The 57,671-nt window shown below is 65.3% G+C and carries 41 protein-coding genes and 1 pseudogene (1 of these 42 running past the window's edge); 26 read left to right on the top strand and 16 right to left on the bottom strand.

Annotated elements, in window-relative coordinates; genetic code table 11:
• The 7 genes from rnpA to RT131_RS15730 form a co-directional block, all read left to right on the top strand.
• Positions 1–346 carry the 3' portion of a ribonuclease P protein component gene (rnpA, locus tag RT131_RS15760; protein ID WP_313173755.1) on the top strand. The gene continues 116 nt to the left of window position 1, outside the view, so the window shows 346 of its 462 coding nt (coding positions 117–462); its start codon lies beyond the left edge, outside the window; its stop codon occupies positions 344–346.
• Positions 346–2,055 carry a membrane protein insertase YidC gene (gene yidC / locus RT131_RS15755; RefSeq protein ID WP_313173730.1) on the top strand — a complete coding sequence of 570 codons (1,710 nt, stop codon included), beginning with the start codon at positions 346–348 and terminating at the stop codon, positions 2,053–2,055. The genes rnpA and yidC overlap by 1 nt, the downstream gene beginning before the upstream one ends.
• A gap of 282 nt (positions 2,056–2,337) precedes the next feature.
• A complete protein-coding gene (locus RT131_RS15750; protein WP_313173729.1) occupies positions 2,338–5,016 on the top strand; it encodes a polysaccharide deacetylase family protein in 2,679 nt (892 codons plus the stop codon).
• A gap of 3 nt (positions 5,017–5,019) precedes the next feature.
• Positions 5,020–6,369: a tRNA uridine-5-carboxymethylaminomethyl(34) synthesis GTPase MnmE gene (gene mnmE / locus RT131_RS15745; RefSeq protein ID WP_313173728.1), complete on the top strand. Its 1,350-nt coding sequence runs from the start codon at positions 5,020–5,022 to the stop codon at positions 6,367–6,369.
• 60 nt (positions 6,370–6,429) lie between these two features.
• On the top strand, positions 6,430–6,816 hold the full coding sequence (locus RT131_RS15740) for a VOC family protein (protein ID WP_313173727.1): 387 nt from the start codon (positions 6,430–6,432) through the stop codon (positions 6,814–6,816).
• Between the two features lie 213 nt (positions 6,817–7,029).
• The gene (locus RT131_RS15735) at positions 7,030–8,646 is read left to right on the top strand and encodes an ATP-binding cassette domain-containing protein (protein WP_313173726.1); all 1,617 of its coding nucleotides are present in this window, start codon (positions 7,030–7,032) and stop codon (positions 8,644–8,646) included.
• Between the two features lie 127 nt (positions 8,647–8,773).
• Positions 8,774–9,808, top strand: coding sequence for a glycerophosphodiester phosphodiesterase (locus tag RT131_RS15730; RefSeq protein WP_313173725.1), 1,035 nt, complete (start codon positions 8,774–8,776; stop codon positions 9,806–9,808).
• A 326-nt stretch (positions 9,809–10,134) separates the two neighbouring features.
• Here RT131_RS15730 and RT131_RS15725 read toward each other — a convergent pair whose 3' ends face one another.
• Together RT131_RS15725 and RT131_RS15720 are read right to left on the bottom strand one after the other, a co-directional pair.
• Positions 10,135–10,923, bottom strand: coding sequence for a rhomboid family intramembrane serine protease (locus tag RT131_RS15725; protein ID WP_313173724.1), 789 nt, complete (start codon positions 10,921–10,923; stop codon positions 10,135–10,137).
• A 96-nt stretch (positions 10,924–11,019) separates the two neighbouring features.
• Positions 11,020–11,979 (bottom strand): TerC family protein, encoded by a 960-nt coding sequence (locus tag RT131_RS15720; RefSeq protein ID WP_313173754.1) that lies wholly within the window; start codon positions 11,977–11,979, stop codon positions 11,020–11,022.
• A gap of 284 nt (positions 11,980–12,263) precedes the next feature.
• On the opposite strand from RT131_RS15720, the gene RT131_RS15715 reads away from it, so the two are divergent.
• Both RT131_RS15715 and RT131_RS15710 read left to right on the top strand, forming a co-directional pair.
• Complete coding sequence (locus tag RT131_RS15715; RefSeq protein WP_313173723.1) at positions 12,264–13,433, top strand: class I SAM-dependent rRNA methyltransferase; 1,170 nt, start codon at positions 12,264–12,266, stop codon at positions 13,431–13,433.
• A gap of 214 nt (positions 13,434–13,647) precedes the next feature.
• On the top strand, positions 13,648–14,889 hold the full coding sequence (locus RT131_RS15710; protein ID WP_313173722.1) for a dipeptidase: 1,242 nt from the start codon (positions 13,648–13,650) through the stop codon (positions 14,887–14,889).
• A 310-nt stretch (positions 14,890–15,199) separates the two neighbouring features.
• Here the strand turns inward: RT131_RS15710 and RT131_RS15705 are convergent, their stop codons facing one another.
• The 3 genes from RT131_RS15705 to RT131_RS15695 form a co-directional block, all read right to left on the bottom strand.
• On the bottom strand, positions 15,200–16,636 hold the full coding sequence (locus RT131_RS15705; protein ID WP_313173721.1) for an amino acid permease: 1,437 nt from the start codon (positions 16,634–16,636) through the stop codon (positions 15,200–15,202).
• A 228-nt stretch (positions 16,637–16,864) separates the two neighbouring features.
• Positions 16,865–17,491, bottom strand: a complete 627-nt coding sequence (gene leuE / locus RT131_RS15700) for a leucine efflux protein LeuE (RefSeq protein WP_313173720.1) — start codon at positions 17,489–17,491, stop codon at positions 16,865–16,867.
• A gap of 18 nt (positions 17,492–17,509) precedes the next feature.
• Positions 17,510–18,055, bottom strand: a complete 546-nt coding sequence (locus RT131_RS15695; RefSeq protein WP_313173719.1) for a nucleoside 2-deoxyribosyltransferase domain-containing protein — start codon at positions 18,053–18,055, stop codon at positions 17,510–17,512.
• 120 nt (positions 18,056–18,175) lie between these two features.
• Between RT131_RS15695 and rmuC the strand changes: the two genes are divergently transcribed.
• Together rmuC and RT131_RS15685 are read left to right on the top strand one after the other, a co-directional pair.
• The gene (gene rmuC, locus RT131_RS15690) at positions 18,176–19,714 is read left to right on the top strand and encodes a DNA recombination protein RmuC (protein ID WP_313173718.1); all 1,539 of its coding nucleotides are present in this window, start codon (positions 18,176–18,178) and stop codon (positions 19,712–19,714) included.
• A gap of 287 nt (positions 19,715–20,001) precedes the next feature.
• On the top strand, positions 20,002–20,547 hold the full coding sequence (locus RT131_RS15685; protein WP_313173717.1) for a glutathione peroxidase: 546 nt from the start codon (positions 20,002–20,004) through the stop codon (positions 20,545–20,547).
• A gap of 182 nt (positions 20,548–20,729) precedes the next feature.
• Here RT131_RS15685 and RT131_RS15680 read toward each other — a convergent pair whose 3' ends face one another.
• From RT131_RS15680 to RT131_RS15655, 6 genes are all read right to left on the bottom strand, one after another.
• Positions 20,730–21,728 carry an MlaA family lipoprotein gene (locus RT131_RS15680; RefSeq protein WP_313173716.1) on the bottom strand — a complete coding sequence of 333 codons (999 nt, stop codon included), beginning with the start codon at positions 21,726–21,728 and terminating at the stop codon, positions 20,730–20,732.
• A gap of 1 nt (position 21,729) precedes the next feature.
• Positions 21,730–22,038, bottom strand: a complete 309-nt coding sequence (locus RT131_RS15675) for an STAS domain-containing protein (RefSeq protein WP_313173715.1) — start codon at positions 22,036–22,038, stop codon at positions 21,730–21,732.
• Complete coding sequence (locus RT131_RS15670) at positions 22,028–22,696, bottom strand: ABC transporter substrate-binding protein (RefSeq protein WP_313173714.1); 669 nt, start codon at positions 22,694–22,696, stop codon at positions 22,028–22,030. Before RT131_RS15670 ends, RT131_RS15675 begins: the two co-directional genes overlap by 11 nt.
• Entirely contained in the window at positions 22,693–23,217 is a 525-nt protein-coding gene (mlaD, locus tag RT131_RS15665; protein WP_313173713.1) for an outer membrane lipid asymmetry maintenance protein MlaD, read from the bottom strand. The genes RT131_RS15670 and mlaD overlap by 4 nt, the downstream gene beginning before the upstream one ends.
• A gap of 109 nt (positions 23,218–23,326) precedes the next feature.
• A complete protein-coding gene (locus tag RT131_RS15660) occupies positions 23,327–24,076 on the bottom strand; it encodes an MlaE family lipid ABC transporter permease subunit (RefSeq protein ID WP_057629957.1) in 750 nt (249 codons plus the stop codon).
• A gap of 187 nt (positions 24,077–24,263) precedes the next feature.
• The gene (locus RT131_RS15655; protein ID WP_313173712.1) at positions 24,264–25,061 is read right to left on the bottom strand and encodes an ABC transporter ATP-binding protein; all 798 of its coding nucleotides are present in this window, start codon (positions 25,059–25,061) and stop codon (positions 24,264–24,266) included.
• A 355-nt stretch (positions 25,062–25,416) separates the two neighbouring features.
• On the opposite strand from RT131_RS15655, the gene RT131_RS15650 reads away from it, so the two are divergent.
• The 13 genes and pseudogenes from RT131_RS15650 to RT131_RS15590 all read left to right on the top strand — a co-directional run bounded on the left by RT131_RS15650 (position 25,417) and on the right by RT131_RS15590 (position 46,301).
• Entirely contained in the window at positions 25,417–26,418 is a 1,002-nt protein-coding gene (locus RT131_RS15650; protein ID WP_313173711.1) for a PAAR domain-containing protein, read from the top strand.
• A gap of 56 nt (positions 26,419–26,474) precedes the next feature.
• Entirely contained in the window at positions 26,475–26,882 is a 408-nt protein-coding gene (locus RT131_RS15645; RefSeq protein ID WP_313173710.1) for a hypothetical protein, read from the top strand.
• Between the two features lie 550 nt (positions 26,883–27,432).
• Positions 27,433–30,795, top strand: coding sequence for an exodeoxyribonuclease V subunit gamma (recC, locus tag RT131_RS15640; RefSeq protein WP_313173709.1), 3,363 nt, complete (start codon positions 27,433–27,435; stop codon positions 30,793–30,795).
• Entirely contained in the window at positions 30,792–34,415 is a 3,624-nt protein-coding gene (locus RT131_RS15635) for an exodeoxyribonuclease V subunit beta (RefSeq protein WP_313173708.1), read from the top strand. Before recC ends, RT131_RS15635 begins: the two co-directional genes overlap by 4 nt.
• A complete protein-coding gene (gene recD, locus RT131_RS15630; protein ID WP_313173707.1) occupies positions 34,412–36,418 on the top strand; it encodes an exodeoxyribonuclease V subunit alpha in 2,007 nt (668 codons plus the stop codon). The genes RT131_RS15635 and recD overlap by 4 nt, the downstream gene beginning before the upstream one ends.
• A 267-nt stretch (positions 36,419–36,685) precedes the next feature.
• Complete coding sequence (locus RT131_RS15625; RefSeq protein WP_313173706.1) at positions 36,686–37,216, top strand: DUF3828 domain-containing protein; 531 nt, start codon at positions 36,686–36,688, stop codon at positions 37,214–37,216.
• A 179-nt stretch (positions 37,217–37,395) separates the two neighbouring features.
• Entirely contained in the window at positions 37,396–37,638 is a 243-nt protein-coding gene (locus RT131_RS15620; RefSeq protein WP_312370033.1) for a helix-turn-helix domain-containing protein, read from the top strand.
• On the top strand, positions 37,638–38,927 hold the full coding sequence (locus tag RT131_RS15615) for a HipA domain-containing protein (RefSeq protein WP_313173705.1): 1,290 nt from the start codon (positions 37,638–37,640) through the stop codon (positions 38,925–38,927). Before RT131_RS15620 ends, RT131_RS15615 begins: the two co-directional genes overlap by 1 nt.
• A gap of 150 nt (positions 38,928–39,077) precedes the next feature.
• Entirely contained in the window at positions 39,078–39,677 is a 600-nt protein-coding gene (gene folE / locus RT131_RS15610; protein WP_293712024.1) for a GTP cyclohydrolase I FolE, read from the top strand.
• Positions 39,678–39,699: 22 nt separating this feature from the next.
• Positions 39,700–41,169, top strand: coding sequence for a DUF3375 domain-containing protein (locus tag RT131_RS15605; protein WP_313173704.1), 1,470 nt, complete (start codon positions 39,700–39,702; stop codon positions 41,167–41,169).
• Positions 41,170–41,182: 13 nt separating this feature from the next.
• Positions 41,183–41,866: a DUF4194 domain-containing protein gene (locus RT131_RS15600; protein ID WP_313173753.1), complete on the top strand. Its 684-nt coding sequence runs from the start codon at positions 41,183–41,185 to the stop codon at positions 41,864–41,866.
• Between the two features lie 73 nt (positions 41,867–41,939).
• A pseudogene (locus tag RT131_RS15595) lies at positions 41,940–45,308 on the top strand (SbcC/MukB-like Walker B domain-containing protein); the annotation flags it as partial.
• A 615-nt stretch (positions 45,309–45,923) separates the two neighbouring features.
• Positions 45,924–46,301 (top strand): MAPEG family protein, encoded by a 378-nt coding sequence (locus RT131_RS15590; RefSeq protein ID WP_313173703.1) that lies wholly within the window; start codon positions 45,924–45,926, stop codon positions 46,299–46,301.
• A 198-nt stretch (positions 46,302–46,499) separates the two neighbouring features.
• On the opposite strand, the gene RT131_RS15585 is transcribed toward RT131_RS15590, so the two are convergent.
• From RT131_RS15585 to RT131_RS15570, 4 genes are all read right to left on the bottom strand, one after another.
• Complete coding sequence (locus tag RT131_RS15585; RefSeq protein WP_313173702.1) at positions 46,500–49,376, bottom strand: TonB-dependent receptor; 2,877 nt, start codon at positions 49,374–49,376, stop codon at positions 46,500–46,502.
• 144 nt (positions 49,377–49,520) lie between these two features.
• A complete protein-coding gene (locus RT131_RS15580; protein ID WP_313173701.1) occupies positions 49,521–50,264 on the bottom strand; it encodes an SDR family NAD(P)-dependent oxidoreductase in 744 nt (247 codons plus the stop codon).
• Between the two features lie 76 nt (positions 50,265–50,340).
• The gene (locus RT131_RS15575; protein WP_313173700.1) at positions 50,341–51,972 is read right to left on the bottom strand and encodes an EAL domain-containing protein; all 1,632 of its coding nucleotides are present in this window, start codon (positions 51,970–51,972) and stop codon (positions 50,341–50,343) included.
• 97 nt (positions 51,973–52,069) lie between these two features.
• Complete coding sequence (locus RT131_RS15570; RefSeq protein WP_313173699.1) at positions 52,070–52,849, bottom strand: TSUP family transporter; 780 nt, start codon at positions 52,847–52,849, stop codon at positions 52,070–52,072.
• Positions 52,850–52,937: 88 nt separating this feature from the next.
• On the opposite strand from RT131_RS15570, the gene RT131_RS15565 reads away from it, so the two are divergent.
• Both RT131_RS15565 and RT131_RS15560 read left to right on the top strand, forming a co-directional pair.
• Entirely contained in the window at positions 52,938–53,333 is a 396-nt protein-coding gene (locus RT131_RS15565) for a YchJ family metal-binding protein (protein WP_313173698.1), read from the top strand.
• Positions 53,334–53,661: 328 nt separating this feature from the next.
• Positions 53,662–55,785 carry a lytic murein transglycosylase gene (locus tag RT131_RS15560; protein WP_313173752.1) on the top strand — a complete coding sequence of 708 codons (2,124 nt, stop codon included), beginning with the start codon at positions 53,662–53,664 and terminating at the stop codon, positions 55,783–55,785.
• Between the two features lie 96 nt (positions 55,786–55,881).
• On the opposite strand, the gene RT131_RS15555 is transcribed toward RT131_RS15560, so the two are convergent.
• Entirely contained in the window at positions 55,882–57,057 is a 1,176-nt protein-coding gene (locus RT131_RS15555; protein ID WP_313173697.1) for a benzoate/H(+) symporter BenE family transporter, read from the bottom strand.
• Between the last annotated feature and the right edge of the window lie 614 nt (positions 57,058–57,671).

The following is a 57,671-nucleotide window of genomic DNA, read 5'->3' as shown; positions in this document are numbered from 1 at the left end:
CCACTGGTTGAAAGGGGATAGCCCTGCTCGACTCGGTCTGGCTGTGTCACGCAAGGTGGATACGCGTGCGGTCGGTCGTAACCGTATCAAGCGTGTGTTGCGGGATGCAACACGCCATCTACGGTCGTGCCTGAAAGGTGGCGATTACGTCATCGTGGCCCGGTCGGCGGCCAAGACCGCCAGCAATCAACAGATCCGTGAGGCGTTTGAGCGCCTGCTGCGCCGCGCTGGCGCATTGCCCCCCGTAGCTGCGGGCGGCACAATGCCGCCGCACGAGGGCGCTGACACCCCTCTTCCTTTGAACGTACCGGATACCTCCTCCGGTCGAGCCGAGCCTGCCTGCTGATGAACCAGACCCGTGTATTCCTGATTTTTGCCTGGCTGATGGTAGCCGTGCTGCTGTGGATGGAATGGGGTCGCGAAAAGGCCGCACCGGATCCGGCAACCGTGGCCACCGCCCAGGCGGCCGTGCCGGGCGCCAATGACGTTGATCTGCATGCGCCGGTCGCCGGTGATGTGCCGCAGGCTTCCGTCCCGGGCCAGCCGCCGGCCGCTGCCGCGCCGGCAGGCATGGAAGCGGCCGCCAGCGCACAGCGCGTGACCGTCACCACCGACGTATTGAAGCTGGTGCTCGATGGCCGCAGCGTGCTGGACGCCGATCTGCTGCAGTTCCCGCAGACCAAGGCCGCCGGTAGCCCGCCGGTGCAGCTGCTGACCGAAGACAAGGCGCATCCGTACAGCGCCACCGCCGGTTGGGCCAGCCAGAACAATTCGCCGGTGCCGGGCGCGAACGGCTTCCAGCCGGCGCAGGGCGTCACCGCCGTGGCCCTGGCCGATGGCCAGAACGAAGTGCAGGTGCCGTTCGTGTGGAATGGCCCGAATGGTGTCAGCATCCATCGCACCTACACCTTCAAGCGTGGCGATTACGCCATCAGCGTGAAGGATGAAGTGGTCAATACCGGTACTGTTCCGTGGCAGGGTTATGTGTTCCGCAAGCTGGACCGCGTGCCGCCGGTAATCAGCAAGGGCATGACCAACCCGGATTCCTTCAGCTTCAACGGCGCTACCTGGTTCAGCCCGGCAGATGGCTACCAGCGCCGTGCGTTCAAGGACTACATGGAAGACGGCCCGATCAACCAGACCATCAGTGGTGGCTGGGTGGCGATGCTGCAGCACCACTTCTTCACTGCCTGGATTCCGCAGGCTGACCAGTCGGCGCTGTACCTGCTGTCGCAGAACGGTCCGCGCAACGTGATCGAAACCCGTGGCCCCGGCTTCACCGTGGCCCCGGGCCAGAAGGTCAGCACCGAAGCACGCCTGTGGGTGGGCCCGAAGCTGGTGAACCAGATCGCCAAGGAAGACGTGAAGGGCCTGGACCGCGTGGTCGATTACAGCCGCTTCTCGATCATGGCCATCATCGGCCAGGGCTTGTTCTGGGTGATGAACCAGGTGCACAAGCTGGTCGGCAACTGGGGCTGGGCCATCATCGGCCTGGTGATCCTGTTGAAGATGGCGTTGTTCCCGCTGGCCAATGCGCAGTTCAAGTCGCAGGCCAAGATGCGCAAGTTCCAGCCGCGCATCGCGCAGCTGAAGGAGCGCTACGGCGACGACAAGCAGAAGTTCCAGACCGCGATGATGGAGCTGTACAAGAAGGAGAAGATCAATCCGCTGGGTGGCTGCCTGCCGCTGCTGATCCAGATGCCGATCTTCTTCGCCCTGTACTGGGTGCTGGTGGAATCGGTGGAACTGCGCCAGGCGCCGTGGCTGGGCTGGATCCAGGACCTGACCGCACGTGACCCGTACTTCATCCTGCCGATCATCAACATCGCGGTGATGTGGTTCACCCAGAAGCTGACCCCGGCTGTGGGCATGGACCCGATGCAGCAGAAGATGATGCAGTTCATGCCGCTGGTATTCGGCGTGATGATGGCCTTCATGCCGTCCGGCCTGGTCCTGTACTGGGTGGTCAACGGCGGCCTGAGCCTGCTGCAGCAGTGGTGGATGATCAAGAAGCACGGCGAAGACGCGCCGAGCAAGGTGATCGAAGCCAAGTAAGCAAAAGCCCGCCGCAAGGCGGGCTTTTCGCATCTGGGCCAAGCCGCGCGAAGACAGGCCGTTTGGCTGTCTGTCTGCTCGGCTGTTTGTGGGAGCGGCGTAAGCCGCGAAGCTGACATTGCTGGAACCCTTGGAACCTATGCGATCTGACGCTGTGCTTGCTTCGCGGCTTACGCCGCTCCCACAAACAGCCCAACAGCCGAACAGCGCCGCAAGCTTGGCCTTTCGCCTGTGGCGTTAGAATCACCACTTCTGCTGCACCCTTTCACCCCCGAGCCTGCCATGCCCCGTTCGTCGTTGCGCCGCCTGATCCTGCCTGCCATGTTGCTTGCCGCTTTGACGGTCGCCGGCTGTTCCAAAAAGGACGAGGCAGGCACCGCGACGCCTACCCAGGCCAGCGCGCAGGCCGCAGCCGCAGCCAATCCAGCGGCGGCACCGCTGTTGACCGCACTGCAGAAACAGCTTGATGGCCATCGCCGCATCGTCGTGTTGCTGGCCGACGAAGCACAGCAATCGCCGACTGACCGCCAGACCTCCAGCCGCATTGGCCAGCAGTTGTTCCATGACGGGTTGGAACAACGCCAGGCCATTGCCGCACAGTTCGACGCCTTGCTGCGTGACCCCAATCCACAGCGCTTCGCCACCCTGGGCACGGTGCTGGATTACATCGAATCCTCACCCGAGCTCTACGACGCTGATCGCCTAGCTTTCCGCGAAATACTGCGTGAGCTGCATCAGCGCGTGGGCGCGGATTCGTCGCTGCCGGCGGTCAAGCTGCACCAGCGCATCGGCGAGGACCTGGAAGCGCTGGACGAGATCGAGCGCAATTACAACCAGGAACTGACCCGCATCTTCAGCCGCTTCGAACGCACCCGCGCCATCGAGCTCAAGCGTGAGAAGTGGGACGACTACGTCGCCCACCTCAACACGTTGTACAAGCGCGACGCCATCCTGCGCGACTTCGGCGTGATCGAGCCCTACCCGATGTCGATGCAGGACAGCGACCGCGAGATCTTCGGCCGCGACCTGCCCGCCAAGACCGTGGTGCTGACCTTCGACGACGGCCCGCACAAGGCCTATACCGATGAAGTCGTGGCCATCCTGCAACGCTACGACGTGCCGGGCGTGTTCTTCGAAGTGGGCCGCAACCTCGGCGCAGTCGAGGCCGACGGCAAGGTCAAGCTCGGGCCGATGGCGGACATCAGCCGTGGCCTGATGGAGCACGGCTACGCGGTCGGCAACCACAGCCTGACCCACGCGCAGCTGTCGCGCACCACTGGCGATGCGCTGCGCCAGCAGGTGCTCGATACCGACACGCTGCTCAAGGGCGTGGATGCCAAGCGCGCGCCGCTGTTCCGCTTCCCGTATGGGGCGCGCAATGCCGAAGGCCTGCAGCTGCTCAACGAAGCCGGCCTGAAATCCATCATGTGGAACATCGACTCGATGGACTGGGCCGATCCGGTGCCCGAATCCATCGTGCAGCGCGTGGTCGACCAGGTGCAGAAGGAACAGCGCGGCATCATCCTGTTCCATGACATCCACGACCGCGCGGTGAAGGCGCTACCGCAGATCCTCGACAAGCTGATCGCCGACGGCTACCAGTTCGCCGGCTGGAACGGCCGTGATTTCAGCGTCAGCCGCGCGCGCAAGGGCGCGGTCGCCGATACCACGGTCACCACCGGCTACGAAAAATCCTGGGCGATTGTCATTGGCATCGATGACTACGCCAAATGGCCCAAGCTCGAATATGCCGGCCGCGACGCGCAGTCCATCGCCGATACGCTGACCGGCCAGTTCGGCTTCCCGTCTTCGCAGGTGATCGTGCTGAAGAACCAGCAGGCTACCCGCAACAACATCCTGGCCGCCTTCCACGACCGCCTGGCCGATGAGCGCACCGGCAAGAACGACCGCGTGTTCGTGTTCTTCGCCGGCCATGGCGCGACCCGCCAGCTCGCCTCCGGCCGTGACCTCGGCTACATCATTCCGGTGGACTCGGACCCGAATGAGTTCGCCACCGATGCGATCGCGATGACCGATATCCAGAACATCGCCGAGAGCATGCAGGCCAAGCACGTGCTGTTCGTGATGGATGCCTGCTACAGCGGGCTGGGCCTGACCCGCGGTGGCAGTTCGTCGTCCTTCCTGCGCGAGAACGCACGCCGCAGCGCGCGGCAGATGCTGACCGCCGGTGGTGCCGACCAGCAGGTCGCCGACAGCGGCCCGAACGGCCATTCAGTATTCACCTGGGTGCTGCTGCAGGCGCTGGCCGGCAAGGGCGATCTCAATGGCGATGGCCTGATTACCGGCACCGAGTTGGCGGCGTATGTGGCGCCGGCAGTATCGGCGGTATCGCGGCAGACCCCGGCCTTCGGCAGCCTGCCCGGTTCGCAGGGCGGCGAGTTCGTGTTCCAGGTGCCGGACAGCCAGGAATTCCTCAACGCCGATACCCGCCAGCTCTCGGCTGACGCCATCGCCCTCAATAGTCGTGTCGATGCCGTGCAGGATGCCAAACCTGCAGGCAAGACCGAGGCGCCAGTGACGGTGGCCGATCTGCAGGGTGGCAAGAGCACCCTGGTGGTGCCGGCCGCGGTACCGACCTCGGACCGGCAGCGCGCGCAGCAGGCCAATGACCGCGGCCTGCAGCTCTACCGCGAGAAGCGCTACGACGAGGCGGTGGCGCAGTTCACCGAGGCACTGAAGCTGCGGCCGGATTTCGCCCAGGCGGCAAACAACCTCGGCTTCGTCTATTACCGCCAGCAGCGCTATGCCGAAGCCGCGCGCTGGCTGGAGAACACCTTGAAGATCGATCCTTCGCGCGCGGTGGCCTACCTGAATCTTGGCGACGCCTACTTCAATGCCGGCGACAAGGCCAAGGCCAAGCAGGCCTATACGACCTACCTGGAGTTGCAGCCGCAGGGCAGCGGCGCCGCGCAGGCCCGCGCACAACTGCAGAAGCTGTAAGCCATGAGCGACGTGTTCACAGGCCAGACCATTGTTGCCATCGCCAGCGGTGCTGCTGCCGGTGGCGTCGGCATGCTGCGCGTGTCCGGCCCGCAGTCGCTGCGCATCGCCGTTGCCCTGGGTTGTCCACAGCTCAAGCCGCGCCACGCCCATTACGCCAGGTTCCGCGATGAGGCAGGCGAGGTCATCGACGACGGCATCGCCCTGTACTTCCCCGGCCCGCGCAGCTTTACCGGCGAGGACGTGGTGGAACTGCAGGGCCACGGCAGCCCGGTGGTGCTGCGCCAGCTGCTGGCCCGCTGCATCGAGCTGGGCGCGCGCCAGGCCCGCGCTGGTGAGTTCAGCGAGCGCGCCTTCCTCAACGGCAAGCTCGACCTGGCCCAGGCCGAAGCCATCGCCGACCTGATCGCCGCTGGCGACGTACGCGCCGCGCGTGCCGCGCGGCGTTCGCTGGACGGCGTGTTCTCACGCCGGGTGGAAGAGGTGGGCGAGCAACTGGTGCGGCTGCGCATCCACGTCGAAGCGGCCATCGACTTCGCCGACGAGCCGCTGGACACGCTGGGCGGCGCGCAGGTGCGCGCCGGCATCGAGCAGGCCAAGGCCTTGCTGGCCCAGCTGCGCATCGACGCCGAACGCGGCCGCAAGCTGCGCGATGGCCTGCACGCGGTGCTGATCGGCCCCCCCAATGCCGGCAAGAGCTCGCTGCTCAATGCCTTGGCCGGCAGCGAGCGCGCCATCGTCACCGATATCGCCGGCACCACCCGCGACACCTTGCGTGAGACCATCCGCATCGACGGCCTGGAGCTGGAGCTGGTCGACACCGCCGGCCTGCGCGAAGGCGGTGACGCCATCGAACGCGAAGGCATGCGCCGCGCCCGCGCCGAGATGCAGCGCGCCGACCTGGCCATCGTCGTGCTCGATGCCCGCGATCCGGAGGCGGGCAGGGCCGCGATTGGCGATGCCGCAGCACAGGCTGCCCGCCAGCTGTGGATCTACAACAAATGCGATCTGCTGCCGGACTGGCCGCAGGCGCTGGACGCCGACAGCATCGCCCTGTCCGCCGCCAATGGTGTGGGTCTGGAGCAGCTGCATGCGCGCCTGCGCGAGATCGCCAGCGATGGCGCAGGCGAGGGCATGCAGGGCGAGTTCTCCGCGCGCCTGCGCCATGTCGAAGCGCTGGCCCTGGCCAGCGAACACCTCGACGCGGCCGATGGGCAATTGCACTACGACCAGCTGGAACTGGCCGCCGAGGAACTGCGGCTGGCGCATGATGCGCTCGGCGAAATCACCGGCCGCATGACCGCCGACGACCTGCTGGGCAGGATTTTCTCGAGCTTCTGCATCGGCAAATAATGCCGCTGTGGAGCCATCGGCCCGCAGGGGCCAGCCAACGCAATAGTCAGGAGGTAGTTGATGTTTTCGCACATCGTGGTGGGGGCAAATGACATCGAGGCATCCAAGGCGTTCTATGACGCGCTGCTGTCCACGCTCGGCGCAAAGCCGGGTTTCGTCGATCCCAAGGGCAACGTGGTGTACCGCCATGGCGGCGCGCTGCTGATCGTCGGCCATCCGCGCAACGGCGAGCCCGCAACGCACGCCAATGGCGGCACCATCGGCTTCAGCTGCGCCTCGCCGGAGGTGGTCGAGGCCTGGCATGCGGCAGGTGTTGGCAACGGTGGTGTGAGCGTGGAAGACCCGCCGGGACCGCGGCAAAGCCCATTCGGCCCACTCTACCTCGCGTATCTGCGCGATCCGGCCGGCAACAAGCTGTGTGCCACGCACCGTGCGGCCCAGGCCTGAGCATCAGCTTTCCCCACAGCGGCGGCGCGGACCACTACGCGCCGCCGGTTACTGACAGTTCTGTTTGCCGCCGTTAGGCTAGGCCCTGTTACGGGATCCCCCCGCCAACGGAGTCAGTCCAATGCGCCATTGATGCCACCGTCTTGATGACGGTCCCTACCAGTCCCTGCTGCCGCTGGCGGCCGGGTGCTTCGGGCATCGATGGAATACCGCATGACACACTCAATTTCCGTGACGCTGGATGGCGTCGCGTGGCACACGCCCGATGGGCGCAGCCTGTTCTCCAACCTCACCGCACAGTTCGATGACCGGCCCACCGGTCTGGTCGGCCGCAACGGCGTGGGCAAATCCGTACTCGCGCAGATACTGGCTGGATTGCGTCAGCCCAGTGCCGGGCATTGCCGTCGCATCGGTGAGGCCTACTACCTCGCACAGCAGGTACAACCACGAGCAGGACAGCGTGTAGCCGAACTCGCGGCTGTGGATAAGCGTGTGGATGCATTGCGCAGGATTGAAGCCGGAAGCACGCAGCAAGCGGATTTCGACGCGATTGGCGAGCAATGGAGCCTGTGCGAAACCCTGCAGCAGGCCTTGGCTGATGCAGGCTTGCACGGCGTTGATGCCGATACACCTGTGGATAAGCTCAGTGGCGGGCAATGCATGCGCGTCGCTTTGGTGGGTGCGTTGCTGCAGCCGGTGGAGTGGCTGATCCTCGACGAACCCAGCAATCATCTCGATCACGCCGGCCGGCACTGGTTGGCCGAGCAGCTGCGCGCGAGAAAGCAGGGCCTGATCCTGGTCAGCCATGACCGGCTGCTGTTGCAACAGGTGGAGCGCATCGTCGAACTGTCGCCGCAGGGGCTGCGCAGCTACGGCGGCAACCATGCCTTTTATGCACAGGCGCGCGCTGGCGAACGTGCCGCAGCCGAAGCTTTGTTGCAGCAACGCCGGCATGAGCGGCGCAAGGGCGAGCAGGTTCTGCGCGATCAACGGCAGCGGTTGGAACAACGCAGCGCGCGCGGCAACCGCGAGGCCGCCAACGCCAATCAGGCGCCGATCCTGCTTGGCTTGCAGCGGCAACGTGCCGAAGCCAGCCTCGGCAAGGCACGCGCGCAGCTGGATCAGCGGCAGGTGCAGCTGCACGACGCCGTGCGCGAGGCACAGGCCGACAGCGAAGCCGCCGCCCCGGTGTTGCTGGTCCCAAATGTGCAAACCAGCGGGCCGGAGTGGGTGGTGCGTTCCAGCGGACTGCAGCTGCCGCATGTGGCACCGGCGCTGCGCGCGCTGGACTTCAACCTGCGCCGTGGCGAACGCGTTGCCATCACCGGTGCCAACGGTGTGGGTAAGTCGACATTGCTGAAGGTGTTGGCAGGACAGCTGCCAGTGCGGGCTGGCAAGGTGAGCGTGCAGGTACCTGCTGCCTTGCTGGATCAGCAGCTGCAGCTGCTACCCGCGCACAGCAGCGTGCTGGACGCCTTGCGTCTGCGTAATCCAGCCATGGCCGAGGGCGAGTTGCGTAGCCGGCTGGCCCTGCTTGGCCTGGATGCAAACCACGTACAGATGCCTTCTGGCCTGCTCAGCGGCGGGCAGCGACTGAAAGCCGGCCTGGCCTGCGCGCTGTATGCCGATCCACCGGCACAGCTGCTGTTGCTGGACGAACCCGGCAATCACCTGGACCTGGATGCGCTGGCGGCTCTGGAAGACCTGTTGCGCCAATACCAGGGCAGCCTGTTGCTGGTCTCGCATGACGAGGCACTGCTGCAGGCCATCGGCATCACCGCGCGCCTGCAGGCCGACGCGGATGGCTGGCAGTGGCAACGCAATCAGTGACGCGGTGTTCTTACGCGCGTCACATGCAGCCGTCATGCTGCGCGCCTTGTTTTCGATTGGAGTAGTGACGGTGCGAAGCTGGGCCTGGTTGATGGCGGTGGGGGTTGGCGTGGCATGCTGTTGGGCAATGGACAGCTCAGCCGCGCAGACTTATCCCCAGGTTTCGGTGTACGCGCACCGTGGTGCCAGCGCACTGCTGCCCGAGCACACCCTGGCCGCTTATGCACAGGCCATCAGCGACGGCGCCGATTACATCGAGCCGGACCTGGTGATGAGCAAGGACGGGGTGATGCTGGCCCGGCACGAGAACGAGATCGGCTCGACCACCGATGTCGCCAGCCACCCCGAGTTCGCCAGCCGCCGCACCCGCAAGCTGATCGACGGCCAGCAGGTCGAAGGCTGGTTCACCGAAGACTTCACCGTCGCCGAGCTGAAGACGCTGTACGCGCGTGAGCGCCTGCCGCAGATCCGCGGCACCGCCTTCGACGGACAGTTCCGCATTGCCACCCTGGACGAGATCATCAGCTTCCTGGTGCAGCAGGCCGGGCGTGCCAACCGCGGTATCGGCCTGGCGCCGGAGATCAAGCACGGCAGCTACTTCAAGAGCATCGGCCTGCCGATGGAAGACAAGCTGCTGGCCAGCCTGCAGGGCAACAGCTACACCAAGGTCGCGCCGATCCTGCTGCAGTCCTTCGAGACGGCCAACCTGCGCCAGATCCGCAGCAAGCTCGGCAAGGACAGCAATATCCGCCTGCTGCAGTTGCTCGATTCCAGCGACGAGAAGCCGGCTGACATTGCCTTGGCCGGTGGCAGCCTGACTTATGCACAGATGATGACGCCAGCCGGCCTGCGCGATATCGCCAGCTATGCCGATGCGATCGGCGTGGAACGGCGCGCGCTGGTGCCGCTGGATGCACAGGGCAAACTGGCTGCGCCTACCGCCCTGATCGGCGACGCGCATGCCGTCGGCCTGCAGGTAGTGGCCTACAGCTTCCGCCCGGAAAACCCGTTCCTGCCACCGGCATTGCGCCAAGGGGCGGAGAATGCGCGCAATCCGGAAGCCTCGGTGGCCGAGATCCGCGCCTATCTGCAGGCGGGTATTGATGCGTTCTTCACCGATGATCCGGCGCTGGGACGACGGGCGGTGGATGGCGGTTCTTAAAAGCTGAAGAGCGACCCCTCCCCAACCCGTCCGGCCCGAAGGCACAGCCTTCGGTCGTTCATCAGGCCGCGCGCCAATGGCGCGCAAGCAGGCCTTCTTCACCCCCTTGGCTGCGCCAAAGGGAGGGAGCCAAGCGGCTGCCTTGCATGCTGTCAGTCGCCAGGAACCGCCCCCTCCCTTTGGCGTAGCCAAGGGGAGGGCTGGGGAGGGGTTGGCTTTTAGGCCTTTCAAGCATCGGCAGCTTCGCGGCTGATGCCGCTCCTGCAGGTTGATGGATTGCTGGTAGAGCCTCTGCCGAGCATGGCTCGGCACTACCGCTTCTGCTCTTAGGACGGTTCGTTCGAATCCCGGCGTCGCAGCGGCACCACTACCTCATAGTCACGGCCTTCGCGCGGCTGCCACAGCACCGGCACCTGGCCCGGTGCGGGCGGTTCCAGTTCGTTGTCGGCTTCGGCCAGCTGCTCGGCGTCTTCCTCGTCTTCCCAGCTGTAGCGCTTGCGCTCAGCGCGCGGGTCGGCGTTGCGGAACAGCAGCGCGGCGATCACGCCGGCGGCGGCACCGCCCATATGTGACTGCCAGGACACGCCCGGCTCATGCGGCAGGATGGTGATCAGCATGCTGCCGTAGAACAGGAAGCCGATCAGGCTGGCGGCAATTGCCGGCCGGTCGCGCCGCAGCAGGCCGAGCACGAACACCAGGAACATCAGGCCGTGGGTCAGGCCGCTGGCACCGAGATGGCGGCTGCCGGCCTCGCCCAGCATCCACGCGCCCAGGCCGGAACCTATCCACAGCAAGGGCAGGGCACGCAGGGTGGCTTTGGGATAAACACTGCCAGCCAACGTACCAAGAATAAGCAGGGCGACCGCGTTGGCGCCCAGGTGTTCGATCGACCCATGCAGCAGGGGCGCGCCAAGCAGGCCGGCCAGACCGCTGGCTTCCAGCGGCGCTACCGCCCACGGCCGCCAATCCCAGCCGCTGCTCTGCAGGGCGAACATCGCCACCAGCAGCAGGACGAAGCCCAGGCTGATGTTGAACGCGCGCAGCACCCGGCTGCGGTCGTTGCGGGCGACGGTGGCCGGCGTGTCGCCGGTATCGGGCAGAGTTGGCGTGTCCATGTTCAAGGGATTGCGGCGCCTTGGGCGAAAGCCAAGGGCGCCGCGCTTGGGATCTGGCGTGCCACCGGCGGGACAATCCCGCCGGTGGTGCTGACATCAGGCCTTGTGTCCGCCCTTCGGCGGGATCTTCAGGCTCAGGATCACCGTGGCCACCAGGATCGCGGCCACCACACCCAGCGAAACCGGGACCGGGATCTTGAAGATGTCGATCAGCAGCATCTTGGTACCGATGAAGGCCAGGATGACGGCCAGGCCGTAGGGCAACAGGTGGAAACGGTCGGCCATGCCGGCCAGCAGGAAGAACATCGCGCGCAGGCCCAGCACCGCGAACACGTTCGAGGTCAGCACGATGAACGGGTCGGTGGTGATGGCGAAGATGGCCGGGATCGAGTCCACCGCGAAGATCACGTCGGTGACCGCGATCAGGATCAGCACCACGAACATCGGGGTGAACCAGCGCACGCCGTCCTTCTCGGCGACCAGGCGGTTGCCGTTGTACTCGTGGGTGATACGCAGGTGCTTGCGCATGAACTTCAGCGCCGGGTTGTTATCCAGGCTGGGCTCCTCGCTGGCGGCGAACCACATCTTCCAGCCGGTGTAGAGCAGGAAGGCGCCGAACACGTAGAGCAGCCAATGGAACTGGGTAACCAGCACGGAACCGGCGAAGATCATGATCGTACGCAGCACGATCGCGCCCAGGATGCCGATGATCAGCACACGCTGGCGCTGCGTCTCGGGCACCGCGAAGTAGCCCATGATCAGCAGGAAGACGAAGATATTGTCGACCGCCAGCGCCTTCTCGATCAGGTAGCCGGTCAGGAACTGCAGACCCACTTCATTGGCAACGGCCGCGCCTGCGGTCTCGTGCAGGTAGTACCAAAGGCCCGCATTGAAGGCCAAGGCCAGCGCCACCCAGCCCAGCGACCAGTAGATGGCCTCCTTGAAGGTGACTTTGTGCGGACCACCGTGGCGCATCAGCACCAGGTCGATCAACAGCGCGGCAATGACGACGACGATGAAGCCGCCCCACAGCCAAGGATTACCAATTGTCTGCATCATGATGAAATTCCGGTCGTGAACGGGGGTATCTCGGAACCACAAAGGCCAAGAGCTGGACACGGAATCGGGGAGACCGGGGACAGAGCTTCGCCAATGCGGCGAAGGTCTTGCTCACAGTCCCGATGGGCGGGACTGCCGTTGCACCGGAGTCTTGCGACTCGAATTGACGGCGACAACGTCTGGGAGCTACTCCCCTTCTGGAGCGAATAGTGCGGCCTGTGCCCATTACAGTCAATGAATACGCTGCAGGCAGGGGGCAGCGCCCGGCTACAATAGCGGCCATGAATACCCCACTCCCCGTCGTACGCCTGAAGAACGCGTGGCGCTCCAGCCACCCGTGGATTTTCCAGAAACTGGTCGAAAAGCCGACCGTCAAGCCCAAGTCCGGCACCATCGTCGATGTGGTCGGCGTGGACGGCGAGTGGATTGGCCGCGGCTTCTACAACGGCCACTCGCGCATCGCCGTGCGCATCCTGGAAACCAACCCGGACGTGGCGGTGGACCAGGCCTGGTTCGCGCAGAAGCTGGCGCAGGCGGTGTCGCTGCGTCGTGACGTGCTGAAGCTGGACGCCATCTCCAATGCCTGGCGCGTTGTCCACAGCGAAGGCGACGGCCTGTCCGGCCTGGTGGTGGACCGCTATGACGACCTGCTGGTGGTGGAATTCTTCGCCGCCGGCATGTTCCGCCACCGCGAATGGATCTACGAGGCGCTGCGTGACCTGTTCCCGGGCTGCCGCTTCCACAGCTTCGCCGACGAACACGTGCAGAAGCAGGAAAGCTTCGATTTCCACGGCAACACCACCACCGAACCGGCCGTGATCACCGAGTACGGCATCAAGTTCCGTGCCGACCCGGCCGGTGCACACAAGACCGGCTTCTTCGCCGACCAGCGCGAGAACCGTGAGTGGCTGAGCCAGCAGGTGGAAGGCAAGAGCGTGCTCGACCTGTGCTGCAACACCGGTGGCTTCGCGGTGTATGCCGCAGCGCGCGGTGCCGCCGAGGTGCTGGGCGTGGACATCGACCAGGACGTGATCCACATTGCCAAGGGCAATGCGCGTTTGAACAACGCCAAGCCCAAGTTCGTGCAGGCCGACATCTTCCCGTGGCTGCGTGATGCGGCCAACCGTGGCGACCAGTACGACGTGGTGATCCTGGACCCGGCCAAGATGACCCGCGACCGCGACCAGGTGATCACCGCGCTGAAGAAGTACCTGGACATGAACAAGCTGGCCTTGGGCGTGGTCAAGCCTGGCGGCCTGTTCGCCACCTTCTCCTGCACCGGCCTGGTGGCCGAGGACCAGTTCCTCGACATGCTGCGCCGTGCCGCGTACTTCTCCGGCCGCACCATCCAGATCCTGAAGGTAGCCGGCGCCGGCCCGGACCATCCGTTCATGGCCCACGTGCAGGAATCGCGTTACCTCAAGGCGGTGTTCTGCCGCGTGCTGGACTGAGGCAAAAGCGACCCCTCCCAACCCTCCCCTTCGCTACGCGAAAGGGAGGGCTCCGCACCGTGTAGTGCCGAGCCATGCTCGGCAGCGGCCTTCCCGGTAGAGCTCCAACCGAGCATGGCTCGGCACTACAAGAGCCGCCTCCATGCCGTCCGTCACTGGCCCGCGGCTCCACTACAGCGCTAAGGTCTGGCCTTTCCCTTCACGGTGAGGCCTCATGACGCTGCGTCCCCTGTCCCTGCTGGTATCCCTGTCGTTGTGCGTTCCGCTGGCCGCCTCGGCGGTGGAGTTCAGCCAGGCTGAGCTGAGCAAGGCCACCGCTCTGCAGCAGAAACTGCTGACCCTGGATTCGCATCTGGATACGCCGGCCAACTTCGGTCGTGCCGACTTCAACATCATGCAGCGTCACGACCACAATGCGCTGTCGCAGGTGGACTACCCGCGCATGGTCGAAGGTGCGCTGGATGGCGGCTTCTTCGCCATCTACACCGACCAGGGCGACCGCAGCCCGGCCGCGCATATCGCCGAGCGCGACCACGGCCTGCAGCGCATGCAGGAAATCCACGAGATGCTCGCCGCCAACCCGGACAAGTTCCAGCTGGCACTGACGGCTGACGATGCTGCAAGGATCAAGGCCGCCGGCAAGCGCGTGGTCTACATCAGCATGGAGAACGGCAGCCCGCTGGTCGCCGACCCGACCTTGCTGAGTTACTACTACAAGGCCGGCCTGCGGCTGATGTCGACGGTGCACTTCGCCAACAACGAGTTCGCCGATTCGGCCACCGATCCCAAGGGTGCGGAGTGGAACGGCCTGAGTCCGGCCGGCAAGGCGCTGGTCAACGAGGCAGTGAAGCTGGGCATCGTGATCGACCAGTCGCACGCCTCCGATGCGGTGTTCGACAACCTGATCGAGATGATGCCGGTGCCCTTCATCCTGTCGCACAGCTCGGCCAAGGCGGTGTTCAACCACCCGCGCAACCTGGACGACGCGCGCCTGCGCCAGCTGGCCGCCAAGGGCGGCGTGGTGCAGGCCAATGCCTACGGTGGTTACCTGGTCGACGAGACCAAGAGCGCCGAGCGCAAGCAGGCCGAAGAAGAACTGGAAAAGCGCCTGGGCGGTTGGGAAAACATGACCATGGCCAAGGGCGTGGAACTGCGCAAGGCGATGGCCGAGCTCGACCAGAAATACCCGCGCCGCAAGGCCACGCTGGATGACTTCTTCCAGCACTTCGGCCACATGCTCGACGTGGTCGGCCCGGATCATGTCGGCATCGGCATGGATTGGGACGGCGGTGGCGGTGTGACCGGCATGGAAGACGCGGCCGACCTGCCCAAGATCACCGCGTGGATGCAGCGCCGTGGACTGAGTGATGCGCAGATTGCCAACATCTGGAGCGGCAACGTGCTGCGGGTGATGCGCCAGGCGCAGGACTATGCGGCGGCACAGAAGAAGTCCTGAGCGCGCGCTGGTGGATAAGTGGAATGACAAAGCGGGCTTAGTGCCCGCTTTGTTTTTATCCACAACTTGGTGGGGATAAGTGGGTTATCCACAGGTGGGGAGCTGCAAGGCTTTAAAGCTTTAAGGCAAAGGCACCCCTCCTCAACCCTCCCCTGCGCTAAGCGCAAGGGAGGGGCGGCTCTGCTCCCTCCCTTTGCCGCAGGCAAGGGGAGGGCTGGGGAGGGGTGCTCTTCAAGCAGAACCCACAAACCCCCAAAAACAAAAAGCGGGCCGAAGCCCGCTTTCTGCGTTATCCACAACAGCTTGTGGATTACTTGCCACGTCCCAGCACCGCATTGCGGCGGCTGTACACGGCATAGACCAGCAGGCCGAACACGTTCCAGGCCAGGAACCACAGCTGGGTGCGCATCGGCAGGCTGATGAACAGGTAGATGCAGCCGCCGATCGCCAGCGGCCCGACCACCCAGGCCAGCGGCGTGCGGAAGGTGCGCGGACGGTTGGGCTCGCGCTTGCGCAGTACCAGCAGGCACAGGCCCACGGCGGTGAACGCGGCCAGGGTGCCGGCATTGGCCAGCGCGGCGATTTCATCCAGGCGCGCCACACCGGCCAGCGCGGCCACCAGCACGGCGGTGAACAGGGTGATGACCACTGGCGTGCCGGTGCGCTGGTTGACCTTGGACAGGCCGCGCGGCAACAGGCCATCACGCGACATCACGAAGAAGATGCGGCTCTGGCCGTAGAAGAAGGCCAACAACACGGTCGGCAGGGCGATGATGGCGACAATGCCGATCACCAGCGCGGCAGTGCCGTGGCCGAGTTCGCGCATGATCAGGGCCAGCGGCTCGGCGCTCTTGCCGAACACCGTGTAGCTCATCGCACCGACTGCGGCCAAGGCCACCAGCAGGTAGATGATGGTGCAGCCAACCATCGAACCGATGATGCCGATCGAAAGGTCGCGCTTGGGGTTCTTGGTTTCCTCGGCGGCGGTGGAGATCGCATCGAAGCCGTAGAAGGCGAAGAAGATGATCGCCGCCGCCGCCATCACCCCGCGTTCCACGCCATCGGCGCTGATCGACTTGGGGAAGCCATAGGGCATGAACGGCTGCAGGTTCTCGGCGTTGAAGGCCGGCAGCGCAACCGCAACGAACACCGCCAGCGCGATCAGCTTGAACACCACCAGCACCGCATTGAGGGTGGCGCTCTCCTTGGTGCCGACCATCAGCATGCCGGCGACCAGGAAGGTAATGACGATGGCCGGCACGTTGAGGAAGCCGCCTTCCACGTGCGGACCGGCAGCCAGGGCTTGCGGCAGGGCCACGTTCCAGCCGAACGAGGTGTGCAGCCACTCCAGGAAGCCGACGAAGTAGCCGGACCAACCGACTGCTACCGTACTCACCACCAGCGAGTACTCCAGGATCAGGCTCCAGCCCACCACCCAGGCGATGGTCTCGCCCAGCGCACTGTAGCTGTAGGTATAGGCGCTGCCGGCGGCCGGCATCATCGTCGACAGCTCGGCATAGGCCAGTGCCGCACAGGCGCAGATCGCACCGGCGATGATGAAGGACAGCAGCACCGCAGGGCCGGCCTTGTCCGCACCCACGCCGATCAGCGTGTAGATGCCGGTGCCGACGATGGCGCCGATGCCGAGCGCCACCAGGTGAGGCCAGCTCAGCGTTGGAACAAGCCGACGGCCTTCTTCGTGTTCGGTGAGTTGGTCGATGGGCTTGCGCCGGAGCCAGGACTGCATGCGGACCTCACGGTTCGTGGTGGTTCGGGGAAGCGGCCGAGTTTGGCTTAACGCAGTGCAGCAAAGCTAGAAAAACCCGACATCTGGCGCTCTTTTACCGCGTATAGGTGTCATCGCGCCGAATTCGGCATAAAAAATGAAAGTCAGGGCATCGCCCGCGGCGGCGACCGTCGGATGCGGACCCTGCAGGCCCGCCCCGACGCCAGCAGGTTGCGCCATCCAAGTGCCTTACTCGGCGATACCCAGGCGCAGCCCGAACACCACCAGGCAGACGCCGACCGCACGCCGCAGCCACACGCCAACGCGCGGATAGCCGGCCAGGCGGCGGGCAATGAACTGCCCACCGAAGATCAGCACCGAGCACCAGCCGATGCTGAGGAGGGCGATCAGCACCGCCATCGTCGCCAGGGTCAGCGCACCGCGTTGCCGCAGCGGGTCGATGAACAGCGGAAAGAAGGCCATGTAGAACAGGATGGCTTTGGGATTGAGCACGCCCACCAACAGCGCCTGGCGGAACCAGCGCCGGCCGTGCTGCACCGGCGCAGCCTCGCCAGCGGCTGCCGTCGGTTCCCGCAGCAGGTTGATGCCGACCCAGATCAGATAGGCCGCACCCACGTAACGCAGCCCGGCAAACAGCACTGGATGCGCCTGCAGCAGCGCGGCCACACCGGTGGCGGCAATGGCGATGAGGATCTGGTCGCCCAGCATCAGCCCGGCCAGGGTGGCGTAACCGGCACGCACGCCACCGCGCGCGGTGGCGGTGAGCAGGGTGAAGGTGCCCGGCCCGGGCAACATCAGGAACAGGATGACGGCCACCACGAAGGTGCCCAGGTCGTTGATGCCCATCCACGGCATGGCGGCTCTCCGTGGGGCTCAGTGCGCGCGCTGGTCGGCGATGCGCTGCTTCACTGCGGCGACCAACGCCTGCAGGTCATCAAAACGCGGCACGCCATAACGGTCGCCGGTGATGTCCAGGTTGCCCTTGCGCCAGTAGCCGGCCGGTGCCGCCACCAGCAACTTGCCCGAGCGTGCATACAGGCCGAATTCGAGCAGGGTGATCGGGCTCTGCGTGCCCGGGGCGAAGTACATCAGCACGATGTCGGCCTGTTCCAGCGCGGCCAGTTCCCACTCCACCTGGCGGCGGAACTCGGGCTCATCGGCCTCGGCACGCCAGGCCGGGTTCCAGTCGGCGCGGCGTGGATTGAGCATCAACACGCCTTCGTCGGCCAGCGCAGCCTGCACCTGCTGCTGCCAATCGCCGGCCTTGCCCATCTCGATGCTGCCAGCCAGGAACACCTTGGGTCGCACGTCATTGGCGGGCAGGGCGTGGGGCGAGGTGATGGTCTGCGAGTCACTGGCCAGGGCGGCCATCGGCAGCAGGCACAACAGGCTCGACAGCAGCAGGGAGGGCAACTTCATGGTGGGGATAGGGCGGGTGGGGGTGCACATGATCGCAGATAGGCGCCGATGGCTGTTTTCGCCAGCGGTCGGCTGCTTGCAGGATCAGCTTCTGAGACAGGCAGGGCTACACTTCTCCCCATGCAAACCGAAACCCTGATCCTTGGCGGCCTGTTGGTCGTCGTCCTCGTGCTGCAGCTGCTGCTGTTGCTGCGCCGTAATGACAACACCGTGCTGGAAAACACCTTGCGCGAAGAACAGCGCAACGGCCGCGGCGAACTGCGCGAGCAGCTGGAAAGCATGGCGCGCCAGCAGGACACCCGCATCGACGGCTTTGGCCGCAACCTCACCGACCTGTCCACCCGCACCGACCAGCGCCTGGACCAGCTGCGCGACAGCCTCAACGACGACGCCCGCAAGGGCCGCGAGGAGACCGCCAACGCCCAGCAGCTGCTGGCCCAGTTGCTGGGCACGCGGCTGCAGGACGTGCGCGGCCAGCTCGACGTGTTCGGCCAGCAGCAGGAAGCACGCATGGAAGCCTTCGCGCGCCAGCTGGCCGGCCTGCAGCAGAGCCTGGTCGAGGAAACGCGCAAGGGCCGCGAAGAAGGTGCACAGGTCCAGCTGCGCTTCGGCGAGACCCTCAACCAGAAGCTGGGCGAGCTGACCCAGCGCAACGAACAGCGCATCACCGAAATGCGCCAGACCCTGGAAGCGCGGCTGAAGGACCTGCAGGGCGACAACGCGGCCAAGCTCGAGCTGATGCGGCAGACCGTGGACGAGAAGCTGCAGAGCACGCTCAACACTCGCCTGGATTCCTCGTTCAAGCTGGTCTCCGAACGGCTGGAGCAGGTGCAGCGCGGGCTGGGCGAGATGCAGCAGCTGGCCACTGGCGTGGGCGACCTCAAGCGCGTGCTGAGCAACGTCAAGAACCGTGGCGGCTGGGGCGAAGTGCAGCTGGACAACATCCTCGAGCAGACCCTGACCGCCGAGCAGTACGCCCGCGGGGTGAAGCTGCGCGCCGACAGCGGCGAGATGGTCGACTTCGCCGTGCGCCTACCCGGCCGTGGCGATGGCGATACCCCGGTGTGGCTGCCGATCGATTCCAAATTCCCGCGCGAGGACTACGAGCGCCTGCTCGATGCGCAGGAAGCCGGCGACGTGGAGGCGGTACGCAACAGTGGCAACCAGCTGGAGCGGGCGATCCGCATCCAGGCCAAGTCGATCAGCGACAAGTACATCGTGCCGCCGCACAGCACCGACTTCGCGGTGATGTTCCTGCCTACCGAGGGACTGTATGCCGAGATCATCCGCCGTGCCGGCCTGGTGGACGCACTGCAGCGCGAGCACCGCGTGGTGATTGCCGGCCCGACCACGGTCACCGCCCTGCTCAACAGCCTGCAGATGGGCTTCCGCACCCTGGCCATCGAACAGCGCTCGTCGGAGGTATGGAGCCTGCTGGGTGCGGTGAAGAGCGAGTTCGGCAAGTTTGCCGGCATCCTCGAAAAGGCCGAGAAGCAGATCAACACCGTCGGCAAGAGCCTGGGCGACGCCAGCCGCAAGACCCGCACCATTGAACGCAAGCTGCGCGGCGTGGAGTCGCTGTCCAGCGACGCCTCGCAGGCCATGCTGGGTATGGACGACGAGGGCGAGGAAGACAGCCCCGAAAGCAGCGAAAGCTGAGGTAGTGCCGAGCCATGCTCGGCAGAGGCCTTCCAGGCAAACCTCAATGTAGTGCCGAGCCATGCTCGGCAGAGGCCTTCCAGGCAAACCTCAATGTAGTGCCGAGCCATGCTCGGCAGACGCGCCACCGGGAAAGCCCCTGCCGAGCATGGCTCGGCACTACAGGCGGGCGCTCGCCGCATGGGATCGGCACCACTGCGGAACCCAGCGTTACAACCTGATGGTCGTGCCAGCGCCGACGGCGCCGTTTATCCTTGGCTTTTCCCCAACCCCCAGCAGGCAACCGCATGACCGCTTCTGTTTACGACACCGCGCTGACCACCATCGACGGCGCTCCGGCATCGTTGGGCGACTACCGCGGCAAGGTGCTGCTGCTGGTCAACACCGCCTCCAAGTGCGGCCTTACCCCGCAGTACGAAGGCCTGGAAAAGCTGTACCGCGAAAAGAAGGACGCCGGCCTGGAAGTGCTGGGTTTCCCGGCCAACAACTTCAACGGGCAGGAGCCGGGCAGCGAAGAAGAGATCAAGCAGTTCTGCGCCCTGACCTATGATGTCAGCTTCCCGATGTTCTCCAAGATCAGCGTCGCCGGTGCCGACATCCACCCGCTCTACCAGCAGCTGACCGCAGCACAGCCGGCTGCCATCGGCGATGGCCCGCTGCGCGAGAAGCTGGCCGGTTTCGGCATCGAGACCAACCCGGCCCCGGCCATCCTGTGGAACTTCGAGAAGTTCCTGATCGGCAAGGACGGCAGTGTCGTTGCCCGCTTCGCCCCGGACACCAGCGCCGACGACGAAGGCCTGCGCAAGGCCATCGACGCAGCGTTGGCTGCGTAAACCAGCCATCGTTGTGTTGTGGGAGCGGCATAAGCCGCGAAGCTGGAACTGCTTGGCAACCGGTTCCAACCGCGATCTGCTGATTCATCAGCTTCGCGGTTGACACCGCTCCCACAAAAGAAAAGGCGGACAACAAAAAGCCCGGGTTTCCCCGGGCTTTTTTCATCCAGCGACAGCCGGGATCAATCGCCCCAGTTCGGCATCGGCATCGCGTCCACCGGAATCGTGGTCTGGTCGTCGTCGTCACGTTTGCCACCATGACGCAGATCCTTCTCGATCTGGTAGTTGCGGCGTTGCAGCCAGGCATCGCGGGTCAGTGCGTACTCGTCTACCGCGGTATCGCGCAGGGAATCCACCGCCATCAGCTGGGCGCGCATGTCCACCAACTGCAGGCCCTGCAGGCCGATGCGGACCTTGTCCATCTCGATCTGGCGCATCGGCGACAACGGAATGTCACCGGCCAGACCGAACACATCACGCACGGTACGTGGGCCGAAAAACGGCAGTTCCACGTAACGCGAACGGCGCCAGCCCCAGGTCCCCAGGGTCTGGCCGAAGTCTTCGCTGCGCTTGGGTACCATCGCCTTGCTGGCTGGGTCGAACAGGCCGCCAATACCGAAGGTGGAGTTCATCAGGAAACGGCCCAGCGTATCCCAGGCATCATCGGCATGGCCCTGCAGCAGCTGGTTGACCATCGTCAACGGCGAACGCAGGTTGCTGAAGAAGTTGCTGACGCCGGTACGCGCGAACTGCGGCACGACATTCACATACGCCGTGGCCAGCGGACGCGCGACGCCGCGGTCGACTGCATTGTTGAAGCGATGCACGCCGCGGTTGTACTTCTCCCACGGGTCGTAGGTCATGGCGGTGGTGCTGGAGCCGTCTGCGTTCTCGCTGCCTGGCGCAGGGCCGCCGTAGAGTGCGGCGAAGTCATCTTCGGCGCCGGTCGGTGCGGTGTCGTCGCTGGCAGTCACGCCGTTCTGAGTGGCGTCGGTTGGCGTCGCGGTTGCGGCGTCCTGCGCCGCTTCAGCGGGAACAACATCGGTATTGCCGACGACCTGTTCCGTGGCTTGTGGCGCAACCAGCGTGGACGCTGGCACCGCATCGCGTGCGGGTTTGCCGGCGCAGGCAGCAAGCAGCGCCAGGGCAAGCAGAAGAAGGACGGTACGGAAAAGTTTCATGTCAGCTTCCTGCCGAAGAGGCGTTGAAATCGAGGGACGGTGACAGCCGGTAGGCGGCACACAGTTCGGCCAGTCCTGCCGGGCTGCCGCTGACGTCGCCGCCAGCCTGCGCCCGCAAACGTGCAGCCAGCTCACCCAGCAACGCCAGTCCGGCGCTGTCGATGCCTTCAACCGCAGCCAGGTCGAGCCGACGCACGGGCGCCAGCGCGCGCGTCAGCTGCGGCCATAGTGCAACCACCGCCGCGCGGTCGATCACGCCTGCCAGGAGCAGGGTGTCGCCTTCGGTGCGGAAGCTGGCTTTACTTGTCACGGGGAGCCGGGCCGGCATTGGCCTGCATGCTGCCGCTGCGCAGCTCGGTGGCGACCTGCTTGATCGACTTCTGCCGCAGCGGGGCGTCGAACTGGTTCTTGAAGGTCTGCACGTAGGAGATGCCTTCGATCATCACGTCGAAGATCTTCCACTGGCCGTCAACATTGCGCATCAGGTATTCGACCGGGGTCGGCTCGCTGCCTGCGCGCACCAGCTCGGTGGAGACCTTGACGCCGCGGTTGCCCGGCAGCGGCTGCTCGCTCTTGTAGCGGAAGCTGGGCCGGCCCTGGATATCGAGCAGGGCCGAGCCGTAGCGCGACATCAGGTTGTCGGCCATCGCATCGGCGAACAGCTTGACGTCGGCATCAGCGGCGCCACGGCCATGCACACCCAGCACCAGGCGGGCGGCGTAGTCGCGGTCGAAGCCACGGCTCAGTTCACCATCGATGAAGCTGCGCAGGGTCGCCGGATTGGCGCGGAACTCGGCGCGGCGGGTCTGCAGGGCGTTGATGATGCGGGTGCTGGAATCCAGCACGGTGCGCGCGGCGGCCGAGGGCTGCGCGGCGGTGGCGGCCGGGCGTGCCTGCGCCAGCGTGACCGACGGTGCGGCGGCCAGCAGGGCAGAGGCGAGCACGACGGTAAGCAGTTTCACTTTCATGGTTGCGGTTCCGTTGCGGGCGCGTCTGCGCCGGGGGTTTCGTTTGCAGCTGCGCCGGTGTTGCCGCCGCCGCTGAACATGTATTTGCCAACCAGCTGCAGCAGGTCGACCGCCGGCTGGGTGAAGACGATCTCATCACCGGACTTCAATACATCCGGATCGCCGCCGGGCTGCAGGCCGATATAGCTTTCGCCGAGCAGGCCGCTGGTGAATATGCCGGCGGAGGTGTCGGCCGGCAGGTCCTTGAACTTGCTGTCCAGCGACAGGGTCACGATGGAATCGTATTTAATCGGGTCCAGCTGAATATCAGCTACTTGGCCGATGGTCACACCACCAACCTTCACTGGCGCCTGCTTGCGCAGCTGCCCGATCTGGCTGAAACGTGCCTTCAATTCATAGTCACCGCCGCCCATGCCGAAACGCTGGTTGGTGGAGGCGACGGCCAGCACCAGCAGCGAGGCCAGGGCCAGCAGCAGGAAGGCGCCGACGGAAAATTCGAGTCTGGGTCCACGGATGGCCATGTTGTGTCTCACTCCTGATCCATCTGGTGCTTCGCAGGGCGAAGCGGGTTGTTCGGTTGTTTGTTTGATCCCTGCACAGCGATGTGCGGGTTTCTGCGAAGGACTCGCATCACTGGAACAGCAGCGCCGACAGCACGAAGTTGAACATCAGCACCAGCAACGAGGCGTTCACCACCGCACGGGTGGTGGCCACCGAGGTGCCCTCGATGGTCGGCTCGGCATGAAAGCCGACATAGGCCGCCACCAGCGCCGCGGTGCCGCCGAAGATCGCCGACTTGAGCAGGGCGACGGCGAAGTCGTCCCAGAAGTCGACGCTGCCACGCAGCCCTGACCAGAACGTGCCGTTGTCCTGGCCGAGGATATGCACCGCTTCGAAGTAGCCGCCGGCAATGGCCAGCGAGCAGAAGATGCCGGTCAGCAGCGGCACCGTCAGCACCGCCGCCCAGAAGCGCGGCGCCACGGCCTTGGCGATCGGGTCGATGGCCATCAGCTCCAGCGCCTTGATCTGGTCGGTGGCGCGCATCAGGCCGAGCTCGGCGGCGATCGAGCTGCCGGCGCGGCCGATGAACAGCAGCGCGGTCAGCACCGGTGCCAGTTCACGGTACAACGACAGGCCAAGCAGGGTGGACAGCGCATCGGAGGCACCGAAGGTGGTGAGCGTGCGGTAGCCCTGCAGGGTCAGCACCAGGCCGACGAACGCGCCGCCAACAGCAATGATTGGTAGCGAACGTGCGCCGATCTTGTAGATTTCGCGGGTCAGTTCGGCCAGGAAGTCACGCGTCGGCAGCGAGCCACGCAGCACCGTCAGCGAGAACAGCCCGGCACGGCCCAGCGAGCGGATGGAGGAGGTGAAGGGCATCAGGAAGCTGCTCCAGAAGCGCTGATCACGCTGGACGAGACATCCTTCTCCCGCGTGCGGGAGAAGGTGCCCGAAGGGCGGATGAGGGGAGCTTTTGCTCTACGTGCTTTAAAAGCGCCCTCACCCCAGCCCTCTCCCGCCATGCGGGAGAGGGGGCAGGAATCACGCATTTCGCGCAGCGTCGTCATCACGCGTTCTCCAACCCGTAATTGCGCGTGGGCGCATCGAACGGGATCGGGCCGTCCGGCTGGCCATGCAGGAACTGCCGCACCAGCGGGTCGGTGCTGGCCTGCAGTTCGTCCGGTGTGCCGGAGAACACGATGCCGCCATTGGCGATCACCACGGCCTGATCGCTGATTGGCAGGGTTTCATGCACATGGTGGCTGACGATGATGCTGGTCAGCCCCAGGCTGTCGTTCAAACGCTGGATCAGGCTCATGATCACGCCCGAGGCGATCGGGTCCAGCCCGGTCAGCGGCTCGTCGTAGATCATCAACGGCGGGTCCAGGGCCAGTGCACGGGCCAGCGCCACGCGCCGCGCCATGCCGCCAGACAACTCGCGCGGCCAGGCATCGGCAGCGGCCAGCAGGCCAACCGCATGCAGCTTCATCTGCACCAGGCGGCGCAGCACCGGCTCGGGCAGCTTGGTATGCGCACGCAGCGGCAAGGCCACGTTGTCGGCCACGCTCAGGTCGGTCAACAGGCCATTACCCTGCAGCAGCACGCCGACGTTCTTGCGCATCTCCAGCAGGTCGCGGTTGCCGTGCGGAATATCCTGACCGAACAGTTGCACAGACCCTGACACCGGCCGCAACTCACCGGTCAGCGCCGCCAACATCGTCGACTTGCCGCTGCCCGAGGGGCCGAGCACGGCGGTGATGCTGCCGCGCGGTACCTGCAACGACACGTCGCGCAGAATGGTGCGTCCGCCGCGATCGATTCGCACGTTGGACAACTGCACCAAGGGAGTCCGAGCTGAGGGCATGGTGGCCTTTAACGGAAAACCAACGTTCTAGGATTGCCAGCAATGCCTGAACATAAGCGTACTGGACCGTGCAGTATTGTCGCACCCCGTGCGCCGTCCGGCATGCACTCAAGGTCGGTATTGGCGGCAACACACTGTCTCCCCAGTGGTCGAATCGGGGTTCGGAAACTGTGCACAAGGCGTGATGGGTCCGGTCCCCGGGACAATGCCCGCGGCCAAGCTCCGTAAGTACGACGAGCAGCCGGGCGGTGGTATGAGCCGATTTCCAGACACATCCGATTCTTGATCAAGAGCCAGGCCACTAAGGTCGAGTCCGACTGCAATCACCGCACCGGCCACGGAGGGGCCGAGCACGATGGCAAGGACGCTGATCGTAGTGGGCGATGCCCTGCAAGCCGGCGGCTCGGTACTGACCGGCTCGCCGCAGACCGATATCGACGGCCACCCGGTCGCGCGCCATGGCGACAAGGCTAGTTGTGGTTGTGCACTGTTGGCAGGCAAGCAGCAGTTGGCGCATGTCAGTGCGGGTGGTGCGTCGGTTGCGGCGCTCAATACGACGCGCTCGGCGCTCGCTTCTTCAATGCGGCCTATTGCGTCCTCTTTGACTGGCACGGATACGCCACCGGCTGAGTCTGCCCGATGCTGGCTGGAAGATCACAGTGGTCAAGTGCTGGAGTATCCCGATGGCCGTTACTTTGAGGCCTATGAGGCGGATGGCACACGCATTGAGAATGACCATACCTGTGGCTACCGAATTGATGTCCCATTGAAATCGGGTGGCGATATCGTGGTCACGGCAAAGATAAGACTCGTGAAGTGGGGGCGAGTAGAAGAAAGCGATGCCGAAACAGCCAAGCAGCGTTTACGACGAGGTATCGAGCTGGGAATCAACAACAAATTCATCCTGCAGATAACGGATGGTGCATGCGGGACGCGCTCGTTTACGGTCCGCTATGAGGCTGACTTCGTGAGCACTGGCGAGGACTATGTCATGAAGCTGCATGATCACTATGAACGCGAAAATGTGACTGGCACTACGATCAACGTTTCCGTTGCTACAACCCCTTGGGTATACGTGCACGAATTCATGCACTGCCTGGGCTTGCCTGACGAATATGTGGATCGAGATGAGCCTGAGCAGATCATCAAGTTCGCAATGCCGGACGGGACTTCAGGAACTGAAATCGTCATGGCACGAAACGCAGAAATAGATGCTGATCCAGAGGCAACCATGATGTCGGAGCGATACAGCACAACCCTCAAGCCTCGGCATGTTTGGAATATAGGAATCGAAGTGAGGGAGCTACTAAGCAGAAAGCTTGAACGGGAGGTTCTATGTTCTGCCGTGCGTTCTTAGCACTTGTGATTCTCCTATTGCAAACCACTCCCGCTCACAGCGAAGAGATTGAAGCCATGATCGAAGTACGTGCGCGCTGCCTCTACGGTGACCCCTGCCGCTTCATGGGTGAGGTGATTGATGTTGAATTGGAGTTGAAGAATCGAGGGGAGGAAGGAGTGGACCTGCCACTACGCTACTTCCGCGAGCAAGGTCCCAAGATGATCTTTGTGGATAACCACTCCGGCAAAGAAAAGCGTTTCCGCATGGGGCCGCCGATGCGCGAACTATTCAATAAAATGGAAACTCTCCCTCCAGGAAAATCGATTCGCGTCCCGTGGAGAATTCAGGCAGACGACATCTCGATGTTTGCGTTGCGGCCGGTCGACCTCACTGTGAGGTTCAACTTCTATCTGGCTCCCGTTGCGGGGCAGGCTGATGAGGTATTTGCCACCGCCGAGCTACGAATTCTGGATGGCCGTTGATTCGACGATAAATCGGGAGAAGAGCATGCGAGGTGATTGAGAGTTTGAAAACAAATCCGGGATCGAAGCTCCCGAAGAACAGAGCATGGTGCTCCCTTCGCCATTTCCTCAGTGGCATCGTTGCGGTACTAGCGATGGCACCTGCGGTCGCGATGTGTACAGGGGCGCAACCAAAACTTGAGCTGCGGGCACGTTGCTTGATCGATGATCCCTGCAGCTTCGCTGGTGAGACGATTCGAGTAGAGCTGGAGCTCATCAATGTGGGTGACAAGGACATCGCATTGCCTGTGGAGTACTTCCGCAGACAGGGCCCCCAAGTCATTCTTGTCGATAACCATTCAAGCAAAGAGAAGCGGCTGGGCACGGGGCCGTCGAGGTCATACCTATTCGATTAGGCAAACGCACACTCTGCGGCGGCTTCGATGGGGCTGCGTAACGTGCGGGTGATTGAGCTTTGCCGGAGTCCATCCAACACTGCCACCCCACCATCGTTCCACCCCAGGCCCCCATATCGCTCGTCGAAACCATCCCACTGCGGCAAGATGGCGCGATGAGCAATGCCCCTGATTTCCGCCTGTACCACTCCAATGCCCTGGATGTGTTGGCCCAGCTGCTGGCCCACGCGCTGCGTGAGCCGGCGCCCGGCCAGCCCGTGCTGGCCGCCGATATCGTGCTGATCCCGCAGGTGGCGATGCGGCGCTGGCTGCAATCGACGCTGGCCGCCGAATATGGCGTGTCGGCCAACCTGGAGTTCCTGACCCCTGGCGAGTTTGTCGCCAAGGCGCTGAAGGCCAACGTGCCCGGCGAGCGCGATGATCTGGGCGCCAGCGGCCTGCACTGGCGGCTTTATGGGGCGTTGACCGACAGCACGCTGATGCAGAAACCGGCGATGGCCGGGCTGCGCGCCTACCTGGACCGCGATGACCCGCTGCGCCCATGGGCACTGGCCGCCGAGCTGGGTGGGGTGTTCGAGAAATACCAGGCCTGGCGCCGCGACTGGCTGCTGCGCTGGGAGGACGGGGCCGAGCCGGACGACCCGCAGGCCATCCTGTGGCGTTACATCGCCGGCGGCCAGAACTACCGCGCGCGCCGTATCAACGACTACCTGGCCCGCTTCGAAGGCGCGCACCAGCCCTTGCCGCAGGGCCTGCCGCAGCGGCTGTTCGCCTTTGCCACGCTCAATGTCTCGCCGGACGTGCTGCGGGTGATCGCCACCCAGGCGCGGGTCGGCACGCTGCATTTCTATATGCCGACGCCGACCCGCTCGTACTGGGGCGATCTGCAGACGCTGAAGGAAAAGCTGCGCAGCGGCCTGGCCGAGCCGTTCGGCATCGAGGCCGGCGAAAACCCCTTGCTGCAGGCCTGGGGCGAGGCCGGCCGCGACTTCATGGCGGTGCTGGGCGACTACGAAGTGGTCCACCCCAGCGGTGAAATCGCCGCCTATGTGGACCCGGAAAGCGTGCCGGTGCCGGGCCTGGACGAGGGAGGTCTCGGCGACAGCCTGCTGCACCGGCTGCAGGCGGACCTGTTCCATCGCCGCGCGCTGCCCTCGCCCCCCCTGCGGGAAGCGTTGCGCCTGGACGACCCCAGCATCCAGATCCACGCCTGCCACACCCGCCTGCGCGAGATGCAGGTGCTGCACGACCAGCTGCGCGCGCTGCTGGAAGACCCGCGCTTCGACCCGCCGCTGCAGCCGCGCGAGATCGCAGTGCTGGCGCCGGACATCGATCCCTACGTGCCCTACCTGGAGTCGGTGTTCGGCGGCCGCGGTGGCAACGACGCACATATTCCCTGGGCGCTGGCCGATGCCAGCCCACTGCAGGGCGAGCCGCTGGCCGAGGTATTCGTACAGTTGCTGGGCCTGCCGGTATCGCGCTTTGGCCTCAATGAAATCCTCGACTTGCTGGCCAGCGCGCCACTGGCATCGGCCTCCGGCCTGGATGCGGCCGCCTTCGAACGCCTGCACGCCTGGTTGCAGGCGGCGGGCGCACGCTGGGGCCTGGATGCCGGCCACCGCAAGCAGCACTTGGCACCGGCCGATGACGCCTACACCTGGCAATTCGCGCTGGACCGGCTGCTGCTCGGCCACGCCAGCGGCAGCGACGAGGACATCGGCGGTGTCGCGCCGTGGCCGGAGCTGGAAGGTGGCGGCCTGGCCGCGCTCGATGCGCTGATCCGCCTGTTGCGGGTCTTGGCCCGCCACCAGAAGACCCTGGCCGAAGCGCTGAGCCCCAACCAATGGCGCGAGCGCCTGCTCGGCCTGCTGTTGGCGTTGCTGCCGGAGACTCCAACCGAACCGTCTGCGGTGCGCGCACTGGATCGCCTGCGCAAGCTGGTCAACGAATTCGCCGAGGAAGCCAGCAGCGCCGGCTTCGACGCGCCGGTACCGGCGGAAGTAGTACGCGCGCATTTCGCCTCGGTGCTGTCCGAGGCAGATACCCGCGCACCGCTGCTGACCGGCGGCATCAGCTTCGGCCGCATGGTGCCGATGCGCCTGCTGCCGTTCCGGGTGATCTGCGTGCTGGGCTTGAACGACGGCGACTTCCCGCGCCGCGACCCGGCCGCCGGCCTCAGCCGACTCACCGCCGAGCTCGGCACCGACCGTCGCCGTTACGGCGACCGCTCACTGCGCGAGGACGATCGCTTCCTGTTCCTGCAGCTGTTCGCCTCGGCCCAGGAGGTGTTCTACCTGAGCTATCTGGGTGCCGATGCCCGCGACGGCAGCGTGCGCGAGCCCTCGGTACTGGTCAGCGAACTGGTCAATGCGGCCGCCGCCTACCACCAGGATTCCACCGCAGCGCGCAAGCAACTGGTGGTGCGGCACCCGCTGCAACCATTCGCCCCGGCGGCATTTGGCGGCGATGGCGAGCCGCGCCGCTTCAGCTACCGGCGCCAGTGGCACCCGGCCGCCAGCGCGGTGGGGGGCAGCCGGCAACGGCTGGCGCCGTGGTTCGATGGCCCGCTGGCCGCACCGCTACCGGCCGCGCTCAATGACGACAGCCTGTCGCTGGATGCGCTGCGGCGTTTCATCAGTGACCCCGCTGGGCAGTTCCTCAGCCAACGCCTGGGCCTGCGCCTGGCCGGCGAAATCGACGACAGCGAAGACATCGAACCGCTGCTGGTGCCCGGCGGCGGCCGCCTGCACTCCTCCCTGCAGCAACACGTGCTCAGCGCCTTGTTGCAGGGCCAGGAAGCCGGCCTGTACCCGCGCCTGCGGGCGCGCGCGCTGCTGCCCTCCGGTGCGCTGGGGCGGCAGCAGTTCGAGCGCATGCTCGGCCGCATCCGGCCCTGCGCGGAGGCGTTTTCGCAGTGGTACGACGGCCAGCCGCTGGACTCGCAACGCTATGAGGTAGAGGCGGATGGCGTGCGCCTGCACGGGCGTGTCGATCAAATTCATCCACAGGGCCTGATCCGTCTCCAGGCGGGTGCACCCGGGGTGGCGTATGTGCTGCGCGGCGGACTGGATTGGCTGTTGCGCAACGCCGCCGGGGTGCCCACCGCGCTGCTGCAGTTCCATGACAACGGGCAGGCCGGCTATGGCCCGCACCGCTTGCCGGAACTGTCACCCGAGGCGGCAAAAACAGCCTTGAAAGCCTTGCTGCGCCTGCGTTCCGAAGGCATGCAGGCACCGCTGCTGTTTGCCCCTTACACCGGCTGGGAGGTCTATAACGCCGATCCGGACAAGCGCGAAAACGCCGCGCAGTCGCGCTGGTTCGGCAGCGAACACAGCTGGGGCGAGCGCAATGGCGAAGCCCTGCAACTGGCCTTGCGCGGCAGCGATCCGTTCGCATCGCCAATCACTACTCACAGATTTATCCACAACGCCTTGTTGATATTCACCGCCCTGCGCGAGGGCCGCGTATTGCCCGATTTCGATGCTGAAACCGCGGCCTCCAGCGGAGGTGTCGCATGAGCGCCGAGCTGCAGCAGGATTCGTATCTGCACCTGCCTCTGGACGGCCTGCGCCTGATCGAGGCCAGTGCCGGCACCGGCAAGACCTTCACCCTGGCCACGCTGTTCACCCGGCTGGTGGTGGAGCAGGGCCTGCGCATGGGCCAGATCCTGGCGGTGACTTTCACCGACGCCGCCACCCAGGAACTGCGCAAGCGCATCCGCGAGCGCCTGGAACTGGCCGCGCGCGTGGTCGACAGCCATCCCGCAGAGGATGACAGCCCGGAAACCACGCTCACCCGCGCCATCCTGCAACGCCACCTGCAGCAGGGCAGCGAGAGCGCCGCGCAGCTGGGTCGGCGCCTGCGCATTGCCGCCGAAGAAACCGACCTGGCGTCGATCTTCACCATCCACGGCTTCTGCACCCGCGTGCTGGGCGAATACGCACTGGAAAGCGGCCACACCTTCGCCGCGCCGGAGCTGCTGGCCAATACCCGTGCGCTGCATGACGAACTGGCAGCCGACCTGTGGCGCCTGCACGCAGGGCAGGGCGAGCACCTGGAGGCGCTGCTTGGACTGTGGAAAAGTCCCGATGCATTGGCCCGCGATCTGCCCGCCCTGGCCGCCGAGCTGCCGCTTTATCCACAGCCGCCGCAAACTCTGCTCGAAGACCCGCGCCACTTCCGCGACGGCGCGGCACAGCGTCTGGCCGCCGGCATTACCGAGCACGGCGAAACCTATCTGCAGCAGCTTCGCGGCGCGCTGGAAGGCGGCATCCTCAACAAGTCCAGTTACAAGTCCGACTGGATCGAGCCGCTGTTCCAGCAACTGCTGCAATGGAGCCGGCATCCGGACCCGGGCGCCGAACTGGACGAGCGGCTGGAGCGGCTCACGCTGGAGGCGCTTACCGCCAAGACCAACAAGGCCAAGGCCGGCAGCACCCCGCAATCGCCGTTGCAGCCATTGATCGCCGATTACCTGCAGTCGCTGGTGCAGGTGACGCAGTGGCAGCGCCAGCAGTCCATCGTGCTGCTGCACCAGCTGCGCGGCGAAGTCCGCCAACGGCTGGCCCAGCTCAAGCAGCTGCGCCGCCAGCAGACCTATGACGACCTGATCGACAACGTCGCCAATGCCTTGCACGGGCCACATGGCGCACATCTGGCCGAACGCCTGCGCGCGCAGTACCGCTTCGCCCTGGTCGACGAGTTCCAGGACACCGACCCGCGCCAGTGGGACATCTTCCGCCGCGTGTTCGCCGCCGATGATGGCGACGCTGCGCTGTTCCTGATCGGCGACCCCAAGCAGGCCATCTACGGCTTCCGTGGTGGCGACGTGCACACCTATCTGCAGGCCAAGGCATTGGCCGAAGCCGCGCCGGCACTGGACCGCAACTTCCGCTCACGCCCGGGCGTGCTGCGCGCGATCCAGGCGCTGTACGACAACGCCGGCCCCGAAGCCTTCCTCGACGAGCGCATCCAGTTCGAGCCGGTATTGCCGGGCAGCAAACGCAGCGACGCCGACTACCTGTTCGACGGCAAGGCCGCGCCGGCCCTCACCCTGCAGCTGATTGCAGGTGATGCCGACGGCAAACCACTGAAAGCCGACGCTTCACGCGATGCCGCCACCGCCGCCTGCGTGGCAGATATCCACAGGGTGCTCAGCGCCGCCCGTGAAGACCGCGCACTGGTCGATGGCAAGCCGGTGCAGCCGGGCGATATCGCCGTGCTGGTGCGCTCGCACAAGGAGGCCTCGCGCGTGCAGCAGGCCCTGGCCGCGCTCGGCATCCCTGCGGTAGCTGCAGGCAAGCAGAGCCTGTTTGCCAGTACCGAGGCGCATGAACTGCGGCTGCTGTTGCTGGCCCTGCTGCAACCGGCCGACGAAGGCCGTCTGCGCGCCGCGCTGGCCACGGTGCTGCTGGGCGAAAGGGCCGCCGCCATCGCCGCGATGGAACATGAAGGCGAACAGCAGCGCCTGCACCAGGAACGCCTGCTGCAATGGCGCGAACGCTGGCAGCGTGGCGGCGTGCTCGCCCTGCTGTCGGACCTGTGTGCCGAACAGGCCGAGCGGCTGTTGCTGTTGATCGACGGCGAGCGCCGCCTGACCAACTACCTGCAGCTGGCCGAAGCCCTGCAGGAAGCCAGCAACCGCAGCGTCGGCCTGCACGGCCTGCTCGACTGGCTGCAGACCCAGATCGCCCATGCTGACGAAGGCGACGAAGCGCAGCTGCTGCGGCTGGAATCGGATGCCCGCCGCGTGCAGATCATCACCCTGCACAAGAGCAAGGGCCTGGAATACCCGTTGGTCTACCTGCCCTTTGTGGGCATCGCCACCAATGCGCCGGACAGCAGCAACCACCGCACCGTGCATGACGGCGAGCAACGCGTACTGCACTGGAAGATCGACAAGGAAGACCCGGCCTGGAAGGCCGTCGGCCAGCAGGTCAGTGACGATGAAGAGGCCGAAACCGCGCGCCTGCTCTATGTCGGCCTGACCCGCGCCGAACATGCCTTGTGGATAAGTGGCGGTGCCTTGACTGGCCTGGCCAGCTCGCGGCTCGGGCCGATGCTGCAGGGCTTGCCCGAGCATGCCGACATCCAGGTGATCGAAGGCGAGAGCGCAGGGTTGCCCGCGCGCCTGCTGCCCGAGCGCGAGCAGGCCTTGCCGCCGGTGCGCGAGGTACGCCGCAGCGTGCCGCACGACTGGTGGGTCTACAGCTTCACCCAGCTCGCCCATGCCGAAGGCGGCCACGACACCGCCGCCGCCGCCACCGAAGACAGCGGCGGCGCCGCCGACGAACCGGCGCAGGTCGATGTGGATGCCGAGCCGGCCCCCGAAGCTGCAGCTGCACAACCGGAAGTATTCGATCCGCGCTTTGCCGGCAGCCGCTTCGGCAACGTGCTGCACGCGGCGCTGGAGAATGTCGACTTTGGCATCTGGCGCGATTGGCAGCCCGGCGGGCAGGCACCCGAAGGGCAGGCCGAGATCATCGCCAGGGCAATGCGCGCCGATGGCTATATCGACGAAGAAATCGACGACGGCGTAGCGCTGCTGACCGAGCTGATCGGCCAGACACTGACCGTCACACTGCCCGAGGGCGGTGCGCTGCATTCGCTGGGCGAAGGCGAGCGTCGCGCGGAAATCGAGTTCCACTTCGCCATGCAGCCGACCACGGTACCGGCCCTGCTGCGCGTGCTGCATGCCCACGGGGTGGTGCGCGGCCGCAACGGCTTCGGCCTGCGCCGTCAGTTGGAAGGACTGATGACCGGCAAGATCGACCTTACCTACGTCCGCGATGGGCGCTGGTATGTGCTGGATTACAAATCCAACCGGCTGCCCGATTACGCCCCGGCGCAGCTGGACGCGGCCATGCGCCATAGCGAGTACGACCTGCAGGCGCTGATCTACACCGTGGCCCTGCACCGCTGGCTGCGCTTCCGCATCGGTGCCGGTTACGACTATGCGCGGGATTTCGGTGGCATCCGCTACCTGTTCTGCCGTGGCCTGGATGCAACGCGTCCGCAGTCGCCGGGCCTGTACGCGCACAACTTCGCACCGGAGCTGGTGCATGCGGTGGATGAATTGTTTGCCGGTGGCCGCGACGGCCATGCGGCCTTGTTGGCACGACTGGGAGGCGAGGCATGAGCCTGCTGGCCGCATTGAACAAAGCCGGCGCGCTGCGCGCGCTGGACCATGCGCTGGCGCAGAGCCTGCGTCGGCTGGATCCGGACACGCCGGACGTGGTGCTGGCGGCGGCTGCGCTGGCGTCGCTGGCGGTATCGCAGGGCCATGCCGGCTTTGATCCGACCCAGCCGCAGCGATTGGTGGATGCCGGCGTGGAATGGCCGGCCGCCGAAGAATGGATTGCGCAGCTGGAGGCATCCAAGTGGATATCCACAGCTGTGGATAACCGCGTGGAGTCGCCGCAGGCGCCGCTGGTGTGGGAGCACGGGCTGCTGTATCTGCGTCGGTATCGCGAATACGAGCGCCGCTTGGCGAGCGGTTTACAGAAGATCGGGCAGGCACCGGTTGCGGGTGGTGATGTGGCTGGCTTGGCAGCGGTGTTTGCTCGGTTGTTCCCGGGGCAGGCGGCACCCTCACCCCAGCCCTCTCCCGGCGGGAGAGGGGGCCAGAAGCAGGCAGCGCCGGAAGACCTGCAGATGCAAGCGCAGCTGGACCTCTCCCTTCTCCCGCCTGCGGGAGATCAAAGGGCCTGTCCCCGCGAAGGCGGGGATGCCCGCAGGGCGGATGAGGGGAAGCTTTTGGACCACCAGGCAAGAGCCGCAGCCACCGCCCTGCGCCACAATCTGCTGCTGGTCACCGGCGGCCCCGGCACCGGCAAGACCACCACCATCACCCGTCTGCTGGTGCTGCTGGTCGCACAGGCGCAGGCCGCAAACCAGACCGCGCCGCGCATCGCCCTGGCCGCGCCAACCGGCCGCGCCGCCGAGCGCATGGCCGAAAGCCTGCGCCATGCCTTGCAGAAGCTTTCGGCGCAAGGCATCGACAGCACCCTGTGCGAACAACTGCCCAGCACCGGCACCACCTTGCACCGCCTGCTCGGCGTGATTCCGGATTCGCCGCGTTTCCGCCACCACGCCGACAACCCGCTGCCCTATGACGTCATCGTGGTCGACGAAGCCTCGATGATCGACCTGCCGCTGATGACCAAGCTGGTCGAAGCCATCGCCCCCGGCACCCGTCTGGTGCTGCTCGGCGATCCGGACCAGCTGCCTTCGGTGGAAGCCGGCGACGTGCTCAGTGCCATCCTGCGTGCCGCCGGCGATGGCCGGCGCACGACGGCTACGGATGCGGATGCACTGCGCCCGCTGCTGGGCGAATTGCCCGCCGACGCCGTGGAAACCAACCCCAAGGACTTTGCTGGTGCCCGCGTGCAGCTGCAGCGCGGCTATCGGCAGAGTGAAGCCCTGCAGCTGGCACCGTTGGCCAGCGCCATGCGCGACGGCGACGCGCTGCAGGCCTTGCAGTTGCTGCGCGACGCGCAACTCACCGGCGTGCACTTCCACGAAGGCGATATTGACCCCCTGCAGGCCTGGCGTGAGCCGCTGCAGCAGTACTGGCAGGCGCTGGCCGATGCCGCCACGCCGGCCGATGCGCTGGCGCTCGCCGGCCGCATGCGCCTGCTCACCGCCGTACGCGAAGGCCCACAGGGCGCGCGTGGCCTCAATGCCCGCATCGAGGAACTGCTGGGGGGCAATCGTGGCCGCACGCTGGGCCCGGGCTGGTTCCACGGCCGCCTGTTGATCATTGGCGAGAACAGCTATCGCCACCGCCTGTTCAACGGCGATGTCGGCATCTGCCTGCGCGATGGCAGCGGCATCAGCGCCTGGTTCCCCGGCGACGACCCGGCCAACCCGCGCGCCTTCCACCCGGCGGCGCTGCCGCTGCACGAAAGCGCGTTCGCGATGACCGTGCACAAGGCGCAGGGCTCTGAATTCGACCAGGTCTGGCTGCAGCTGCCACGCCGCGACAACCGCGTGCTCAGCCGCGAGCTGCTGTACACCGGCATCACCCGCGCCCGCAACGGCCTGCACCTGGCCGGCAGCGCCGAGGTCATCGAGGCCGCCCTGGCCCGCCATGCCAGCCGCTGGTCAGGCCTGGCGCAGCGGCTGTCTCCTTCTCTGTAAGCCGCAGTCGCGTAGCCCGGGTAAGCGCAGCGCACCCGGGAGGCGGGGCTCTCGGCGTCTGTCAGGCGGCCAGCCAACAGCCCCGGGTGCGCTGCGCTTCTTACCCGGGCTACGGTGTTGCGCCAAAGGGAGGGGGCGCAGCGCTTGTCTCCCTCCCTTTCGCCGTAGGCGAAGGGGAGGGCTGGGGAGGGGTTGGCTCTGCAGCCTTTGCTTTCCCCAACAGTCTCGCCTAAAAAGACCCGATCACAGAACACCGCAAGGACGCCCATGAAAGCCCTGATCACCGCAACGCTGCTGCTGGCCCTGACCGCCTGCAACAAGGACGCCCCTGCCAGCGCCACGCCCGAACCCAACCCGGCGGCGACCAGTACCAGCGCCGATGACGTCAGCAGCGCCCGCGCCTTCCTCAGCCACATCTACGCCGGCTACCACCCGGATGCCGGGCTGGACGCCATCCTGCCCGACGAAGAGGTCTACACGCCGGCCCTGATCGCTGCGATGCAGGCCAACAGCGACGCGTACGCCGGCGAAGTCGGCTATCTGGACGGCGATCCCCTCTGCGACTGCCAGGACACCGCCCAGGACCTGCGCCAGCTCAGCTTCGACATCCAGCCATTGGCAGGCGGCCAGCTCCGCGCCAGCACCCAGCTCGACGATGCCCAGCAGCCCTTGCAGCTGCAATTGACCCTGCAACGCCAGGGCAGCAGCTGGCGCGTTGCCGATATCGCCACCCCGCGTGCGCCCAGCCTGTTGCAGGCGCTACAGCGCGATACCGACGGTGTTGTTGGGAAAAAATAAAGCCTACTTTAGGTTTTTGGAGCATTTGATGCTTCTGCGATGATATATAACGTATACGTTAGATTTCTGCGCTGCGATGGCTCGAAAGGGATATTTCTAATGTTTGCTTTAGATTTCTCTTGAGCTGGGCACTTTAATAGAGCAATCTAAAGCCTGCTTTATATTTCAGGGAGCGAGCCATGCAGGTGCAGATCGACCAGGCGTCAGACATCGGCCAATACGTTCGCGCTGTGCGCAAGGCGCAGGGCCTGCGCCAGGATGATCTGGCAGCAATGGCGGGTACCAGCCACGTGGTCCTGGGCAATGTGGAGCGGGGCAAGGACACCGTGCAGATCGGCCGGGTGTTCGAATTGCTGCGCCAACTGGGCATTCGCGTGCAGCTTGATCTGCCTGTGGAGCTGCCGCCGCCGGAGCGCGGCTGATGGTGACCGAGATCGAGATCGAACCGCGTCAGCTCGATGTGTGGCTGGAACAACAGCGCATCGGTGAGCTGTACGAGCAGGGCAACCTGTGGGCGTTCCATTACGATCCGGTCTGGCGCGCCACGGGTTTTGACCTGTCGCCGGCCCTGCCGCGCACTGCGGGCGAGATCCAGGACGGTGGCAGCCAGCGTCCCGTGCAGTGGTTCTTCGACAATCTGCTGCCGGAGGAGGGCGGGCGCCAGCTGGTTGCCGCCGATGCCGGTATCAATGCCGCCGACGCATTCGGCCTGCTGCAGCGTTTTGGCCCGGAATCGGCAGGCGCATTGACCTTGTTGTCGCCCGGGCAGCAGTTGCCGCCGCCGGATCTGCGGCCCTTGCCCGATGCCGAGCTCTCGGCACGTATCCAGGCGCTGCCAAGGCAGCCGCTGTCCCATGGCGCGCCAAAGCGCATGTCGCTGGCCGGCGCGCAACACAAACTGGCTGTGGTGTTCGACCACAACCAGCTGTGGGAACCGATCGGGCAGGCCGCCTCCACCCACATCCTCAAGCCAGACCACGAGCAGGTGGATGACTACCCGCACAGCGTGGTCAATGAATGGTTCTGCATGCGTCTGGCTGCCGCTTGCGGCTTGCCGGTACCGGAGGTGCAGGTGCGGCGGGTGCCGGAGCCGGTCTATCTGGTACGTCGCTTCGACCGGGAGGGCGAGGGGCTGCAAGTTCGGCGCCGTTATGCGCTGGATGGCTGCCAGTTGCTATCGCTGGACGCGGCGTTCAAATACCAACAAGCCAGCAGCCTGGCCCTGCGGCAGCTGTTGGGTATCACCCGAACACCGGCAGCTACACGTTTGGCGCTGCTGCGCTGGCAGTTGTTCAATTTCTTTATTGGCAATGCCGACGCCCATCTGAAGAATCTCAGCTTCCTTTGGGGTCAGAACGGCTGGGAGCTGGCGCCGCATTACGACCTGCTCAGCACCGCGGTATACCGGGCACCCGACTGGGGCGCCGAAACCCTGGTGTTCCCGATGGGCAGTGCCGCGCGCTTTGCCGATGTCACCAAGGCGGAGGTTGGGGCGTTTGGCCAGAGCATCGGGATTCCGGTGGGGCTGACCCTGCGGGAGCTGGAACACCTGGCCAAGGACCTGTGGCGGGAAGCGCAGGCACTGTTGCAGGCCTATGAGCAGGGCATCACCCATCAGGTAGATCCGGGTGAGGCGCGGCTGCTGCGGCAAATCGTGTACGGCCCTATCACCGACGCACTGGCCTGGGCTTCCCGATGGAGCCGCCCCTGAGGTGTGCCGCACGTTCAGAGATAATTTAATTAAAAACAATGGCTTGCAACAATTCCGAAATGAGCGGACAGGCGCGTTGCCGGCCTCTCCATGCCCTCCACACCCCCGGCTGGTAGCATGTCTACCCCGTAATCCAAGCGCAGTTCTGTAATGGCCGATTCCAAGAACCCGTCCGTCACCCAAGCCCAGGCCGAAGAGGCCGTGCGCACCCTGTTGCGCTGGGCCGGTGAAGATCCCACCCGCGAAGGCCTGCTCGATACCCCGCGCCGGGTAGCCGAGGCCTATGGCGACTGGTTCAAGGGCTATAACGACGACCCGCGCGAGTACCTGGCCCGCACCTTCGAGGAAGTGGCCGGCTACGACGAGATGATCGTGCTGCGTGACATCGAGTACGAAAGCCACTGCGAGCACCACATGGCGCCGATCATCGGCCGCGTGCATGTCGGCTACGTGCCCAACGGCCGCGTGGTCGGCATCTCCAAGCTGGCGCGTGTGGTCGAGGCCTATGCACGCCGCTTCCAGGTGCAGGAAAAGATGACCGCGCAGATCGCCGACGTTATCCAGGACGTGCTGCAGCCCATGGGCGTGGGCATCGTGGTGGAAGGCGCGCACGAGTGCATGACCACCCGTGGCATCCACAAGCGTGGCGTCAGCATGGTCACCTCGCGCATGCGCGGCACCTTCCACGACGACGCGCGTACCCGCGCCGAGTTCCTGCGTTTCATCGAAGTCGGCCACGCCCGACGCTGAGCCCAGGGAACGCACGCGCTCGATGAAGTACCGCCAACGTATCGCCGGCTACCAGCGTCTGCGCGAGCAGCCGCTATGGAAACTGCTGGCCTCCGACCGTGCGCCGGTGCTGGTGGGCCTGTTGCAGGGCCTGCTGCTGGAAGCGGACCGCCGCATCCCCGGCTCCATCCTCGCCGAACGCCTGCAGCAGCAGCTCGATGCGCTCAATGGCGAGGAGCTGGATGTCGAGCTGCCGCGCACCGCGCAGGCCTATATCGCCTACTGGCTGGCCCAGGGCTGGCTGGTACGGCGCCTGCCCGAGGGTGCGAGCGAGGAGGAATACGAGCTGTCGCGGCAGGCCGTGCAGGCCATCCGCTTCATCGCCGGCGTTGAGCACAATGCCAGCCTGGCCACCGAGAGCCGGCTGGCGATGGTGATGCAGCAGATCTCGCAGCTGGCCCAGCAGACCGAGGCCGATCCGGAAGCACGGCTGGCCGCGTTGAAGGCCGAGCGTGACCGCATCGATGCCGAGATCGCCCAGGTGTCCACCGGCAAGGTCAGTGCGCTGGACGGCAAGCGCGCGCTGGAACGCACCCGCGACGTGATCCGCCTGGCCGATGACCTGGCCGAGGACTTCCGCCGCGTGCGCGATGACTTCGAGCAGCTCAACCGCCGTTTCCGCGAACGCATCATCGACGACGAAGGCGCGCGCGGCGACGTGCTCGACCGCCTGTTCAACGGCGTCGATGTGATTGGCGAGTCCGATGCCGGGCGCAGCTTCCAGGCCTTCTGGGACCTGCTCAACGATCCGCAGCGCAGCGCCGAACTCGACGTTGCGCTGGACACCGTGCTCAACCGGGGCTTCACCCGCAAGCTGGACCGCAACGAGCGCAATTTCCTGCGCAACTTCACCAGCACCCTGCTGGAGCGTGGTGGCCAGGTGCACGAGGTGATGCAGCACTTCGCCCGCAGCCTGCGTGGCTTCGTGCAGAGCCGTGGCTACCTGGAACAGCGCCGCCTCAACCAACTGCTCAAGCAGGCCCAGGGCCAGGCGCTGCAGTTGCGCGACGAAGTGCGGCCGACCGCGCCCACCGGCTTCGTGCTGCCGCTGTCCTCGGCGCGCATCCGCTCGATCGGGCAGTGGCGCCTGCATGACCCGCGCACGCATCAGGTAGACACCTCCATCTATTACGCCGAAGCGGCCGAGATCACCCTCGACAGCGTCGGCGACCTGGTCGCGCAGTCGGAAATCGATGTGCGCACGCTGAAAGACAATCTCTTCATGCTGCTGGGTTCGCGCCCGCGCCTGAGCATCTCGCAGGTATTGCGCGAGCGGCCGGCGCGGCAGGGCCTGGGCAGCGTCATCGGCTATCTCTCCATCGGCACCCGCCATGGCAGGGTGATGACCGACCAACTGGAAACCGTGGAATGGACCGGCGGTGACGGCGTGGTGCGACGCGCCCGCGTGCCGCTGATCTGGTTCCTCAAGGAAAGACGCGATGAACTGGTCTGAGACCGAAACCGAAATGGAAACCGCGCCGGCACCGGCCGCACCGACCTTGAGCGGCGGTGCCCTGTTCGTCGGCGACAGCGGCCGCCTGCCGGTCGATGCACGCCGCGCGCTGTGCCTGTTGCTGGCCGGCCCCAGCGTGGATGCCCAGCGCCAGCCGGCGCAGTGGGCGGCACTGCTGCGCAATGAAGACGAAGTGCGCAGCCTGCTGTGCGAACTGTTCCTGGAGCTGGTACTGGACCGCGACGGCGGCGTTGCCTTCACCCGTCAGTTCGACACCGCCGAACTCGACTCGCCCAACCTGCTGCGCGCCGCACCGCTGACCTTCATCGAGTCGGTGCTGCTGCTGTTCCTGCGCCAGCAGCTGGCCGAAGCCGATACCCGCGGCGAACGCGCGGTGGTGGCCGAGTTCCAGCTGGTGGAAGCGATGAGCATCTACCAGAAGAACGTCTCCACCGACCAGGCCGGCTACGGCAAGCGCGTGGCGGCGGCCATCGCCAAGCTGCGCGAGAACCAGCTGCTGTCCAAGCTGCGCGGCAGCGAGGACCGCTACGAAGTCTCGCCGGCGCTGAAGCTGCTGTTCTCGGCCGAGGACGTGCAGACCCTGGTCGAGGCTTACCGCCAGCTGCGCGACGGCGATGCCGCCACCGAGGCGGTTGCCGATGATGAAGACAACACCAGCGGCACCCCCGCCGAATGATGCCTGGCACCCACGCCACGCTGACCAGAATGACCACCGCCGCGCCTTGCGTGGCGGCTGAAGGATGAGCCGTATGGAAACCACTTCCCACACCCTGCTTCCCAATGCCGCGTTGTTCAACGACCCGGCCAGCGATGCGCGCGCGAACCAGTTCCGCATGCGCCGCCTGCAGGTGCTCAACTGGGGCACGTTCTCCGGCCTGACCGAAGTGCCGATCGCCGAGCGTGGCTTCCTGTTCGTTGGCCGCTCCGGCTCGGGCAAGTCGACCCTGCTCGATGGCATGAGCGCGCTGCTGACGCCGCCCAGCATCGTCGACTTCAACGCCGCCGCACGCGAAGCCGAGCGCTCCGGTCGTGACCGCTCGCTGGTGTCGTATGTGCGTGGTGCCTGGGCCGACCAGCAGGACAGCGAGTCCGGCGAAATCGCCACCCAGTACCTGCGCAAGGGCGCTACCTGGAGTGCGCTGGCGCTGGAATACCTCAACGCCCGCGGCGATGCGGTGTCGATCGTGCGCCTGTTCTGGATTGCCGGCTCCGGCACCTCGGCCAACGATGTGCGCAAGCATTACATGGTGATCCCGCGTCGCTTCGACCTGGCCACCGAGATGGAAGGCTTCGACCTGGACCTGCGCAAGCTGCGCGGCCGCCTGGGCGAGGACGTCGGCCACTTCGACAGCTTCACCGGCTATGCCGAGCGCTTCCGTCATCTGCTGGGCATCGGCAACGACATGGCGCTGCGCCTGCTGCACAAGACCCAGTCGGCCAAGAACCTTGGCGATCTCAATGGCTTCCTGCGGGGCTTCATGCTGGAAGAGCCGCGCACCTTCGAGGCGGCCGATCGCCTGGTCGAAGACTTCGCCGAACTCGATGGCGCCCACCACGCGGTGGTCACCGCCCGCCGCCAGGTTGAAACGCTGACCCCGGCGCGTGATTTCCACCAGGACCTGATGACGCTGCGCAAGGGCGTGGCGACCCTGCGCGACCTGCAGATCGGCATCGACGGCTTCCGCGAGGAAAAGCGCCTGGAGCTGGTCAACGAGCGCCTGAAGGAAGTGGAGATGCTCGACCGCGGCCTGATGGGCGAGGAAGGGCAGCGCCGGCAGTCGCTGGACAACCACGAACTGAAGCTGGTCGAGCTGGAACGCCAGCAGCGCGAGCAGGGCGGTGAACGCGTCGACGAGCTGGAGCGCGAACGCGCCCGCATTGAACGCGAAGTGGAAGAACGCAGTCGCCGCCGCAAGCAGCTGGAAGGTGCCTGCCGCCAACTCGGCATGGTCCTGGCCGAAACCGCCAGCGGCTTCTCCGAACAGGTGGAACAGGCACGTGCGCTGATCGATGGCACCAAGTCCGGCGCCGGTACGGTGGACGACGCCATTGCCGAGCGCATGGCCGAGCGCCGTGATGACGAGAAACGTTTCGCCGCCTTGCGGGTGGAACTGGAATCGCTGAAGGCCGCGCCGAGTTCGATCCCGGCGCCGTTGCAGCAGCTGCGCGCGCGCCTGTGCGATGACACCGGCCTGTCCGAGTCTTCGCTGCCCTTCGTCGGCGAACTGATCCAGGTGCGCGAGGACCAGATCGGCTGGCGCGGTGCCATCGAGCGTGTGCTGCATGGCTTCGCGCAATCGCTGCTGGTCGACGAAAAGAATCACCAGCAGGTCGCCGAGTGGGCCAACCGTACCCACCTGGGTACCAAGCTGGTTTACTTCCGCATCCGCGACAACGAGCTGCTGCACGCACGCGAGCCGGAGAAGCGCTCGCTGATCCACAAGCTGCAGCTGCGCGATCATCCGTATGGCGATTGGGTCTACAACGAGCTGCAGCGTCGTTTCGATTACACCTGCGTGGAAAACGCCGGCCAGCTGCGCAACGAAGACCGCGCGATCACCCGCGAAGGCCAGATCAAGCATCCCGGCGACCGCTACGAGAAGGATGACCGCCACGCGGTCAATGACCGCAAGCGTTGGATGCTGGGCCATGACAACCGCGACAAGCGCCGCGTGTTCGAGCGCGAGGGCCAGGAGCTTGCGCAGCGCATCGCGCGCAGCGAGGCCGACGTGGCGATGCTGCGCAAGCAGCGCGAAAGTGGCCACGAAAAGCAGCTGGCCGCGCATTCGCTGATCGAGCGCGAATGGGACGAGATCGATGTCGGCCCGCGTCTGCAGCGCCTGAGTGATATCGACGAGCAGTTGGTTGACCTGCGCGAAGGCGATAGCGCGTTGGCCCGCATCGGCCAGCAGATCGAACTGACCCGCGGCCTGCGCGACCAGGGCAAGCGCACCTATGAAGATGTGCGCCTGGAACGTGCGCAGTTCTCGCGTGAGCGCGTGCGCCTGGAGCAGCAGCGTGACAACGGCCAGTCGCGCGTTTCCAGTGCGCCGCTGACCGAACAGCAGCGCGAGGGCCTGGAGGCACGCCTGCAGATCCTGCCGGGCTTGAACCTGGAAACGCTGGAAAGCCACTTCCGGGTGATCGAGCGTGGCCTGGCCGAGGAACTGGGTAGCAGCCAGGGCCGCGATGCCAAGTTGACCCAGCACCTGCTGGATTGCTTCCGCAAATACACCCAGCAGTGGCCGGAGGATTCCGGTGACTTCACCGTGTCGCTGACCAGCGCCGACGACTTCCTCGCGCGCCTGACCCGTCTCGAGAGCGACGGCCTGCCGCGCCACGAAGGCCGCTTCTTCGAGCTGCTGCAGACCCAGAGCAAGAACAACCTGCTCGCGCTGCAGCGCCACACCGCCGAAGCGCACAAGGCGATCAAGCAGCGCATGGACGAGGTCAATGCCTCGCTGGAGCAGGTGGCGTTCAACCGCGGCACCGTGCTGGCCATCGACGTGCACGATCGGCGCCTGCCGGAAGTGCAGGATTTCCAGCTGCAGCTGCGTGCGGTGCTGACCCATCAGCAGACCGAGGATCGCTCGCTGGCCGAATCCCAGTTCAACGTGCTGCGCGAGCTGGTGCGTCGTCTTGGCGCGCAGGAGCCGGAGCTGCGCCGCTGGCGCGAGCAGGTGCTGGACGTGCGCCTGCACGTGGAGTTCATCGGTGTCGAACTGGATGCTGAAACCCGCGAGCAGGTTGAGATCTACCGGAGTGGCGCGGGCAAGTCCGGTGGCCAGCGGCAGAAGCTGGCCACGACCTGTCTGGCGGCCGCCTTGCGCTACCAGCTCGGCGGCGAAGACGGCGAACTGCCGCGCTACGCCGCGGTGGTACTGGACGAAGCCTTCGACAAGGCCGACAACGAATTCACCGCGCTGGCGATGAACATCTTCGAGAACTTCGGCTTCCAGATGGTGGTGGCAACACCGCTGAAGTCAGTGATGACGCTGGAGCCGTTCATCGGCGGCGCCTGCTTCGTCGAGATCAGCGGCCGCCATGATTCGGGCGTGTTGCTGATCGAGTACGACGACGCCGGCAACCGCCTGAAGCTGCCGGCGCGCGCACGTGGCGCGATGGCGCAGGCCAGTGCGGAGGACGTGGTGGATGTGCCGAGTGCTGCTGAAGCTGTGACCGCGCCCCTTGCGGCCGCTGAAGCTGAGGGTGACGCGCCGGTTGTTGAAGCTGCGGCGGAGGAAGTGGAAGCCAAGCGTGCAGTGAAGAAAGCTGCGAAGAAGGTTTCGACGAAGAAGAATATTCCGGCCTGACAGCAAGGGCCCCCCTGAAAATCAGGGCACCGAGGCTTTCCCTTCCCCCGCAAGCGGGGGAAGGTGCCCGAAGGGTGGAAGGGGGCGCTTGTGATCCTGCCTGGGCTTTAGCTGCAAACCAGAGCCAGCGCACCCCTCCCCAACCCTCCCCTATGCTGCGCATACGGGAGGGAGGAGTGCACGGCGGCTGCCGCACCGTAGCAATGAAACCCCATCCCTTCTCCCGCTTGCGGGGGAAGGTGCCCGAAGGGCGGATGGGGGGCGCTGTTGATCTTGCTTGGGCTGTTGCATTGAGCCAAAGCAAAAGCACCCCTCCCCAACCCTCCCCTTGGCCTTCGGCCAAAGAGAGGGAGCACAGCAACACCATCGCTGCGCTTGCTACCCTTTGCCCATCTGAAAACACACGCAACGGAGATCAGCATGCATTACGTGGAAATCATCACCGCACTGGTGGTGCTGCAATACCTGTTCTTCGCCGCGATGGTTGGCCGCGCGCGTGGTCGCTATGGGGTCAAGGCACCGGCCGTCACCGGTCACGATGGCTTCGAGCGCATGTACCGCGTGCAGATGAATACCCTGGAATTGATGGTCGCGCTGATCCCGTCGATGCTGATCGCGGCACGCTTCTGGCCGGCCGAGTGGGTGGCAGGCATTGGTGCGGTGTATCTGGTCGGCCGTTTGATCTACTGGCGTGCCTATGTCGGCAAACCCGCCAGCCGCGGTCTTGGCTTCGGACTGTCGATGCTGCCGGTGCTGGTGCTGCTGTTGATGGCGCTCGCTGGCGCGCTGCTGCGCTGAGCAATCCTGCACCTTTCTTCCTGCTTTTTTGTGGGAGCGGTGTAAACCGCGAAGCTCATGGACTCGCAGCTGCAGCCTGGCCTGCAATTGCATTGCTTGCACGGCCTCAGGCATTGCCAGCTTCGCGGTTTACACCGCTCCCACAAGAACAATGCTGAAACCAAGGGAGCCTTACGGCTCCCTTGGTCGTTCTCCAACTCAGAAATCCATGCTGAGCTTGGCGTAGGTGTAGCGGCCGGGCAGGTCGTAGGTGCCCGGGTCATAGCCATTGAGCGTGCAGCTCAGGCAGATCGGTGGGTTCTTGTCGAACACGTTGTTGACGCCAACGCTCACCTTCACGCCCTTCATCCACGCATCGGTACGCCAGCTGATCTGTGCGTCGTGATAGGTGGTGGCGCCCAGCCAATGCTGGTCGGCGACGCTGTCGGTACAGATCGCAAAGCCGTTGGCACCGGCACAGCTTTCGCGCAGCCGGTCGATGTAACGCATCGTCCAGTTCACGTTCCAGTTGTGGAAGTCCCAGTTGGTGGTCAGTGTCGAGCTCCATTCCGGGATCGAGCTGTCACTGACTTCGATGCCCGGGCCCTTCGGCTCGGCTTGCCCGGATTCGTTGATCAGCTCGTAACGCGTCACCCAGGTGGCCTTCCAGTCAAAGCCGAGCTGGCCCCAACCGGTTTCCGGCAGCAGCCAGTGGGCGTTGAAGTCCCAGCCGCTGGTGTTGATGGTGCCCAGATTGGCCAGGATGTCCTCGAAGCGCACAATCTGGCCGCGGTCGTTGCGGGTATAGCTGGCGCAGGCGGTGGCATCACGACTGTCGATGCAACGGTCCATGATGGCCTGCGCATCCGGTGCCTGGATCGCCTTGTCGATGGTGTGGCGGTAGAAGGTCACACCCAGGTCGAGCTTGCTGGCCCAGCTGCTGTCCTCGGCCCAGCTCGGACTCCACACCGCGCCGGCCATGAACGAACGGCTTTCTTCCGGCTCCAGCTCGCGGTTGCCGGAGGTGACCACCGATATCTGTGGATTGGCCTGCTCATAGCCCGGTGGCACGCCATCGGCGACGCATTTGGGCGTGGTGGAGGCGGCGTTGTTGCAGGGGTCGACGATGGTCGCGTCGAATCGGCTCAGGGTGCCGTACAGCTCGCCGATCGACGGTGCGCGGAAGCCCTGCGCGAAGGACATGCGCAGCAGCAGCTCATCGGCCGGCTGCCAGCGCAGGCCGATCTTGCCGGTGCCGGTGCCGCCGAAGGTGGAGTAGTCCGAGTAGCGGCCGGCGATGCTCAGGTCCAGGCTCTTGCCCCAGAAGCCTTCCCGCGCCAACGGCACGTCGAACTCGACATAGGCTTCCTTCACCGAGTAGCTGCCGATGGTCACGCCCGACGGTACGCCGTTGTACTCACCGGCCACGGTGATCGGGTCGGGATGGTATTCGCCCTTGTAGCGGCGCCACTCGGCACCGGCGGCGAAGGACAGCGGGCCCGCCCAGATGTCGAACAGTTCACCGGTGATGTTGGCCGAGCCCAGTGACAGCGTGTTCTTGCTGCGGTCACGCACGATCGGCGAGATCCAGGCCAGCATCTCGGGGGTAATGGTGCCCGGTCCGCCAAACAGGTTCAGCGGCACGCAGCCGGCAATCGCGGCACAGGCCGCCGGGTCGCCCAGGGCCTGGTTGATGTGCTTGATGTTGTAACTGCCGGTGTTGGTCTGGGTGGCCTTGCTCTCACTCGACATCACGTTGACGTCCCAGTTCCAGGTGCGCTGGTTGACCTCGAATACACCATCCAGCCCGCCGGCGGCATACCAGGTTTTGACGTCCTGCTCGTAGCGGCGCGGACCGCCTTCGACAGGGCGTCGGCCGATCAGGAACAGGTTGGGGTTGGCCCCCATCGTAGTCAGGTCGAAGCCGAACGGGTTGTAGGGATTGTTGGCCGAGATCACCAGTTTGGTCTCGGCCCAATCGTTGTAGACACCGGCATCGGTGCCGAGGAAGAACGGTTCCGGCGCAGCCTGGTTGGCCGATTCGCGCTCGCTGTACAAGCCACGGAACCAGCCGCTGATGTTCGGGGTGAATTCAAAGCGCACCTGGCCGAACACCGACTTGCGCTCGTTCGGGGTCAGCAGCAGGTTGTTGGGGGCGAAGTTGTAGCGGTCTGCGGTGGTGAAGCAGTGGTAGTCATCTGTGCGGGTACAGCCGGTCTGGCTGGGGTCGAATACCGGATTGGTGACGCCACTGTTGGAGGTGATGTTGTAGGTGTTGCCACTGGGGTCGGCGAACACCAGGCGACCCTGCGGGGTGGCCGAGCTGCCGTTGGCCAGACCGGTGCCCGGTACCGGCACCGTGGCCCATTCGTATTCCCGGGAGGAGATTTCCTTCTGCTTGAACCACGAGGCGCCGACAATCCATTGCGCGCGCTCGCTGCTGCCGCCAAAGCTCAGGTCGATGCTGCTGGTATCACCGCCCTTGAGGTTGTAGTCGCCATACTGCACCTCGACATGGCCGCCTTCGGCGCCCTTCTTGGTGATGATGTTGACCACGCCGGCAATCGCGTCCGAACCGTAGATCGAGGAGGCGCCGTCTTCCAGCACTTCGATGCGATCCACGATCGCCAGCGGAATGGTGTTCAAGTCCACCGACGAGCCCACGCCCGAGCCGGAGGATTCATTGACCCAGCGGATGCCGTCCACCAGTACCAGCACGCGCTTGGGTCCGAGGTGACGCAGGTCCACCGTGGCCGCGCCGGCGCCGACACCGCCGCCATCGGGAGGAAAGCCGAAGTTGCCGCTGGAGTTGAGCTTGGTGCTCAATGACGCGCCGCTGGCGGTGAGGTGCTGGACCACGTCGGCGACCGAACTGTAACCGGTACGTTCGATGCTCTCGCGGGTAAGTACCTGCACCGGGACCTGGGTTTCCAGTTCGGCTTTCTTGATGCGGGTACCCGTGACTTGAATGCTGTCCAGGGTCTTGGGGGCGGTGTCGGGGGCCTGTTGCGCGAAGGCCGCGCCGGGCAGCAGACACAATAATGACAAGCGGACAGCGCAGCTGAGGCGGCGCGGGCGTAGCGGTAACAACGTCATCGGAATGCTCCTGGTGATTGCCGGACTACGTGCCCGCCACCATGACGGGCGTAGCCGATTTGTAAGCAATTCGTTAGGCGCAGACAAGCGGAGACGTCTCAACGCGGACCTGAATCCGCGTAATGAAACTGCAGTTACATCAATTCATCGCGATGAATAGCCGCCATCGACCAGGTGGTAGCTCCCGGTAATGAACGAGGCTTTGTCCGGCAACAGGAAACAGGTCATTGCAGCCACTTCCTCGGCCGTACCCAATCGTCCGAGCGGGTGCAGTGCGACCAGGCCGGCATGGCTTCGCTCGTCCATGCCCTGCAGCAGCGGTGTATCGATGAAACCCGGGCCCACCGCATTGATCCGCAGCCCGCGCGCGGAGTATTCCAGCGCCGCGCTCTTGGTCATGCCGATCAGCGCGTGTTTGGCGGCCACGTAAGCAGCGGCGCCGGCCCAGCCATTGCTGCCCAGGATCGAGGCCATGTTGACCACGGCACCGCCGCCGCTGGCCAGGATCGCGGGTATCTCATACTTCATCGAATAGAACACGCCGTGCAGGTTGACCCCGAGCACGCGGTGCCATTCTTCCAGCGGGTAATCGGCGGTCTGCAGGCTGGCACCGCTGATGCCGGCATTGTTCACCGCCAGGTGCAGGCCGCCGAAGCGTTCGTTGCAGGTGTTGACCATCAGCCGCACCGCATCCGGGTCGCTGACATCCACCTGCAGGGCCTGGACCTGCGGACCCAGTGACATCGCCACCGCGGTGGCGGCATCGCCGTCGATATCGGCGGCCATCACCTGCGCGCCGCGCGCGGCCAGTTGCCGCACCACTGCTTCGCCGATGCCGGAGGCGGCACCGGCAACCAGCGCAATGCGGCCGGCAAAATCGTATTGCATGGAAAGCTTCCACAGCTGCGGTCATTCCGCATGTGATCAGCGTCGCGCTTTTCCCGCGCATGCGCATTGCGTGGAATCAATCCAGTGCAGCGGCCGGCCTGCCGCGTGGCTGCGTTGTCGTGCCGGCATGCTGCTCAGGATGGGTGTGCAGCGGCACGAATGCACTCAACTCCGCCGCCCGCATCGGCCGGCCAAAGAAGTAACCCTGCCCATAGATCACCCCCTTGTTGCGGAAGAAGTCGGCCTGCTCCTGGGTCTCGATGCCTTCCACCAGGGTCTGCATGCCCAGGCTGCGTGCCAGTTCGATGATGTGGGTGGCGACCTGGCTGGTGACCGCCTCGGTGCAGGCGGTGGAGGTGAAACTCTTGTCCACCTTGAGGATGTCGAAGCGATAGGTGGTCAGGTAGGCGAGGCTGGAATAGCCGGTGCCGAAGTCATCGATGGCGATCTCGATGCCCAGTGCATGGATCGCTGCCACCACGTCCTGTGCACTGGCTTCCTCCAGCAGGCCACGTTCGGTGGCTTCGACCACGAAGCGGCCATTGCCGGGACCGATGGCGCGTTGCATGTCCGCCAGCAGCTGGGGAGTGTCCATCGACTGCAGGTCGCGCGGCGACAGGTTCACGCCGAGGCGGAAGCCCGGGTACTGGCGGAAGAAGCCGCTCAGGTCCTTGACCACCAGTTCCAGCACCCGCCGGGTAACCAGCTGGATCAATCCGGCATCCTCGGCAAACGGGATGAAGCGGTCCGGTGGTACCACGGTGCCGTCTTCGTGCTGCCAACGCAGCAATGCCTCGGCACCGATGCAGGTGTCGTCCTGCAGGCAGAACACCGGCTGGTACATCAGGAAGAAGTGCCCCTTGTTGATCGCGCGCAGCAACTCGGCGCGGGTCGACCATTGGCGGCGGATCATCACCAGCGCCATGCCCAGGACCGCCAGCCCGGCGATGATGCCGATCGGAATGAACCAATGGGCAAACTGCGCCATGCGCGCATTGATCGCCGCCAGGGGCGTGGCCACGATTACCCCGGTGCCACCGGGACGCAGCAGCCTGCGCACCACCAGGTAGCCCGACTCGGTATCGGTGAAGTGGCCGTCGTTGTCCTTGTCCATGGTCGCCGTGGTCCAGCGCTGTGGCAGTGCGCCGTGACGCGCGGTGTAGCGGCCATCAACGCTGTTGAACAGAGCCAGTGAAAGGTCCGGACGGGCGAAGGGTGCGATCAAGCCATCCGGGTAGATCAGCAACGCATAGCCGTCCTTTTCCAGCACCACGTATTCCCGCCCGGGCAAGCCGGGCACCTGCACCTGCGTGTAGACGCGGACACCGTCGAGCGCGCGCGATGTTTGGGGGCCCAGCACGATCTGCTGCATCAGCAGGCCACCGGAGGAGCAGATCACCTTGCCCTGTTCGAGGTACAGCGTACTTTTGACGATCTGCGAACTGATCCCGAAGCGCTGCATGCGCAGCAGCCCGGCCGGGCTGCAGGGAGCGTCGCCGCTGCTGCGCATTTCCGCGCGCAGGCGTTCGATCACGTCGATGGTGCTGCCGACCTGGCGGCTGATGCTCGCCGAGACGTCATCGAGCAGCACGTATTTTTCGCGGATCGCCTGTTTGCGTGCCTGATGCAGCGAGTACAGCACCGGCACACAGGCAAGTATCGCGGCGGCGAGCAGCAACAATGCAGCGATCTGGTATCGATTCTTCATGGTGGCGCCATCCCCAGGTTGGCTTCTTACGGCGCCACTATGTGATGTACGTCAAGAATTTCCAGTGAGGAAGATTTAGCTATGTGCAGGCGGGTCTTCACGCCGGGCGGAAGGTGTCCCAGGCCATGCGTGCGATCAGCACCACCACCAGCACCACAAAAAGCTTGCGGATCAATGGCGTGCCGCCGCGCAGGGCGAGCCGGGTGCCGGTCACCGCACCCAGGATGTTGGCCGCCGCCATTGGCACGGCGAGTGCCAGCAACACGTTTCCGCTGGGCACGAAGAACGACAATGCCGCCACATTGGTTGCCAGATTGACCACTTTGGAGGCGGCCGAGGCGCGCAGGAAGTCCAGCCCGAAAAACCGCACGAACAGGAAGATCAGGAAGCTGCCGGTGCCGGGTCCGAAGAAACCATCGTAGAAGCCGATGACGCCGCCCATCGCCAGCGCGATCAGCAACTCACGGCGCCCGACCTCGCGCGGCCGGTGCAGTGCACCGAAATCCTTCTTGGCCAGCGTATAGCCCAGCATCACGATCAGCAGGGTCAATACGAGCGGCCGCACCGCCTCCTTGGACAGCAGGGTCACCGCGGTGGCACCCAGGAAGGAGAACGCAAACGCCGCAGCGGCTGCCAACAGCACCGGCCGCCACGGGAAGCGCACCGCGCGCGCATAGCGCAGCGCCGACGCGCCGGTACCGAACACCGAGCTGAACTTGTTGGTGCCCAGCAAGGCCGCCGGTGTCTGCTGAGGCAGGGCAGTGAACAAACCCGGCAACTGGATCAGGCCGCCACCACCGACCGCCGCATCCACCAGCCCCGCGATGAAGGCGATGACCAGCAACCAGGGCAGTTCGGGTGGGATCAACTCCAGCATGGCAACTCCGGCGCAGGGCGCGACAGCATACGCTCAGTGCAGCGGCGCATCGCTTGGAACGGCGCCGTGTGTGGATGAAAATGGAAGCATGCAGATATCTCCCACGTCTCCCTGCCCCTGCGGCCGGAACCAGACCTATGCCGCCTGCTGTGGCCGCTACCACGCCGGCCAGGCCGCAGCGGATGCCGAGTCGCTGATGCGCTCGCGCTACAGCGCCTATGTGCTCAAGGACATTGCCTACCTGCTCGCCAGCTGGCACCCCGACACCCGCCCAGCCACGCTCTCGCTGGAAGACGCCCCTGGCCAACGCACGCAATGGCTGGGTCTGAGCGTGCAGCGCCATGCAGCAACCGGCGAAGACACCGCCGAGGTCGTGTTCACCGCCCGTTACCGCGTAGGCGGCGGCAGCGCGGTGAAGATGGTCGAACACAGTCGCTTCCAGCGTATCGACGGCCGCTGGTACTACCTGGACGCCGCCGGCTGAAGCACCCGGTGTCCCAGCACCGCGAAGGGAGGGCGGCGGGTTTCGCGTGGTAGAGCCGAGCCACGCTCGGCTGGGCTCTAGCGGTGAAGCCCCTGCCGAGCATGGCTCGGCACTACCGCTCCCTCCCTTGCGCGCAGCGCAGGGGAGGGCTGGGGAGGGGTGCCTTTGGCTCTTCGCAGCCCTCAACCATCCCCAGCTTCGCGGCTCACGCCGCTCCCACAACCAAACAAAACCGGCCGCAACCACATACCCGCAGCGCTTATCATCAAGCTCCAGTGCAAGGAGCGTATGGATGAACCCGATCAACCTGCTGCGTGCAGGCACCACGATGGCAGCGCTGACGCTGGCACTTTCCGCCAACGCCGCAGTCACCGACTTCGGCAGCTGTGGTGCCTCACTCAAGAGCGCCGCCATTGCCCAGGGCATCAGCGGCGAAAAATTTGATCAGGTCTTCAGCAACATCACCCCCGACCTGAGCGTGCTGCCGCTGCTCGACGCGCAGCCCGAGTTCACCACCCCCATCTGGGACTACCTCGCCTCGCTGGTCGACAGCCGCCGCGTCAACGATGGCCGCGCGCTGCTCACTCAGCACCGCGCGCTGCTGGACCAGGTCAGCGCCCAGTACGGTGTCGATCCAGCCACCATCGTCGCGGTGTGGGGTGTGGAGAGCGATTACGGTCGCGTGTTCGGCAAGCGCCCACTGCTGCAGTCGCTGGCGACCCTGTCCTGCAACGGTCGCCGCCAGCCTTTCTTCAAAGGCGAACTGCTGGCCCTGCTCAAACTGATCGACAAGGGTGATTTGAATCCCGCCGGCCTGACCGGCTCCTGGGCAGGTGCCTTCGGCCACACCCAGTTCATGCCGTCCACCTATGCCCGCATCGCCGTGGATGGCGATGGCGACGGGCGTCGTGACCTGGTCGCCAGCATTCCCGATGCACTGGCCTCTACTGCCAATTACCTCAAGCAATCCGGTTGGCGCACCGGCCAGCCCTGGGGCGTGGAAGTCCGCATCCCGGCCAATTTCAATGCCGCACTCGCAGGCCGCACCAAGCGCAAACCGCTGGCCGACTGGCGCGCGCTGGGCATCACCCTGGCCGATGGCAAGCCGCTGCAGGTATCGGCCATCGCCGACGACGGCAATGCCGCCCTGCTGTTGCCCGCCGGTGCCAAGGGCCCGGCCTTGCTGGTGTTCCGCAATTACGACGCGATCTATTCCTACAACGCCGCCGAGAGCTACGCATTGGCGATCGCCACCCTGGCCGACCGCCTGCGCGGCGGCAGCGGTCTGAGTGCGGCCTGGCCCACCGATGACCCCGGCATCGGCCGCGACGAGCGTCGCGAGCTGCAGACCCTGCTGCTCGCGCGCGGCCACGATATCGGCAGCGCCGATGGCATGGTCGGTACCGCCACCCGCCGCGCCATCCAGGTCGAGCAGCAGCGCCTCGGCTGGAAGAACGCAGACGGCCGTGCCGGCACCCGCATCCTGCAGGCGCTGCGCAACGCCAAACCGGCGCAGCCCACCGCGTTCCAGCTGCCGCCCAACTACCCGCAACTTGTCCAATCACCGATCGTACGGAGCAGCGTTTCAATGAAGGATGTGCAGGGCCTGAGCACAGGCGACTTCAAGGGTTTCACCGCCTGGAAGGTGGAAACCCCGTTCTCCACCGCGGCCATCAGCGTGTTCGGTGGGCAGTTGCTGTCCTTCGTGCCCAGTGGCGGCCAGGACGTGATGTGGCTTTCGCCCAGCGCCAAGCAACCACCCACGCCCATCCGCGGTGGTGCGCCGGTGTGCTGGCCGTACTTCTCGCGGCAGGGGCAGGGCAGTGACGTGCCTGCGCATGGTTTCGTGCGTACCGTCGCCTGGGAGCTGCGCGATGCCCGCCGCGAAGCCGATGGCAGCGTGGTGGTGACTCTTGCACCGCCACCGATGGACAACCTCGGCCTACGCCTGCAGATGGTGGTGCGCATCGGCCGCACCCTGCAGCAGGAGCTGATCACCGAGAACACCGGCAGCCAGGCGCAGACCTTCACCCAGGCCCTGCACAACTACTTCAATGTCAGTGATGCCCTGAAGGTGGATGTCACCGGACTGGACGGGCTCACCTACCTGGACAAGCTCGACAACGGCAATGCCCATGTGCAGAAGGGCGACTGGAACCTGCGTGATCCGCGTGATCCCGGCCGCAGCGACCGCCTCTACACCCAGGCCGGCGGCCATTACGTGCTGCGCGACCCGGGCTTCAAGCGGGCCATCGACATCAGCACCAGTGGCAGCCGCACCGCCGTGGTCTGGAATGCCGGCGAAGCCGGTGCCGCGAAGATGGACGACATCGGCGCAGCGTGGCGCAACTACGTCTGCGTGGAGGCTGCCAACGCCGGCCCGGACGTGATCGAGCTGGCACCCGGCGGACGCCACACCCTCAAGCAGGTGTTCGAAGTGAAGCCGCTCTGAGCCTGGAAGCCCCTCTCCCATCGGGAGAGGGGTTGGGGAGAGGGTAGGCGGAACTCGTTACCGCTTGACTGCGGCAGTGGTGTCGCCCGCTACCAATCAACGTCGCAGTACCAGCAAGGTGATCACGCCGGCCACCAGCCCCCAGAACGCAGAACCAATGCCGGCCATCGACAATCCCGACGCCGTTACCAGGAAAGTGACCAGCGCCGGCTCGCGCTCGGCCTCTTCCTTCAATGCCACGGCCAGACTGTTGCCGATGGTGCCAAGCAAGGCGATACCGGCCAGCGTCGCGATCAGTTCCTTGGGGAAGGCCGCAAACACGGCCGCCACGGTCGCCCCGAACAAGCCGATCACGATATAGAACACACCGGCACTCACTGCTGCAGTGTAGCGCCGCGCCGGATCCTCATGCACATCCCTGCCCATGCAGATCGCCGCAGTGATCGCGGCCAGGTTCAAGGCATAGCCACCGAACGGCGCCAGTGCCGTGTTGACCACGCCGATCCAGCCGATCACCGGCGATATCGGCGCGTCATAACCCGAGGCCTTCAACACCGCCACGCCCGGCACGTTCTGCGAGGCCACGGTCACGATGAACAAGGGCAGGGCAATGCCGAACAGCGCCGCCCAGGACAGCGTTGGTAGGGTGAACACAGGCAGCGCCATCTGCAGCTGCACCTGTTCCATGTGCATCAAGCCCTTGCCACTGGCGAGCGCCACGCCGACCAGCAGTGTTGCAATCACCGCATAGCGCGGCAACCAGCGTCGCCCCACCAGATAGGTGGCAAACATCAGCAGCACCAGCAATGGCTGGGTGTTCACCGATACAAAGACATCCAGGCCAAAGCGCAGCAGCACCCCTGCCAACATGCCCGAGGCCAGCGACACCGGAATCCGCCGCATCGCCTTCTCGAATACGCCCGAGAACCCGGCCACGGCGCCCATCACGGCAGCCAGCACGAAGGCGCCGATCGCATCGGACAGCGGCAGCGTGGTCGCCCCGACCACCAGCATCGCCGCGCCCGGGGTAGACCAGGCCGTCACCACCGGCATCCGGTAACGCAATGACAGACCAATACAGGTCACGCCCATGCCGATGCCCAGTGCCCACATCCACGACGCAATCTCGGCCTGCCCGGCACCTACGGCCTGCGCGGCCTGGAATACGATCACCGCCGAGCTGGCAAAGCCCACCAGCACGGTAATGAAGCCGGCAACCACGGCAGGCAACGAAAGATCACGAAAGAACGAACGCGGAGCCGGATTGGTCATCTATATGGAGGTGCAACGGATCAACCCGCATTGTGGCCCAGCAAGCCGCTCTACGGTCCCAGTAAAGGTAGACGGAGTAGTAAGCCCCTCTCCCGTTTACGGGAGAGGGGTTGGGGTGAGGGCAGCTCTTCGCCCTGAAGCTGGGCAGCGCCCAACCAGGTGAACCGAGCGTTCCGCACTACCCGCCCAGCAAGGCATCGACCCTTGCTCCAGATCTGGCTACCAGGAAGCAGTGGGGCGGCAAAAGAGCGAAAGCAAGCTCAAGGCACCGCCGCACTTTGCCAACTCTGGCCCCAGCCGCCAATTTGCCGCTCTGCAACAAAAAGTGATTGCGGTTTTCACAAAGATGTCTAGAATCCACCTCCTCGCTTCACGGCGCCGATCACGCAAGTGGCCGGAACCCAACAGCGACGTCAGCAACCTCGAAACAGGGTGTTGACGGAAACAAAAAGCCTGCCATAATAGGCGGCTCGCTTCGACGAAAAGCCTTCGGGCTCAACCTTGAAGCCGCCGAGTCAACAGCCTCTCAAAAAGGTGTTGACGAAGCAGAAAAGCCGGCTATAATGGGCGGCTCGCTACGACGGAAACGTCGCAGCCTACGAAGAAGGCGCTGA

The sequence above is a fragment of the Stenotrophomonas sp. genome, from assembly GCF_032066555.1.
Taxonomy (GTDB): Bacteria; Pseudomonadota; Gammaproteobacteria; order Xanthomonadales; family Xanthomonadaceae; genus Stenotrophomonas.
The sequence above is the reverse complement of the archived record's forward strand: the minus strand, read 5'-3'. Positions and strand labels throughout refer to the sequence as shown.

Bases quoted from the DNA above. Each gene is read 5' to 3' on its own strand.
- yidC (WP_313173730.1), top strand. From the start codon at position 346: ATGAACCAGACCCGTGTATTCCTGATTTTTGCCTGGCTGATGGTAGCC.
- RT131_RS15750 (WP_313173729.1), top strand. From the start codon at position 2,338: ATGCCCCGTTCGTCGTTGCGCCGCCTGATCCTGCCTGCCATGTTGCTT.
- mnmE (WP_313173728.1), top strand. From the start codon at position 5,020: ATGAGCGACGTGTTCACAGGCCAGACCATTGTTGCCATCGCCAGCGGT.
- RT131_RS15740 (WP_313173727.1), top strand. From the start codon at position 6,430: ATGTTTTCGCACATCGTGGTGGGGGCAAATGACATCGAGGCATCCAAG.
- RT131_RS15735 (WP_313173726.1), top strand. From the start codon at position 7,030: ATGACACACTCAATTTCCGTGACGCTGGATGGCGTCGCGTGGCACACG.
- RT131_RS15730 (WP_313173725.1), top strand. From the start codon at position 8,774: ATGGACAGCTCAGCCGCGCAGACTTATCCCCAGGTTTCGGTGTACGCG.
- RT131_RS15725 (WP_313173724.1), bottom strand. From the start codon at position 10,923: ATGGACACGCCAACTCTGCCCGATACCGGCGACACGCCGGCCACCGTC.
- RT131_RS15720 (WP_313173754.1), bottom strand. From the start codon at position 11,979: ATGCAGACAATTGGTAATCCTTGGCTGTGGGGCGGCTTCATCGTCGTC.
- RT131_RS15715 (WP_313173723.1), top strand. From the start codon at position 12,264: ATGAATACCCCACTCCCCGTCGTACGCCTGAAGAACGCGTGGCGCTCC.
- RT131_RS15710 (WP_313173722.1), top strand. From the start codon at position 13,648: ATGACGCTGCGTCCCCTGTCCCTGCTGGTATCCCTGTCGTTGTGCGTT.
- RT131_RS15705 (WP_313173721.1), bottom strand. From the start codon at position 16,636: ATGCAGTCCTGGCTCCGGCGCAAGCCCATCGACCAACTCACCGAACAC.
- leuE (WP_313173720.1), bottom strand. From the start codon at position 17,491: ATGCCGTGGATGGGCATCAACGACCTGGGCACCTTCGTGGTGGCCGTC.
- RT131_RS15695 (WP_313173719.1), bottom strand. From the start codon at position 18,055: ATGAAGTTGCCCTCCCTGCTGCTGTCGAGCCTGTTGTGCCTGCTGCCG.
- rmuC (WP_313173718.1), top strand. From the start codon at position 18,176: ATGCAAACCGAAACCCTGATCCTTGGCGGCCTGTTGGTCGTCGTCCTC.
- RT131_RS15685 (WP_313173717.1), top strand. From the start codon at position 20,002: ATGACCGCTTCTGTTTACGACACCGCGCTGACCACCATCGACGGCGCT.
- RT131_RS15680 (WP_313173716.1), bottom strand. From the start codon at position 21,728: ATGAAACTTTTCCGTACCGTCCTTCTTCTGCTTGCCCTGGCGCTGCTT.
- RT131_RS15670 (WP_313173714.1), bottom strand. From the start codon at position 22,696: ATGAAAGTGAAACTGCTTACCGTCGTGCTCGCCTCTGCCCTGCTGGCC.
- mlaD (WP_313173713.1), bottom strand. From the start codon at position 23,217: ATGGCCATCCGTGGACCCAGACTCGAATTTTCCGTCGGCGCCTTCCTG.
- RT131_RS15660 (WP_057629957.1), bottom strand. From the start codon at position 24,076: ATGCCCTTCACCTCCTCCATCCGCTCGCTGGGCCGTGCCGGGCTGTTC.
- RT131_RS15655 (WP_313173712.1), bottom strand. From the start codon at position 25,061: ATGCCCTCAGCTCGGACTCCCTTGGTGCAGTTGTCCAACGTGCGAATC.
- RT131_RS15650 (WP_313173711.1), top strand. From the start codon at position 25,417: ATGGCAAGGACGCTGATCGTAGTGGGCGATGCCCTGCAAGCCGGCGGC.
- RT131_RS15645 (WP_313173710.1), top strand. From the start codon at position 26,475: ATGATCGAAGTACGTGCGCGCTGCCTCTACGGTGACCCCTGCCGCTTC.
- recC (WP_313173709.1), top strand. From the start codon at position 27,433: ATGAGCAATGCCCCTGATTTCCGCCTGTACCACTCCAATGCCCTGGAT.
- RT131_RS15635 (WP_313173708.1), top strand. From the start codon at position 30,792: ATGAGCGCCGAGCTGCAGCAGGATTCGTATCTGCACCTGCCTCTGGAC.
- recD (WP_313173707.1), top strand. From the start codon at position 34,412: ATGAGCCTGCTGGCCGCATTGAACAAAGCCGGCGCGCTGCGCGCGCTG.
- RT131_RS15625 (WP_313173706.1), top strand. From the start codon at position 36,686: ATGAAAGCCCTGATCACCGCAACGCTGCTGCTGGCCCTGACCGCCTGC.
- RT131_RS15620 (WP_312370033.1), top strand. From the start codon at position 37,396: ATGCAGGTGCAGATCGACCAGGCGTCAGACATCGGCCAATACGTTCGC.
- RT131_RS15615 (WP_313173705.1), top strand. From the start codon at position 37,638: ATGGTGACCGAGATCGAGATCGAACCGCGTCAGCTCGATGTGTGGCTG.
- folE (WP_293712024.1), top strand. From the start codon at position 39,078: ATGGCCGATTCCAAGAACCCGTCCGTCACCCAAGCCCAGGCCGAAGAG.
- RT131_RS15605 (WP_313173704.1), top strand. From the start codon at position 39,700: ATGAAGTACCGCCAACGTATCGCCGGCTACCAGCGTCTGCGCGAGCAG.
- RT131_RS15600 (WP_313173753.1), top strand. From the start codon at position 41,183: ATGGAAACCGCGCCGGCACCGGCCGCACCGACCTTGAGCGGCGGTGCC.
- RT131_RS15590 (WP_313173703.1), top strand. From the start codon at position 45,924: ATGCATTACGTGGAAATCATCACCGCACTGGTGGTGCTGCAATACCTG.
- RT131_RS15585 (WP_313173702.1), bottom strand. From the start codon at position 49,376: ATGACGTTGTTACCGCTACGCCCGCGCCGCCTCAGCTGCGCTGTCCGC.
- RT131_RS15580 (WP_313173701.1), bottom strand. From the start codon at position 50,264: ATGCAATACGATTTTGCCGGCCGCATTGCGCTGGTTGCCGGTGCCGCC.
- RT131_RS15575 (WP_313173700.1), bottom strand. From the start codon at position 51,972: ATGAAGAATCGATACCAGATCGCTGCATTGTTGCTGCTCGCCGCCGCG.
- RT131_RS15570 (WP_313173699.1), bottom strand. From the start codon at position 52,849: ATGCTGGAGTTGATCCCACCCGAACTGCCCTGGTTGCTGGTCATCGCC.
- RT131_RS15565 (WP_313173698.1), top strand. From the start codon at position 52,938: ATGCAGATATCTCCCACGTCTCCCTGCCCCTGCGGCCGGAACCAGACC.
- RT131_RS15560 (WP_313173752.1), top strand. From the start codon at position 53,662: ATGGCAGCGCTGACGCTGGCACTTTCCGCCAACGCCGCAGTCACCGAC.
- RT131_RS15555 (WP_313173697.1), bottom strand. From the start codon at position 57,057: ATGACCAATCCGGCTCCGCGTTCGTTCTTTCGTGATCTTTCGTTGCCT.